The 57,671-nt window shown below is 46.7% G+C and carries 56 protein-coding genes and 1 other annotated feature (2 of these 57 running past the window's edge); of the genes, 12 read left to right on the top strand and 44 right to left on the bottom strand.

The annotated features are described in order from the left end of the window. Positions 1 to 1,196, bottom strand: partial view of an aminotransferase class V-fold PLP-dependent enzyme gene (locus DP120_RS13225; RefSeq protein ID WP_112224150.1) — the 5' portion only. Its footprint begins 340 nt before the window's first position; 1,196 of the gene's 1,536 nt are visible here — the first part of the coding sequence; its start codon is at positions 1,194 to 1,196; its stop codon lies off the left edge, out of view. A 15-nt stretch (positions 1,197 to 1,211) separates the two neighbouring features. Beyond that, the gene (locus DP120_RS13220) at positions 1,212 to 2,330 is read right to left on the bottom strand and encodes an NAD(P)/FAD-dependent oxidoreductase (protein WP_112224180.1); all 1,119 of its coding nucleotides are present in this window, start codon (positions 2,328 to 2,330) and stop codon (positions 1,212 to 1,214) included. Between the two features lie 153 nt (positions 2,331 to 2,483). Between DP120_RS13220 and DP120_RS13215 the strand changes: the two genes are divergently transcribed. From DP120_RS13215 to cls, 5 genes are all read left to right on the top strand, one after another. After that, the gene (locus tag DP120_RS13215; RefSeq protein WP_112224149.1) at positions 2,484 to 3,326 is read left to right on the top strand and encodes an MBL fold metallo-hydrolase; all 843 of its coding nucleotides are present in this window, start codon (positions 2,484 to 2,486) and stop codon (positions 3,324 to 3,326) included. A gap of 226 nt (positions 3,327 to 3,552) precedes the next feature. Continuing rightward, the gene (locus DP120_RS13210; protein ID WP_112224148.1) at positions 3,553 to 4,815 is read left to right on the top strand and encodes a glycosyltransferase; all 1,263 of its coding nucleotides are present in this window, start codon (positions 3,553 to 3,555) and stop codon (positions 4,813 to 4,815) included. After that, positions 4,760 to 5,479, top strand: a complete 720-nt coding sequence (locus tag DP120_RS13205; protein WP_112224147.1) for an HAD-IIB family hydrolase — start codon at positions 4,760 to 4,762, stop codon at positions 5,477 to 5,479. The genes DP120_RS13210 and DP120_RS13205 overlap by 56 nt, the downstream gene beginning before the upstream one ends. Before the next feature lie 197 nt (positions 5,480 to 5,676). Further along, positions 5,677 to 6,507, top strand: a complete 831-nt coding sequence (locus DP120_RS13200; protein WP_112224146.1) for a squalene/phytoene synthase family protein — start codon at positions 5,677 to 5,679, stop codon at positions 6,505 to 6,507. Positions 6,508 to 6,647: 140 nt separating this feature from the next. After that, positions 6,648 to 8,102: a cardiolipin synthase gene (gene cls, locus DP120_RS13195; RefSeq protein WP_112224145.1), complete on the top strand. Its 1,455-nt coding sequence runs from the start codon at positions 6,648 to 6,650 to the stop codon at positions 8,100 to 8,102. Between the two features lie 177 nt (positions 8,103 to 8,279). On the opposite strand, the gene DP120_RS13190 is transcribed toward cls, so the two are convergent. Further along, positions 8,280 to 9,125, bottom strand: coding sequence for a M15 family metallopeptidase (locus tag DP120_RS13190; RefSeq protein WP_112224179.1), 846 nt, complete (start codon positions 9,123 to 9,125; stop codon positions 8,280 to 8,282). 139 nt (positions 9,126 to 9,264) lie between these two features. Here DP120_RS13190 and DP120_RS13185 point away from each other — a divergent pair, with 139 nt between their 5' ends. Further along, complete coding sequence (locus DP120_RS13185; RefSeq protein ID WP_112224144.1) at positions 9,265 to 10,416, top strand: 3-phenylpropionate MFS transporter; 1,152 nt, start codon at positions 9,265 to 9,267, stop codon at positions 10,414 to 10,416. Positions 10,417 to 10,707: 291 nt separating this feature from the next. Here DP120_RS13185 and DP120_RS13180 read toward each other — a convergent pair whose 3' ends face one another. The 4 genes from DP120_RS13180 to DP120_RS13165 all read right to left on the bottom strand — a co-directional run bounded on the left by DP120_RS13180 (position 10,708) and on the right by DP120_RS13165 (position 14,317). After that, the gene (locus tag DP120_RS13180; protein ID WP_112224143.1) at positions 10,708 to 10,953 is read right to left on the bottom strand and encodes a hypothetical protein; all 246 of its coding nucleotides are present in this window, start codon (positions 10,951 to 10,953) and stop codon (positions 10,708 to 10,710) included. Positions 10,954 to 11,007: 54 nt separating this feature from the next. Beyond that, a complete protein-coding gene (gene yidC, locus DP120_RS13175) occupies positions 11,008 to 11,796 on the bottom strand; it encodes a membrane protein insertase YidC (RefSeq protein WP_420812443.1) in 789 nt (262 codons plus the stop codon). A gap of 547 nt (positions 11,797 to 12,343) precedes the next feature. Next, positions 12,344 to 13,129, bottom strand: a complete 786-nt coding sequence (locus DP120_RS13170) for a helix-turn-helix domain-containing protein (RefSeq protein WP_112224141.1) — start codon at positions 13,127 to 13,129, stop codon at positions 12,344 to 12,346. A 282-nt stretch (positions 13,130 to 13,411) separates the two neighbouring features. Further along, the gene (locus DP120_RS13165; protein WP_112224140.1) at positions 13,412 to 14,317 is read right to left on the bottom strand and encodes a diacylglycerol/lipid kinase family protein; all 906 of its coding nucleotides are present in this window, start codon (positions 14,315 to 14,317) and stop codon (positions 13,412 to 13,414) included. Positions 14,318 to 14,424: 107 nt separating this feature from the next. Here DP120_RS13165 and DP120_RS13160 point away from each other — a divergent pair, with 107 nt between their 5' ends. After that, a complete protein-coding gene (locus tag DP120_RS13160) occupies positions 14,425 to 15,552 on the top strand; it encodes an MFS transporter (RefSeq protein WP_112224139.1) in 1,128 nt (375 codons plus the stop codon). Between the two features lie 34 nt (positions 15,553 to 15,586). On the opposite strand, the gene DP120_RS13155 is transcribed toward DP120_RS13160, so the two are convergent. Then, positions 15,587 to 15,973 carry a hypothetical protein gene (locus DP120_RS13155; RefSeq protein ID WP_112224138.1) on the bottom strand — a complete coding sequence of 129 codons (387 nt, stop codon included), beginning with the start codon at positions 15,971 to 15,973 and terminating at the stop codon, positions 15,587 to 15,589. 62 nt (positions 15,974 to 16,035) lie between these two features. Continuing rightward, on the bottom strand, positions 16,036 to 16,503 hold the full coding sequence (locus DP120_RS13150; protein WP_112224137.1) for a GNAT family N-acetyltransferase: 468 nt from the start codon (positions 16,501 to 16,503) through the stop codon (positions 16,036 to 16,038). A 94-nt stretch (positions 16,504 to 16,597) separates the two neighbouring features. Here DP120_RS13150 and DP120_RS13145 point away from each other — a divergent pair, with 94 nt between their 5' ends. Beyond that, positions 16,598 to 17,089, top strand: coding sequence for a GNAT family N-acetyltransferase (locus DP120_RS13145; protein WP_112224136.1), 492 nt, complete (start codon positions 16,598 to 16,600; stop codon positions 17,087 to 17,089). A gap of 195 nt (positions 17,090 to 17,284) precedes the next feature. Here the strand turns inward: DP120_RS13145 and DP120_RS13140 are convergent, their stop codons facing one another. The 6 genes from DP120_RS13140 to mntR all read right to left on the bottom strand — a co-directional run bounded on the left by DP120_RS13140 (position 17,285) and on the right by mntR (position 22,504). Next, entirely contained in the window at positions 17,285 to 17,923 is a 639-nt protein-coding gene (locus tag DP120_RS13140; protein ID WP_112224135.1) for a DUF4064 domain-containing protein, read from the bottom strand. 493 nt (positions 17,924 to 18,416) lie between these two features. Then, a complete protein-coding gene (locus DP120_RS13135; RefSeq protein WP_112224134.1) occupies positions 18,417 to 18,698 on the bottom strand; it encodes a GNAT family N-acetyltransferase in 282 nt (93 codons plus the stop codon). Positions 18,699 to 18,714: 16 nt separating this feature from the next. Beyond that, entirely contained in the window at positions 18,715 to 19,686 is a 972-nt protein-coding gene (locus DP120_RS13130; protein WP_112224133.1) for a ring-cleaving dioxygenase, read from the bottom strand. Between the two features lie 574 nt (positions 19,687 to 20,260). After that, positions 20,261 to 21,145 carry a DUF1002 domain-containing protein gene (locus DP120_RS13125; RefSeq protein ID WP_112224132.1) on the bottom strand — a complete coding sequence of 295 codons (885 nt, stop codon included), beginning with the start codon at positions 21,143 to 21,145 and terminating at the stop codon, positions 20,261 to 20,263. A 52-nt stretch (positions 21,146 to 21,197) separates the two neighbouring features. Beyond that, on the bottom strand, positions 21,198 to 22,061 hold the full coding sequence (locus DP120_RS13120) for a CvfB family protein (RefSeq protein ID WP_112224131.1): 864 nt from the start codon (positions 22,059 to 22,061) through the stop codon (positions 21,198 to 21,200). Between the two features lie 20 nt (positions 22,062 to 22,081). Further along, on the bottom strand, positions 22,082 to 22,504 hold the full coding sequence (mntR, locus tag DP120_RS13115) for a transcriptional regulator MntR (RefSeq protein WP_112224130.1): 423 nt from the start codon (positions 22,502 to 22,504) through the stop codon (positions 22,082 to 22,084). Positions 22,505 to 22,668: 164 nt separating this feature from the next. On the opposite strand from mntR, the gene DP120_RS13110 reads away from it, so the two are divergent. Beyond that, positions 22,669 to 22,824 carry a lmo0937 family membrane protein gene (locus tag DP120_RS13110; protein WP_112224129.1) on the top strand — a complete coding sequence of 52 codons (156 nt, stop codon included), beginning with the start codon at positions 22,669 to 22,671 and terminating at the stop codon, positions 22,822 to 22,824. Positions 22,825 to 22,880: 56 nt separating this feature from the next. Here the strand turns inward: DP120_RS13110 and DP120_RS13105 are convergent, their stop codons facing one another. The 3 genes from DP120_RS13105 to DP120_RS13095 are packed head-to-tail and all read right to left on the bottom strand — an operon-like array spanning position 22,881 to position 26,443. After that, entirely contained in the window at positions 22,881 to 23,999 is a 1,119-nt protein-coding gene (locus DP120_RS13105; protein ID WP_112224128.1) for a GNAT family N-acetyltransferase, read from the bottom strand. A gap of 25 nt (positions 24,000 to 24,024) precedes the next feature. Further along, entirely contained in the window at positions 24,025 to 26,121 is a 2,097-nt protein-coding gene (locus DP120_RS13100) for a heavy metal translocating P-type ATPase (protein ID WP_112224127.1), read from the bottom strand. Beyond that, positions 26,087 to 26,443 (bottom strand): ArsR/SmtB family transcription factor, encoded by a 357-nt coding sequence (locus DP120_RS13095; RefSeq protein ID WP_112224126.1) that lies wholly within the window; start codon positions 26,441 to 26,443, stop codon positions 26,087 to 26,089. The genes DP120_RS13100 and DP120_RS13095 overlap by 35 nt, the downstream gene beginning before the upstream one ends. A 174-nt stretch (positions 26,444 to 26,617) precedes the next feature. Here DP120_RS13095 and DP120_RS13090 point away from each other — a divergent pair, with 174 nt between their 5' ends. Then, the gene (locus DP120_RS13090) at positions 26,618 to 27,037 is read left to right on the top strand and encodes a universal stress protein (protein WP_112224125.1); all 420 of its coding nucleotides are present in this window, start codon (positions 26,618 to 26,620) and stop codon (positions 27,035 to 27,037) included. Between the two features lie 198 nt (positions 27,038 to 27,235). Here DP120_RS13090 and DP120_RS13085 read toward each other — a convergent pair whose 3' ends face one another. The 5 genes from DP120_RS13085 to murB form a co-directional block, all read right to left on the bottom strand. Further along, on the bottom strand, positions 27,236 to 27,598 hold the full coding sequence (locus tag DP120_RS13085; protein ID WP_240612018.1) for a fluoride efflux transporter FluC: 363 nt from the start codon (positions 27,596 to 27,598) through the stop codon (positions 27,236 to 27,238). Next, positions 27,568 to 27,912, bottom strand: coding sequence for a fluoride efflux transporter FluC (locus DP120_RS13080; protein WP_233786172.1), 345 nt, complete (start codon positions 27,910 to 27,912; stop codon positions 27,568 to 27,570). Before DP120_RS13080 ends, DP120_RS13085 begins: the two co-directional genes overlap by 31 nt. A gap of 44 nt (positions 27,913 to 27,956) precedes the next feature. Then, positions 27,957 to 30,323 carry a penicillin acylase family protein gene (locus DP120_RS13075; RefSeq protein WP_112224123.1) on the bottom strand — a complete coding sequence of 789 codons (2,367 nt, stop codon included), beginning with the start codon at positions 30,321 to 30,323 and terminating at the stop codon, positions 27,957 to 27,959. A 91-nt stretch (positions 30,324 to 30,414) separates the two neighbouring features. Continuing rightward, positions 30,415 to 31,893 (bottom strand): potassium/proton antiporter, encoded by a 1,479-nt coding sequence (locus DP120_RS13070; protein WP_112224122.1) that lies wholly within the window; start codon positions 31,891 to 31,893, stop codon positions 30,415 to 30,417. A gap of 92 nt (positions 31,894 to 31,985) precedes the next feature. Next, on the bottom strand, positions 31,986 to 32,903 hold the full coding sequence (murB, locus tag DP120_RS13065) for a UDP-N-acetylmuramate dehydrogenase (RefSeq protein WP_112224121.1): 918 nt from the start codon (positions 32,901 to 32,903) through the stop codon (positions 31,986 to 31,988). Between the two features lie 204 nt (positions 32,904 to 33,107). On the opposite strand from murB, the gene DP120_RS13060 reads away from it, so the two are divergent. Beyond that, positions 33,108 to 33,632, top strand: coding sequence for a YceI family protein (locus tag DP120_RS13060; protein ID WP_112224120.1), 525 nt, complete (start codon positions 33,108 to 33,110; stop codon positions 33,630 to 33,632). Positions 33,633 to 34,112: 480 nt separating this feature from the next. Here the strand turns inward: DP120_RS13060 and DP120_RS13055 are convergent, their stop codons facing one another. The 4 genes from DP120_RS13055 to DP120_RS13040 all read right to left on the bottom strand — a co-directional run bounded on the left by DP120_RS13055 (position 34,113) and on the right by DP120_RS13040 (position 38,775). Beyond that, positions 34,113 to 35,654, bottom strand: a complete 1,542-nt coding sequence (locus tag DP120_RS13055; protein WP_112224119.1) for an FAD-dependent oxidoreductase — start codon at positions 35,652 to 35,654, stop codon at positions 34,113 to 34,115. Between the two features lie 117 nt (positions 35,655 to 35,771). Beyond that, positions 35,772 to 36,401, bottom strand: a complete 630-nt coding sequence (locus tag DP120_RS13050) for an FMN-dependent NADH-azoreductase (RefSeq protein WP_112224118.1) — start codon at positions 36,399 to 36,401, stop codon at positions 35,772 to 35,774. 104 nt (positions 36,402 to 36,505) lie between these two features. After that, positions 36,506 to 37,216: a DsbA family oxidoreductase gene (locus DP120_RS13045; protein WP_112224177.1), complete on the bottom strand. Its 711-nt coding sequence runs from the start codon at positions 37,214 to 37,216 to the stop codon at positions 36,506 to 36,508. A 632-nt stretch (positions 37,217 to 37,848) separates the two neighbouring features. Beyond that, entirely contained in the window at positions 37,849 to 38,775 is a 927-nt protein-coding gene (locus DP120_RS13040; protein ID WP_112224117.1) for a manganese-dependent inorganic pyrophosphatase, read from the bottom strand. A gap of 375 nt (positions 38,776 to 39,150) precedes the next feature. On the opposite strand from DP120_RS13040, the gene DP120_RS13035 reads away from it, so the two are divergent. After that, positions 39,151 to 39,963 (top strand): GNAT family N-acetyltransferase, encoded by an 813-nt coding sequence (locus DP120_RS13035; protein ID WP_233785973.1) that lies wholly within the window; start codon positions 39,151 to 39,153, stop codon positions 39,961 to 39,963. Between the two features lie 280 nt (positions 39,964 to 40,243). On the opposite strand, the gene DP120_RS13030 is transcribed toward DP120_RS13035, so the two are convergent. From DP120_RS13030 to DP120_RS12950, 17 genes are all read right to left on the bottom strand, one after another. Next, a complete protein-coding gene (locus DP120_RS13030; RefSeq protein WP_420812441.1) occupies positions 40,244 to 41,539 on the bottom strand; it encodes an arsenic transporter in 1,296 nt (431 codons plus the stop codon). 15 nt (positions 41,540 to 41,554) lie between these two features. Then, entirely contained in the window at positions 41,555 to 41,884 is a 330-nt protein-coding gene (locus DP120_RS13025) for an ArsR/SmtB family transcription factor (protein ID WP_112224114.1), read from the bottom strand. A 137-nt stretch (positions 41,885 to 42,021) separates the two neighbouring features. Beyond that, positions 42,022 to 42,549: a type 1 glutamine amidotransferase domain-containing protein gene (locus tag DP120_RS13020; RefSeq protein WP_112224113.1), complete on the bottom strand. Its 528-nt coding sequence runs from the start codon at positions 42,547 to 42,549 to the stop codon at positions 42,022 to 42,024. Positions 42,550 to 42,618: 69 nt separating this feature from the next. Beyond that, positions 42,619 to 43,209: a DNA-3-methyladenine glycosylase gene (locus DP120_RS13015; protein WP_112224112.1), complete on the bottom strand. Its 591-nt coding sequence runs from the start codon at positions 43,207 to 43,209 to the stop codon at positions 42,619 to 42,621. A 21-nt stretch (positions 43,210 to 43,230) separates the two neighbouring features. Then, on the bottom strand, positions 43,231 to 44,001 hold the full coding sequence (trpA, locus tag DP120_RS13010; RefSeq protein WP_112224111.1) for a tryptophan synthase subunit alpha: 771 nt from the start codon (positions 43,999 to 44,001) through the stop codon (positions 43,231 to 43,233). Further along, positions 43,998 to 45,803 carry a tryptophan synthase subunit beta gene (gene trpB / locus DP120_RS13005; protein ID WP_112224110.1) on the bottom strand — a complete coding sequence of 602 codons (1,806 nt, stop codon included), beginning with the start codon at positions 45,801 to 45,803 and terminating at the stop codon, positions 43,998 to 44,000. The genes trpA and trpB overlap by 4 nt, the downstream gene beginning before the upstream one ends. Beyond that, positions 45,800 to 46,576, bottom strand: a complete 777-nt coding sequence (gene trpC, locus DP120_RS13000; RefSeq protein ID WP_112224109.1) for an indole-3-glycerol phosphate synthase TrpC — start codon at positions 46,574 to 46,576, stop codon at positions 45,800 to 45,802. The genes trpB and trpC overlap by 4 nt, the downstream gene beginning before the upstream one ends. Continuing rightward, positions 46,573 to 47,565, bottom strand: coding sequence for an anthranilate phosphoribosyltransferase (trpD, locus tag DP120_RS12995; RefSeq protein WP_112224108.1), 993 nt, complete (start codon positions 47,563 to 47,565; stop codon positions 46,573 to 46,575). The genes trpC and trpD overlap by 4 nt, the downstream gene beginning before the upstream one ends. A gap of 61 nt (positions 47,566 to 47,626) precedes the next feature. Continuing rightward, positions 47,627 to 47,861, bottom strand: a binding site (T-box leader). 110 nt (positions 47,862 to 47,971) lie between these two features. Continuing rightward, on the bottom strand, positions 47,972 to 49,120 hold the full coding sequence (locus DP120_RS12990) for an acyl-CoA dehydrogenase family protein (protein ID WP_112224107.1): 1,149 nt from the start codon (positions 49,118 to 49,120) through the stop codon (positions 47,972 to 47,974). A 12-nt stretch (positions 49,121 to 49,132) separates the two neighbouring features. Further along, entirely contained in the window at positions 49,133 to 49,903 is a 771-nt protein-coding gene (locus DP120_RS12985; RefSeq protein ID WP_112224106.1) for a 3-hydroxyacyl-CoA dehydrogenase, read from the bottom strand. Between the two features lie 19 nt (positions 49,904 to 49,922). Beyond that, the gene (locus DP120_RS12980; protein WP_112224105.1) at positions 49,923 to 51,071 is read right to left on the bottom strand and encodes a thiolase family protein; all 1,149 of its coding nucleotides are present in this window, start codon (positions 51,069 to 51,071) and stop codon (positions 49,923 to 49,925) included. A gap of 330 nt (positions 51,072 to 51,401) precedes the next feature. Then, the gene (locus tag DP120_RS12975; RefSeq protein ID WP_112224104.1) at positions 51,402 to 52,307 is read right to left on the bottom strand and encodes a glycine betaine ABC transporter substrate-binding protein; all 906 of its coding nucleotides are present in this window, start codon (positions 52,305 to 52,307) and stop codon (positions 51,402 to 51,404) included. 15 nt (positions 52,308 to 52,322) lie between these two features. Continuing rightward, the gene (locus tag DP120_RS12970; RefSeq protein ID WP_112224103.1) at positions 52,323 to 52,961 is read right to left on the bottom strand and encodes an ABC transporter permease; all 639 of its coding nucleotides are present in this window, start codon (positions 52,959 to 52,961) and stop codon (positions 52,323 to 52,325) included. Beyond that, positions 52,958 to 53,926 carry an ABC transporter ATP-binding protein gene (locus DP120_RS12965; protein WP_112224102.1) on the bottom strand — a complete coding sequence of 323 codons (969 nt, stop codon included), beginning with the start codon at positions 53,924 to 53,926 and terminating at the stop codon, positions 52,958 to 52,960. The genes DP120_RS12970 and DP120_RS12965 overlap by 4 nt, the downstream gene beginning before the upstream one ends. Before the next feature lie 176 nt (positions 53,927 to 54,102). After that, positions 54,103 to 55,743 carry a ribosomal protection-like ABC-F family protein gene (gene abc-f / locus DP120_RS12960; RefSeq protein ID WP_165843800.1) on the bottom strand — a complete coding sequence of 547 codons (1,641 nt, stop codon included), beginning with the start codon at positions 55,741 to 55,743 and terminating at the stop codon, positions 54,103 to 54,105. Between the two features lie 240 nt (positions 55,744 to 55,983). After that, complete coding sequence (locus tag DP120_RS12955; protein ID WP_112224100.1) at positions 55,984 to 56,823, bottom strand: GNAT family N-acetyltransferase; 840 nt, start codon at positions 56,821 to 56,823, stop codon at positions 55,984 to 55,986. Between the two features lie 133 nt (positions 56,824 to 56,956). Next, positions 56,957 to 57,671: the 3' portion of an MFS transporter gene (locus DP120_RS12950; protein ID WP_112224099.1), read on the bottom strand. 515 nt of this gene lie beyond the right edge of the window; 715 of the gene's 1,230 nt are visible here — the last part of the coding sequence; its start codon lies beyond the right edge, outside the window; it ends in the stop codon at positions 56,957 to 56,959.

The following is a 57,671-nucleotide window of genomic DNA, read 5'->3' as shown; positions in this document are numbered from 1 at the left end:
GTGAAAGGAATATCGCGCTGATATTTTCCGAGATCCAAATAGTTTGGCACAGATTGGTCTTCTGTTATTTCATGATTGGCAAAGACAACAGCAATTCCGCTCATTGTGCCGACCGCTTTTCCGCTGGTCGCCGTCGCAAGCCAGAAGTCTTCCATTGAAAATGGGATAGCCCCGAAACTGCTGATGCAATCGACGCAAAATTTAATCTTATATTTTTTGCAAAGTGCGCCGATGGAATCAATACCATTCACCATACCAGTGGATGTTTCACCATGAACCATCAGCAGCCAGCCGTATTCCCCGTTTTCCAAAAGCTCTTTGATGGCGTCCTCTGAAAACTTTTCTCCCCATCCTTCTTCCATGCTGTCGAATTCAAGCCCCCAGCGGGTAGCCTGTTTTATCAGCCGTTCCCCGAATTCTCCGTTGGCCAGAATAAGACCGCGTTCGTCCAACCGGGAAATCTGCGCAAGCATTGCCTCATTGGATAAGGTGCCGCTCCCTGACAGCAAATACGGAGAAGCTCCTGACATCTTCCTTAATGTGCTCTTCACTTCCTGGTAAATCGCCTGAAAGGTGGACGATCTGTGCGACATCGCTTCTTCGGAAAATGGCCGCGCCAACTCTCCGGTAAGCTTCAGCGGTCCCGGCAAAAATAATTTCCGTTTCGCCTGCAGCCGCGCAGCCACAGACTCTGCATAATCAGCACGGGTTGTAATCATGGGAATAAAAACGGCGTCGCCGCTGCCAACCGGCTCTGCAAATTGGCGGAAGCCGAGTTGTCCATATAATTTTAATTCGCGGACCGTGCCAGAAATTACAGCGGCATCAAATCCTTCTTCACAGCAGTAATCGGATAATGCACGTGCCAGAAGGAAAAATACCCGGCCGTTGCGGTGTTCTTTTTGGACAGCAAGCAGCCTGATTTCACAAATCTTTCCGACCTCATCGAAGTACTCTTCAACCTTTCCGATTTTCCGGTCCAGAGAAAACGGACGATCGGAGCGGAGGGCGATCATCCCTACCAATTCAGTATCAGATAAAACAATCAGGTATGTATTCTCATTATGGTAGGGGTCCACCCGAAGCCCCGTATCATGGGCCTCATGCTGGGGAATCTCTTCTACAAATGTGGTGTAATTCAATTTTGCTATTTTTTCGTACTCAGCTTCAGTGCGGGCAATTTTACACCAGTACACGTTTTTCTCCCCTTTCTATATTTTCCGAAAAACCTGGTCAATGGCATAATCACCCAATTCGATATCCGGCGAAATTCCCATCGCTATTTTAGCCAGTTGTGCGCCAAGAAACGGTCCGGCCGTCAGTCCTGAAGAACCCAGTGCATTTGCGGCGAAAAGATTTCCGTGTTCCGGCACTTGCCCGATAAACGGCAAGGCGCTTAAAGTCGATGGCCGAAAACCGGTGCTGGCACCTGTCAATTCCGCAGCAGCCAAACCTGGAACCACATCCAGCACTTTATCAAGGACGTGATGAATGCCTCCTGCAGTCAATTTGGTGTCGAAACCCGCATTATTTTCATGTGTTGCTCCTGCAATGATGCGTCCATTCGCAAATGGGACGATATATTGTCCGAAGGGCACCATCGCCACCGGCCAGTCACCAGTCGCAGTTTCTTCAAGCTGCAACTGAAGAATCTGCGCTTTCTGCGGAACCACATCCATCTCCAGCCCGAGTGCTCCGAATAATTCAGGTGCCCACGCGCCTCCCGCCGACACGATGCTGTCTGCGTATATTTCCTGCTGCTCCGTTTTCACACCGATCACTTTATCGTTTTCAATAATCAGCTTCGCATCCCCAGCGATAATTTCAGCTCCCAGTTTTCTGGCGGCACTGACGAGCGCATCCCGAACAGCTCTGCCGTCAACTCTGGCCGCCCCACTGACATAAAGAGAACCATACTCATTGCCCGCGTGCGGGAATAAAGCCTGAGTCTGCTCGGCAGTCAGCCTTTCAACTTCTCCCATTTCAGGCGCGTCTTCTTTTCGCTCGCGGGCTTTAGCTTCCATCTTGTCCAGTTTGCTGTCTTCGTGGATGCTGACGATGCCGACCTGCTTATACCCCGTATCCGTTTCGCCAAGCTCTTCCAATTCCTTTATCAAGGCCGGATAATATTTCGCGCCGCTTTTTGCCAGATGATACCAGGCTTTATTGCGGCGCTGGGAAATCCACGGGCAGACGATTCCTGCTGCCGCTCCGGTAGCCTGCCCAGAATCTGCGCGGTCAATCAGAATCACTTCCGCTCCTGCCTTGGCCGCTTCATACGCAGTCGATGCGCCGAGAATTCCTCCACCAATAATGATCAATGACTTCATAATTTCACCTTTTCCTTGCTTCATATGACTATCATTCTAAAGCACTGCGGCAAGAGACTCAACTTCACCAGAAACTGCGCCTGCCTGATTCAATTTCTGCATTTGAGGGTAAAGCAAGAAATAGAAATGATATAAGGACAGGAGGAACTAACAATGGAAAAAAGCAAAAGCACTGAAGCCATCCTTCCGATGACTTCACTTAAGAGCGGTTCCGGAGTGGAAGTTGCCCCGGATGTTTATTGTTACACCAACCAGATCGTCAATCTCTTCTTCATCGGTGACCCGAATGTAAGCAATGATTATATTCTGGTGGATGCCGGAATGCCGCGCTCCGCCAATAAAATTCTTCAGGAAGCTGAAAATCGCTTTGGCCCCGACCATAATCTGAAAGCGATTATTCTTACGCACGGCCATTTTGACCACGTAGGCAGCATTGTCGATATTCTTGAAAAATACCCAGTTCCGGTATACGCTCATCCACTTGAGTTCAGCTACTTAAAAGGCATCACGGATTATCCACAGCCCGATTCATCAGTCGAAGGCGGAATGGTCGCGAAGATTTCAAAAGCATTCCCTGCAGAAGCAATTGATATTTCTGCTCATCTTAAGGAACTTCCAGCAGACGGTTCAGTCCCTGGTATGCCCGGCTGGCAATGGATCCATACACCAGGCCATTCAGAGGGACATGTTTCATTGTTCAGAAAAGCGGGCAAACTGCTGATTGCAGGAGATGCTTTTGTTACGGTCAAACAAGATTCCCTCTATAAAGTTCTGACTCAGAAAAAAGAAGTTTGCGGTCCTCCGGTTTACTTGACCACGGACTGGCGTGCAGCCTGGGAATCTGTCGTGAAGCTTACTGATCTTCAGCCATCAATTGCTGTAACCGGCCATGGCAAACCAATCCACGGTTCAGCACTGGCGGAAGGACTCGTCGACCTGGCGAAAAATTTCCAAGAGAAAGCTGTGCCTTCCCATGGCAAATTTGTTGATCATTGATTTCTCCAACTGATTAGGCTGCAAGAAATTTTCCCGTTGCTTTTTGAAAGACATTTTTTGAACGCCAGCAGACACTGGCGTTTTTTGTGCTGCTACCTAAGTTTTTACAAATATATTAATTTTCAGTTTAAATGTTTATAGTCCCAAATCTTGGGGTATACAATTTACGTAGTCCCAAAATTTTTAATAATGAAAGATAGTAATTATAGAAACGGAGATGAACTCGATGATTAAGAAAGTGCTGTTTGTTTCGGATCATGGAGATCCATTAGCAAAGTTGGGCGGTAAGCAAGCCGGAGGCCAGAATAATTATGTAAAACAATTGGCACTTGCGCTGGAGGATAAAGGTTTACAGGTGGATGTCGTCACTCATTGGTGTGAAGATTCGGCACCCCGTATTGAAGAATTCGGCAAAGCATGCCGTGTCATCCGCATCGAAGCCGGTTACAAAGGATTTGTGTCGAAAAACGAGATGCATTCAATGCTTTCTAAATTTTACTTGGAAATGAAAGAAACACTTCCTCTTGAAACTTATGATATCGTCCATACCCATTACTGGCTGTCAGGATTACTCGGGATCCGATTGAAGGATGAGTTCAATCTGCCATTCATCCATACCTCTCATTCCCTTGGTTGGGCAAAAGAAGAAGCAACCGGAATTGAAGATGAAAGACGTACAGAGGCTGAAACAGCGATTCTGCAAAAAGCCGACAAGGTATTAGCTACTACAAATAGCGAAAAACAATTGATTAGGAAGCATGTTGATTCTCCTTCTCCCATCAGCGTAATCCCCATTGGTGTTGACGAAGCGTTTAAAGTGCGCGGAAGCCGGACACATATTCGCAAAAAACTTGGCTATTCAAGCCCTCTTTTCGTTTTCGCCGGAAGACTGGAAGAAACCAAAGGCATCTTCACTCTGCTCAATGCATTCAAATTACTGGCTGAAAAAACGACAGATACGTACCGCCCTCGCCTAGTGCTCGCCGGCGGTGAACCAGATGCAATTGATCCTGCAACTAAATTGCCAAAAAATCACAAGATCCGTAAAGCCTTGCGCGGCATCGAAGATCATGTGGAATTTTTGGGACCTAAATCACAGGAGGATTTGGCACTCCTTTTCAACTCTGCAACAGCGACCATTGTACCTAGTTTCTACGAATCGTTCGGCATGGTGGCTGCAGAAGCCCAAGCCTGCGGAAGCCCGGTAATCGCTTCAAATGTTGGCGGACTGAAAAACGTAGTGCAGGACGGTGTAACCGGTCTTCTTGTGGAAACAAAAAATGCCGGCGACCTTGCTGTAGCGATGGAGGTCATCTCCATTAACTCCCTTCTTGGCCAGCGACTGAGCCGCCAAGCTGTGGAACTGGCTAAAAAAGATTTCCATTGGCCATCGATTTCCGAAAGAGTATTGAAAATGTATGAGGTGGTAAGCAGTGAAAGAAGCAACACATATACTGGCAACCGATTTGGATGGAACGTTAGTCGGTGATCGAAAAGGTTTGGATGAACTTCTTGAGTTTTATAAGAATCAGCAATACGAAGTTTCCCTTGTCTATATCACCGGACGGCATTACCAATCCGCGTTATCGCTGATTGAAGAAGAAAGCCTGCCAGTTCCTGACGTATTGATCACAGACGTCGGAACAGAAATCCATATTGGAGCTTCACTCGAAAAAGACCGGGATTGGGAAAAAATGATGCTCGAACACTGGCAGCCCGAAGCAATTGATGAACTAGCCGTCTCTTTTGAAGGAATAAATAAGCAGGACCTTCCAGTCACCAACCGCTGCTCCTATTACGCAGAGGACATTGGGACTGTGGAAGCATTTGAACAGCGCCTTGTATCAGCGGAGATTCCGCATAAACTGATTTACAGCGGCGGTGTTGACCTGGATATCCTTCCGGCAGGCAGCGGCAAAGGAGCAGCACTCGAATATATTCTTGAAAAGTTCAATGCACGGGATGCGAAATTGCTCGTAGCAGGTGATTCAGGGAATGACAAAGAGATGCTGACTCTAGGTTTCCCTTCTGTAATAGTGGGGAATGCGCAGTCCGAGCTGCTGGAAAGCCCTGAAAGCCCGATGATTTTCCGGGCTTCGAAAGCTTGTGCAGGAGGCATTCAGGAAGCATGGACCCATTTTTACCCGGAATAGCATCCCTTTCCAAACCTCGTGTTTTGGAAAGGGATTTTTCTTTCCATTAAAGCTCCCAACCGTATTATCATTTGTTTTTTCTGTCAGATGGTTTATATTTAAGGGGAAGGCAAATTCATTTTGCGGAATGGCTGATGCCATGAAAAACATACATATAATGAACCAAGGACTATCCACTTGAAAAGGAGGAATTTGATATGAGCAAAGTTGCGAATCTGCAAAAAGAGTCGATGGTCATGCTGAAAGAAACGAGCCGCACCTTTTTCATTCCGATCAGTTTTTTGGAACCCGTCCTTAAAAAGACTGTGGGCTCAGCTTATCTTTGCATGCGCGCAATCGATGAAATCGAAGATCATCCGGAACTGGATGATGAAGTTAAAAGCAGATTATTAAGGGAAACCAGCAAAATGCTTCATATGCCGTTCGACCGGGAAGCTTATGAAGAGCTGCTTAAACCTTATGAGCACCTGCTTCCGGAAGTAAGCCTCCGACTGGCTGACTGGATCAGCGTCTGTCCACCTGAAATAGCTCCCAAAGTTTTGGAATCGACAGCGGAAATGGCCGAAGGAATGGCCAAATGGGTAGACCGGAAGTTTGTCATCCGTACACGCGAAGATCTCGATGACTATACTTATTACGTCGCTGGACTAGTCGGAACAATGCTGTCCGATCTTTGGAAATGGCATGATAATACCGAAACAGATCCACAACTCGCCATCGGTTTCGGGCGCGGCCTGCAAGCAGTCAATATGTTGCGCAACCTCGACGAAGACCGTGAACGCGGCGTCAGTTTTGTTCCGGAAGGCTGGACGCGCGACGATATGTTCAATTATGCAAATGAAAACCTGGCACAAGCTGATTTATATGTGAAATCGATTAAAAACAAACGGATTTTAATGTTCTGTAAAGTACCGCTTGCCTTGGCACACAGCACTTTAAAAGCGCTGAAATCCGGCAGAGAGAAAATGAGCAGGACAGAAGTTGAAGGCATTGTGGAACAATTGAAAGAACAGGAACAAATCAATTAAACCGCTAAGCCCGTTTCTTTCGAAGCGGGTTTTTACTTTACGAAAGAATCACAAAGTTGATTTTTACAAATTCTTCTTATTGAGAATTATATGGTTTATACTGTAAATACAATGTATTATGCAAAAAAAGGGGAAGTAAAATGACTCTCACCATCATCAGCGTTTTATCTATCGCCATTTTCATACTGAACATCTTCCTTGCAGCAGCACTGGTTTTTCTTGAACGCCGTGATGCTTCTTCGACATGGGCATGGCTATTAGTACTGTTTTTCATCCCGATTGCCGGTTTCTTTGTCTATCTGCTGCTTGGGCGGCGCCTCAGGAAAAAGACTTTATTTAAATGGGAAGGCCGTACACGGATTGGAATCGAGAACTTGATCGCTCATCAGATGAACGAGCTTCATGACGGCACCTTCCATTTCAGGAATGAAAGCTCAAAGGAATACAAAGATCTTATTTATCTGCACCTGCGGAATAACGGTGCTGTTCTGACTCAAAATAATGATGTCCGAATTTTCAATGATGGACGCGATAAATTCGAATCGCTGTTAAAAGATATTGAGAATGCAAAACACCATATACATATCCAATACTATATTTTCAGGCTGGATCAGTTGGGTAACCGGCTATTGGATGCCTTGATAGAAAAAGCGAAACAAGGGGTAAAAATCAGGTTGCTGTATGATGATATGGGCTCACGTACATTGAGCAAAAGGCATTTTAAAGAGTTGGTCAAGTACGGCGGCGAAGTGGAAACTTTCTTCCCTTCCATCCTGCCTCTCATCAATCCCCGCCTGAATTACCGCAACCACAGAAAAATCGTCGTTATCGATGGTTGCATAGGATACATCGGCGGATTTAACGTTGGCGATGAATACATCGGGCTCAGCAGGAAATTCGGTTACTGGCGCGATACGCATCTCCGCTTAGAAGGTGGAGCATTGCATCCGCTCCAAACCCGTTTCATCCGCGATTGGAATCAGGCTTCCATACGCCAGGATATTCAATATGATGAAATCTATTTTCCTGCCATAGCTGAAAAAGGCACAACTTCCATGCAGATTGTTTCAAGCGGCCCCGATGAAGAATGGGAACAGATTAAAGACGGCTATATGAAACTGATTAATATGGCCGATGAATACATTTATATCCAGACTCCCTACTTTATCCCGGATGCCAGCTTCTATGACGCGATTCGAGTCGCGTCTTTATCAGGGATTGACGTGCGGGTGATGATTCCGAATAAACCCGACCATCCCTTTGTCTATTGGGCCACCTATTCCTATGCCGGTCAGCTGCTGCGCGCGGGGGCGCGGGTTTTTATCTACGACAACGGCTTCCTGCATACAAAAATGATTGTGGTGGATGATAAGGCATCGACTGTCGGAACCGCCAATATCGACGTCCGCAGCTTTAAATTGAATTTCGAAGTGAACGCGTTCATCTACGACAATGACATTTCCATAGAACTCGGCAGACTGTTCCGCCAGGATATGGAGCTGTCGAATGAACTCACCACGCAAATCTATTATGAGCGCACGAAATTAATCAAAACCAAAGAATCGATTGCCCGTTTACTGTCACCGATTTTGTAAGAAAAGCGGAAACGGCCGTTCAGCTCCGACAAGCGTAAGACGATTTGGCGAAGTGGCGTCTTTTCAGCCGCACAGCCAAAGTGGCTTACGACTCGAGGAGTTGGCCGTTGGAGTCTGGACAATAAGAAAAAGGCGCCGATCAGCATTAACTGCTGATCGGCGCCTTTTTAAAATCATTTATTCCTGTTCAAGATATTCTTCCAAAGTGATTTTCTCATCGTAAATCTCTTTTGCGACTTCTTTTCCGACATAGCGGAAATGCCAAGATTCATGCATATAGCCAGTCAGCTGCTCTTTGCCTTCCGGGTAGCGCAGGATAAAGCCGAAGCGGTGTGCATTTTCAGCTACCCATTTCCCTGCTTCGGTATCGCCAAAGCTTGCTGCTGCCCAGTGCTGTTCGGCACCGGATTCACCGATGTCAAAAGCTAAACCTGTCTGGTGCTCCGAAAAGCCGGGACGGGCGCTGTAGCGGTCCGCTTTTTCCTGTCCGTCTTTAGCGACATAGCCCTCGTATAATTGCTTCTGGCGGGCAAAATCCCGGAATGTGCTGAAGGCGGTCAAATCGATATTCGATTTTAGTGCTTCAGCACGCATCGCGTCAAATGCGCTTTGTGCTTCCGGATTAACGCCAGGAGCATAATCCGAAGGCAGCGGGTTCTGCTTGTTTGCAAGCAGGATGCCGTTGACCACTGTTGGTTCTTCCGGCAATTCGATCGATTCCGGATACACAGTCGCATCTTTGGCTTCTTCTTCCACCACTTCTTCTTCAGGCTCAGGTGTTACCGGAAGGTCTTCTTCGACTTCATCCTCTTTTTCTTCGGGAATGACAATGCCTTCTTCCTGCACATCCGCAATCTGTTCTTCCGCCGGTTGTTGCTGAGTGCTATCCCCTGTTAAAGCATCAAGGCTCCGTTCCATATTCCAATCATGAAGATATAGCCAAACTGTAATTGATGCCGTAATCAGCAATGCACCGATGATCAAAATCCATTTTATATAAGGTTTCTTATCTTTTTTATTCATTAAATAACGAGATTGCATAGTTCTCCTTCTTTCTCTCAAGTTCTTTATTATTCTAACACTTTTATGCTTTAAATTCTCCCTAAATCAATGAACTTTCGATATACTTGAAATGACTTTTCAAAGATTAGAGGGTACACGAATGAACAATCAAAAATGGCTGTCATTGAATTTTTTCGCTTTCTTCTTTACCTGGGGGATATTCCTGCCTTATTGGACAGGATGGCTCACCAACGATAAAGGGCTGAGCGTTTCGGCAGCAAGCATTATTATGGGTGCCGGGATGATTGCCCGGTCGTTGTCCACTTTGCTCTTTTTCCCGATGCTCACGCGCCTGTTTTCACTCGGCCGCCTGATGCAAATCCTTGCCATCGCTTCACTCGTCAGCATGGCGCTTTACATACCTGCCAATTCCTATATCATGCTGTTTGCCATCACGTTCATCTTCAATCTTATCTATCCGAACATTTTGCCCGCCATGGAAAGTGGAGCTACCGTATTGATGCAAAGCGACCGCATCCATTACGGCAAGAGCCGCTCGTTCGGTTCGCTCGGCTACACAATCGCGCTTCTGATTGTCGGCGTTGTAACCGCCATTTGGCAGGAACAGGCGATTCTTTGGGTCATGCTTGCCGGCCTGCTGTTCATGGCGATTACACAATCGACCGTCTCGCCTGCGCCTTTATCAATAAAACCTGAGCCCAAAAACAAAGCGAGCAAAGGCGCTGTTGGTGAGCTGCTGAAATCCAAAGCATTTTTGACCATCTTAACCGTGTCGATTTTATTGCAGGGTGCTCACGCCGCTTATTATAATTACGGCTTCATCTATTTACAGGATATCGGCGTCAACAGCTTTTATATTGGCCTGATCCTCAATGTCGCCATCATTTTTGAAATCCTCTTTTTTGCCAAAGCGGATACGTGGTTTGACAAATGGAGTGTCTCTTCGATGTTTCTTCTGGCAGGCATCGGTTCGACCTTGCGCTGGATCCTGATTTTCCTGTTTCCTTCTGTTTGGGTATTCATCTTTACGCAGGTGCTGCACGCTTTGTCATTCGGTGTCGCCCATTTCGCTTTTATCCGGTATATTTTCCAGAAGCTCGACCCGCTTCATATTCCCACTGCGCAAGGAATTTATGCTGCGGTCGCTATGAGCCTGAGTGTCGCCTTGCTGACATTCATCGGCGGTTTCCTTTATGAAATCTCACCCGGCTTGTCATTCCTTGGAATGATTGCGTTCTCGTTCCCCGCCATTATCGTTGTTTTGATGACCAGAAAGAAACTTTCTTACTAAATATTTTATTCCACCCCCAAAAGACCTTCCCATCGACCGAATAAATAGGTATCAAAGCTACAAGGAGATGGGCAAAATGAAACAAATTTCACAAAGCGATCTTCTCAATCTTATGAATCGCTTAGATCTTTTACTGAACGAACGGGAACAGGATAAACGGCAAGCTCAAAATACTGCGGCTACCGCTTAAGAAGACCTCAAAGGAATATAATATAGTATGCAAAAAACAGCGCCGCCCGTTTAAACGGGCGACGCTGTTTTTATGTTTAAAAGGAATTCTTCGCTTATCAGTTAAATCAGGATAGTTCCGAGTACTACGAAAAAGAGGATACCGAATATTACTGCCATACCTCTCATCCATTTTGCTTCCCGGTCCATGCCTTGTGCTTTCATCTGGCGGTACCTGAACATATTTGTCATTACGAACAGCACCGTCATGAAAAGAACCGCAATATCCATATATCCCATAATCAGAAATACGACCGCCACAATACTGAGTGAGGCGATTCCGATTCCTTGCAGCATTTTTGAATTCATTTGTTTCACTCCCCAAAAAGAAAGCCGGCATCCGATGCCGGCAAGCTTTCAATATTATTTTTTCTTTTCCAAGACTACTTTCTCATCGCCTTCATCTTCCACTGCTTCCAAAGCTTTTTCCGGATGGTTCGAATAGAATTTCCGTCCGATGAATGTTTGGATGATCAATAGAATACCGCCGACTGTCCAGTAAACCGGCAGAGCGGCCATCGAGGTGAACGAGATGAACATGATCATAATCGGTGAAATGTAGATGAATAGTTTCATCTGTTTCTGCTGCTGTTCAGGCATCGTCCATAGTGAAACTTTTGCCTGGAAGAAGTAAACAGCACCGGCGATCAATGTCATGACGATATCCGGCTCACCAAGGTTAAACCAGAGGAATTCGTGCGAGCGCACTTCCGGCGAATAAAGGATGGCAAAATACAGACCCATTACAATCGGCATCTGGATGACTACCGGCAGACAGCCCATATTCAATGGATTGACTTCATGTTTCTTGTAAAGACCCATCATTTCCTGCTGGAGCTTCATCTGCTCTTCTTTATCCTTTGTCCCTTTCAGGCGCTTTTGGATATCTTCCATTTCCGGGCGCATAGCATCCATTTTCACTTTCATTCCCTGCTGGCGCTTATAAGTGCGCAGCATGAAAGGCATCAATACAAGACGGATAATAACCGTGATTGCTACAATCGCAAGTCCGTAGCTGCCTCCAAAAAGATTCCCTAAATAATCAAGGGAAAAATCGAATGGCGCAACAAAAATGCTATAGAAAAACCCTTCTTTATTCTCTACAGCCGAACAGCCGCTCAGGAAAAGCACCGCAGCAGTAAGCATCGACATTAATAGTAATTTATTTTTCAAATTAGTCACCTTCACCTTTTTAAACTATAAAGAAGTATACCGCATACGAAGAGCATATTTCAAACCGCGCAAAAGAGAGTGTACAATATTCAGCATAGTATATGACAGCATTGTGGCTATTAGAAAAGCGTAAGCGCCCGTTCAGCTCTGAAAGGCATAAGGCAGATCAGCCTAGTGGCGGTCTTTGCCACGCAGTCTCGAAAAGCGGAAGTGCCTGTTCAGCTCTGAAAGGTATAAGGCAAACCAGTGAAGTGGCGACCTTTGCCACGTAGCTGGTTTGACTTATATCCCGAAGAGTTAGGCACTGGAGACTAGACACTGAGTTGACTTATGACCCGAAGAGCTGGGCCGCTGAAGTCTGGACACCCGAAAAGCGACAGTGAGAGATGGCCCCAAGAATTTTGGGGCCATCTCTTGCGACGAAGCAGCGCAGCGATGCAGGAGCAGCCTTTTCCCCGAAGTGCTCCGCCGCCAAAGCCTTATCCCCCAAAAAAAAGCCCAGAAAAAAAAGGAGAATTTCTTCTCCTTACTTAGCGTTCGGCAATGTATATCTGAAATAAGGAATATGCTGGCTGTCGCGGAATTGCTTCGGCGTAACCGTAGTATATTTCTTGAAGATGCGGGTAAAGTAACTCTGGTTGCAGAAATGGAATTGTTTCGAGATTTCTGAAATCCCTTTGTCTGAATGGCGAAGATAATGCTGAGATTCCTCAACACGGCGTACATTCAAGTATTCCACTAATGTGATGCCGGCATGTTCACGGAAAATCCGTGACAAATGGCTTGTCGAAATATGGAAGTGCTTCGCTACATCTTCAACAGACAGGTCGCGTTCAACTTCATCATTGATGAACATCACCACTTTATTTACCGTCTGATGGCCGAATGAAGGCTGTTTGCGTTCTGAAATGACAGATACGAAAAACTCGATCAATTCATCAGCTACATACAGGAACTCTGAATCGTTCATGCGATTATCCACGAGCTCGATGCAGGCATTGTTGAAGGCAAAAGCTTTTTTCGGCGGTACGCGCATTTCAAAAAGTTTTCGTGCCATCACTGAAGAGAGAACTATGTAATAGTTGCGGATCGCGCGGATCGTGTCTTTACCTGCATGCAATGAAATCATATCAATCAAAGCACGAAGGGTCTCTTTCGCTTTTTCTTTTTCCAAGTGATGGATTTCGTAAATTAATTGGGTTTCGGTTTCAAAAAACTTTTCTAGACCATCGTATTGGTTGAGGTTTTCGCTCTCTGCCATGAAAATCTTGGAAATAGTCTCTTGAATTGTTGGTACAGCAATTATATTCATCTTTTCCCCGTCTTTCTTTTCACAAGTTTTTGCACTCACTATATTAACTATATACTGAAACAATAAATAAGAACACAGTTTTGCTCATAATAATATAATATTTTAAGCAATATGGTCTATTACCTAAGCACTATCGCCGGATTTTATAGGAAATATCTTCCCTAAATATATACTAAATATACCGCAAACATTATAAAAAATCTCGCTTTTTCTTTAAAAGTAACATACTTTTAATATTTCTGAAATGCGCCACACCTTCCCCCATATAATGATTTCATTATTCTACTCTTTTAATTCATCTTTATCCGGCGGAATGAGAGCACGAATATGGCGCGGCAGAACTTCAATTTTAAACGGTGTTGCACATCCTTCATCACCGTCAATATTACAAATTAACGGTTCTTTCGTTCTGATGACAACTTTTGTTGTATGGATGGCTTCAACTTCAGGATCTTCTTCCAGTTTCCCTCGCCATAAAGCTCCTGCCATTCTGACAAAACCGGCAAGTTTCGCATGTTCTATAATATATAGATGAAGCAGCCCGTCATCCGTCAATGCTTCAGGCGCCAATTTTTCAAAACCGCCGACTGAATTGGTCAATGCAACCAGAACCAGTTTTGCATCACCTTTCCAAACGCCATGGTCATGTTCGACTTCAAAATAAGTTTCTTCTTCAGAAGTGATCGCTTTGACTCCTTCAATAAAATAAGCGAGCGAACCAAGTCGTGTCTTTTGTTCCGGTGATACTGAGGAAGTAGATTCTGCTATGTCGCCGATAGCCAAAATGTTCATGAAATACATATCGCCCACTTTTGCAATATCAACCGCTTTTTCCGCCCCTTTTTTCAATGCTTCAATCGCTTCTTCCGGATCCAGGGAAATTCCGAGTGCTCGCGCAAAATCATTGACAGTTCCTAGAGGAATCAAGGAAAACAATGGCTGATGAGGCTGTTCCGCCAGACCGGATACAGTTTCGTTTATCGTGCCGTCTCCGCCCATTGCAACAACAAAGTCATATTTCTGCTCGCAAGATTCCCGGGCAAAAAGAGTAGCATCCCTTTGTTTTTCTGTCTCTTTAGTATCGACAATATATCCCATTTCTTTAAGGGTTTTTTCAACACTTTCACGATAATCGGCAGCTTTTTCTTTTCCTGCCGATGGATTTAGTATAAACATAGCCTTTTTCATCATCTGACCTCCAAGTGGTATAATAGCTTCATTATTTCTATTTACCCTTTTTTCACTCACTCTTAATCCATAAACCACTTATTATTTCCAGGGAATGAGGAACAGCAATGCAGCTTTTCATCTATATCATCATCTTCTTTGCCTTCTTCGATTTATTTGCCCAGCTGCCAATCATCAGTCCTTTTGCGATTGAATTGCAGGCGACACCTTTTTTAACCGGATTGGCAGTCGGCATGTACTCGCTTTCCAATACATTCGGGAACATCATCTCGGGTATTTTCTCCGACCGCAAAGGCCCTTTCACACTCCTTGTGGCAGGATTGCTTTTGACCGCTGCATTTCTTTTTACTTATTCGCTTGCAGCAGGACCCTATAGCTTGCTTGCCATACGTTTTCTCCACGGACTATCGGCAGGATTAATTGTCCCGGCGGCCTTCACTTACCTGGCCAATCACACAGAACACAGTCGCCGCGGCAAAGGAGCTGCGGTTTCCGGTGCGTTTGTCGGCCTTGCCGCAATTCTCGGCCCAGCCTATGGGGCAATTTTTGCCAGCCGCACCAGTGTGCCGGAAACCATGTCGCTTACGGGCAGCATGCTGCTGGTCCTCGGGCTTCTATCTTTTTTTCTGTTGAACCGCACCGTGAAAAAAAGAAAAGAGCTCATAACTGAGCCCCTTACATTCAACATGATCATTCTTAGCTCTGGCTTATTGCGCGCCTTTATGGGGGCTTTCTTCCTGATGTTTTCGCAAGGCGTCCTTGCTTATATGCTGCCGTTGAAAGTTTCGGGTCTCGGGCTGCCACCGGAAATGAGCGGCCTGTTACTGAGCGTTTTCGGCATAGCGGCCATTTTGGTGTTCCTGCTTCCGGTGAATCGCCTGTTCGATGCCGTTAAGCCTGTCTATACCTTAATAGCAGGATTTCTCCTTATGGGCACTTCGCTGTTTCTACTGAGTTCCGTTTCCGCCGCCTCCCTGCTTTACTTCAGCATGATCAGTTACGGAATCGGTTTTGCGCTCCTGTTTCCATCTATTAATTCGCTGCTGATCGATTCGACAACGGAACGTTCCCGGGGCAAAGCCTACGGTTATTTTTACGCCTTCTTTTCAATCGGCGTTGTGGCGGGCTCATCCTTTACAGGTGCGCTGGCACTGAGCGCCGACCGCGGATTTATCACAAGCGGGGTATTGCTGTTAAGCGCCGCTGCAGTGAATATGAGCACGTTGAATAAATGAAATAAAAATAAAGGGTGGTCCACGGACCACCCTTTTAGATATTGTCGGTATTTAATTTTGTTTCAGGAGACACGGATTCGGTGTCTTCCGCTTTTTCCTTGCTTGTATCGTTCGGTGATAATTTTGTTTTTTCTTCATTTGTGCCATCTTCTTGCTGCTCTTCTTCATTGTAATACTGCACCGAAGTCGGCGCGCCTTCTGAAACCATCTTGTTTTCACGTGGTTCCTGCGGCTTTGATCCGTCATGCGCTGTTTTTTTATTGTCATCCAAGTTTTGTGATTCCATATATGAATTCACCTTCTCTTTCGTATTATTGAAAGCCAATGTCGCTTTTTCACGATTTTCCGGGTTTTTGAAGTAAGTATACGCACCTACTGCAAGCCCCGCCAATAACAAGCCTCTGCCTTTTCCCTTTGCCATTTGACCACTCCTCCGCGAATTGATGTCTTCTATAATATATACCCTTATTCATTTTATTTAATCTATCTGGAGGTGTTCGGACTACCCCTTTTATCCAGCCTCATATCCACATGCGGAATGCCGTCTTCATCATAAACGTCTGATATCGGGTCAAAGCCGAATGATTGATAGAATTCCTGTAAATAGACTTGTCCCTGCAATCGGATCTCTTCCGGCTGCCATTCATTGAAAATAAAATCGATGCTTTTACGCATCAACTCCCGCGCAAGTCCGCGTCCTCTTGCATCGGGACTGACAATCACCCGGCCGATAGAAGGCACGCCGTATTTAAGTTCCCCCGGAACGAGCCGTGAATAAGCAAGAATCTTTCCATTCTCCCTATATGCCAAATGGACCGATTTCTGATCCAGCCCGTCCAGTTCAGGATACGGGCAATTTTGCTCAACTACAAAAACATCCACACGCAGCTTCAGCATTTCATAGAGTTCTGCTGCAGCCAGTTCATTAAAATCAGCAATTTTCCAAGTCAATTCCACTCACTCCTTTAGTCTCTATTATTCCACAACAGTGGCTATTCAGGGGGAATTTTGATATGATGACGAAAAGAATTTCCGAGGTGATTGCATGATTCGCACAGGTACATCCAAAGATATTACAGCTGTTCAGGAAATTGCCCATATCAGTTGGAATGACACTTACCAAGACATAATCCCGGTGAATATACAGCAAAGTTTCTTAGATAAATCCTATTCCGTCCCAATGATGGAAATGCGCCTGAAAAAAACGATTCTTCTTTTAGCGGAACATGAAGGTGAACCTATTGGCTTTGCCAATTTCACGAAACTCGATGATGACGGAGACGCTGAATTGATTGCATTGTATTTAAAACCTGAACACCAGCGTCACGGCTATGGAAAAAAACTGCTCGACAGCGGTTTGACTTATTTACTCGACGGTTCAAATCTTTTTGTCTATGTGGAAAGTGAAAACAAAAAAGGCCGCAGCTTTTATGAATCGAACGGCTTTGAGTTTGTGGAAGAGTTTGAAGAGCTATTTGAAGGCCACCCGTTGCAGACAGCCAAATATGTTTACAATTTGAAAGCACCCGCTCTATGAGCAGGTGCTTTTCTTTGTCTAGACTTCAACGGCCAACTCCTCGAGTCGTAAGCCTCACTGGCTAGGCGGCTGAAACTTCCCTCTGTCGCCTAGATTGAACTTACAGTGCTCCTGCATCGCTGCGCTAGCTTCGTCGCAAAGAGTCGGCCGAACTTCCTTCGTCCAACTCTTAGCTGAGCGGCCGTTTCCGCTTTTCTATAGTGGACGGTAAGGTGTATCATCGTCGCGGCGCGTACTATCGCGGCGGACTGTGTCGTCTGTTCTGCGAACTTCATCTTCGCGATGTACAGGCTCATCCGTTCTTCGGACATTATCTTCACGGGAAAGCGAATCATCCGTTCTGCGGATTTTGTCATCGCGGTAAGCACCGTCATCTCTTCTATGCAATTCATCATCGCGCATCGGCGGTTTGCGTACGAAGCACATAATTGCAGCAATATAGAATAGAATCGATGTCAGCGACAGGACGCCTGCCAACAGACCGGCAAGTATGAAGAATATGCCTGCAAGGCTTGCATTGCTGGTTTTCTTCAAATTAATAAGAGCCACGATTGCTAAAATGGTGCTGAGTGCAAGCAATGCAACAAGGGCCCAGCCGAATACACCGGTACCTTCCATGATGAAGTCAACAACCATTTGGGCTTCTTCAGGACTTCCTTCAAAAGCAGGGTCGTTCATAATTTCCTGCTGAAACTCCTCAAACTCGGCCGTACCTTCCAGACCGCTGATACTAGTGATCAACCATGCCAATAAGATGATCGTAATAATGTTAAATACAATTCCGATTATACCGAGGACTCTTTCTCCTGTCCTGCTGATTGTTCCATTATTCATCTAACTACCTCCCTCTTATTTGCAGCCGCAGCACTTTTCGATACGGCATACAGAAAAATTGTTCCATAGATAAGATTCCCTGAAAAAAAATGCTAAAACATGTTTAGATTGCTTTCAGCCGGGTATTTATTTAGTAACAAACAATATTACAAACATTTGAGAGGGGTTCTATAAAATGGAAAAAAACTTAGTATTTAGCCAATCAGATTTCATGTACGGTGTAGGTGGAGCTTCAATTTTAACTGGTATCGTATTCCTTATGACATTCCTATAAGAAATTGGAGGTAGTTATGAAAAACTACATAACTGAAATATAGAAAAAGCAATCCAAACCATATAAATGGCGGATTGCTTTTTTGTGTTTACTTGTCTAGGCTCCAGTGGCCCAGCTCTTCGGGTCATAAGCCAATCCAGTTGCCGTGGCAAAGAACGCCACTCTGCTGGCCTGTCTTATGCCTTGCAGAGCTTAACGGGCACTGTCGCTTTTCTGCTTTTACACTTTAACGTCCTCATATTCATCATAGCGATCAAAGACGGTCGCTACATAAGAGCAGACCGGCTCGATTTTGTATTCATTTTCACGGGCATATTCGACTGCGCGGTCAACCAGCTTTTTCGCCAGTCCCTGGTTGCGCATATTTTCATTTACAAAAGTATGTTCCACAACCATAACGTCGGCCATTTGAGTCCAAGTGATTTCACCATTGACCGTTCCATTATCTTCATTGCGGAATGCAAATTCATCCTGGCCAAGCTCCACCATTTTAAAATCCATCTTTCATCCTCCTCGATTAATGCTTATTAATACTCAACGGACGCAACGACGCTTCTATTTCAGCTCTTTTTGGCTCCAGGAATGGCGGCAAAGCCAGTTCTTCCCCTAAACTTTCCAATGGTTCATCTGTCGCAAAACCCGGTTCATCCGTGGAAAGCTCAAATAGAATACCGTTCGGCTCCCGGAAATAGATGGCTTTAAAGTAATACCGATCGACTTCCCCTGAAGTCATAAATCCGTTTTCACGTAAATATTTATTCCATTTGCTGTACTCTTCAAAAGTCTTTACCCGAAATGCAACATGATGAACACTTCCGCGTCCAGGACGTTCCGGCGGAAGATCCGGACGTTCCTCTACATGTACTTCGCCGGCAGGACCGCCTTTTCCTGTCGAATAGACAAAAATATCTTCCATTCCATCAACTTCCGATGGATAGGAACCGATTTCCTCGAAGCCCATAATTTCCGTCAATACAGTTGCCGTCCGATCTTTTTTACGGACAGTCAGCCGCACATTTCCCAAACCGACAATCGCATATTCTTCCGGAACTCCGGCTTTTGTCCAGGGAATGCCGTACTCAATGCCTCTGCCGTTGTCAACGGTCAGCATTAAGCGGGAACCTTCAAAGTCTTCAAATTCCAAAGTCTGGCGATCGAATCTTTCACGGATTTCACCGTGCGGCACCTGAAATTCCTCAAAACGCTTCAACCAGTACTGCAATGCTTCCTCACTTTTCACACGGAAAGAGGTATTGCTGATGCTCGAAACGCCAGGATAAGTGCGCCCGGCCATCGGTATATCGAAATACGTCATGTCTGTCCCCGGCGTACCTACTGCATCTGCATAAAATAAATGATAAGAGGACGTTGAATCCTGGTTGACGCTCTTTTTCACCAGTCGCATGCCGAGAATCCGCGTAAAGAAATCATGGTTTTTATCTGCATTGGCCGTAATTGCTGAAACGTGATGGATGCCTTCCAATTTCATAATAAATGCCTCCTCTAATTATCTCGAATTCGAGATATTAATTAAATAATAACATTCCCAACGCACACCAGCAAGAAAATGGCTTGCTTTTATAAGCAGTAATTTCAACTTTAGATCTTTCTACATAAAAAGCATCTTTTTCTATATTCATTCCGTTTTAGACGGATGCTTTCCGCGGGGAGCGGCCTAAGCCTCCTCATCGCTTCGCTCTTGCGGGGTCTCAGGACACGCTCTTGCTCCCGCAGGAGTCACCGTCTGTCACTTCATTTTGATGGTATTCTGAAGTAAGGTATCCCCTTCTTTACTTGAAATAAACTGAAGCGAATTTCTTAAATATAAAGCAATCTAAAGATATGGAGCAAAACAGCGAAGACTCCCAGGGGATTAGAAACAGAGTTGGTTTGCCAACTCTGTTTCTAGCGAAGTGCTGAGATCCACTCGGACGAAGTGGAACGAGTCTGAGTTAGCTCATCGCAAGCCCCCAGGAAAGCGAAGGTGTTTTGCGTAATATCGATTACAAATAATTTACAATAAAAAAGCGAACAGCCTCGGCTGTCCGCATTTTCAAATTAGATTAGTTGAACCATGAACGCACAGTGTTCGCCAGGTTTCTGAAGAATTCTTTGACGCTGTTCCAGAATCCTTCGTCGTTGACGATTGTGCCGATCTTGTCTTCAATCGTTTTGCTTAAATCTTCAAGTTGAGTCGACCATTGGGAAAAGTCGATATCCAATTGGCGGATCCGGTCCATCAGATCGATCAATAATTGACGGTCTTCCGGGCTCAATTCGATTTGCAGCTTCGACAATTGCTCTTCTACAATCTGTTCAACATCTTCGCGTGAAGCAGGATTCTGTTCAGCAATCTGCTTTTTGATTTCTGTCAGCAACTCACTTACTTTCGCTTCGTCTACGTCTTCAGCGAGTTCAGTCGCTACTTCAAGTTCATCGTTTGCGACGTCTGTCCGTTCAGGATCCAATTGTTCGCCGTTCACTTCATAGGCTTTGTATATACCTACAAGTGCTGAGTGGCCAGTTACCGGTTTTGGTGCGGCAACTTCGACTGTCGCATTCTCGATTCCTGCCGTCAGCATCGCATTGGCATACATTTCCGTCGTTACTTGTGTAATGTTATCCGGTGTTACGATTTGGATGACCAGGCCTTCGCCTTCATCTTTACGTGTAATTTTTGCTGAAGAAAACATACGCGCACGCGCGTCCCCGTCTTTGATATAAGTGACAAGGTCTTCCCCAGTGACTTCGATTTCTTCCACTTCAGCCTCTTCTTCAACACTCAGGCTTTCAGCGACACTTGCTTTTTCGTCTTCAGAGAGGTTGCCTCCGTATACTACAATCGGTACTCCGTATTTTTCATTGATGCCGACATTTGCTGCAGCCCAAGAAGGAATGAGCGTCGATACCATTAAAATCATTGCTATAGTTGCTATCAATTTCTTCATCTTTTTAGCCCCTTTCATAGAAATAATACGAATCTGCTTCAGAAAGGTTGCATTAATGCTGCTGAAGTTTGGTCCAGCCGTCTTCTTGTACAATACGGCGATCTTTGTAAAGTCGGCCCAAAGCACGTTTGAATGCAGCTTTGCTCATGCCGAACATTTCCTGGATTTCTTCAGGTGAAGATTTATCACCGAATGGCATTTGGCCGCCTGATTCAGTTAAATAACGCATAATTGTTTCTGCATCATCCGACAAGCGCTCCTGTTTACGCGGCAGCAGCGAGCCGTTTAAAGTACCGTCATCTTTCACTCCGATGATGCGCACTGTTTTTTCTTCACCGAGGCGCGGTTCTTCTTCGCGCTCAGTTTCGTGAACAAAAATCCGGTACATTTCCGGAACGGAGATCATGAATGTGCCCACTGGCAGCAAGCGATAAGCCCGCGCTTTCAAATCCTGATTATAGACAGACGTCGGCGCTTCAACATACAATTCGTTGACCTTTTCTTCCGTTGCCAGGCGTCCATATAAATCGCCGTAACGGTCTGTCCGGATCGTCATGAAAATGTGGTCGCCTTGTTGTGGCCATAGTTCTTCAAATTGCGGCAAGTCTGCCGGCAATAAATAAACTTCGCGTGTAGTGCCGATATCCACTACCGCTCCTTCGCGCTTAGAGACTTTCAACACTTTCGCCCAGCCATAAACGCTAGGCAAAATATGCGGAATCATAGGTGTTGCTGAAATGCCACCTTGGCGGTTGCGGTAAAGGAAAACTTCAATTTCTTCTCCTATTTCACGGCCTTCTTCGATTTCCGACTCGTTCATCAGAACTTCATCACCTGAACCATCTGATAAGATCCACTGGGAACCCGACCGGTCTTTAATTTGTAATACTGCTTTTTCACCTGGATGCAATGCCATAATGAAACCTCCTGTTTCGTTTAACTATTCTTTTCTTCATTTTTAAGTTTTTCCAGCATTTCGATCAGTTGCGGGTTTTCCTCAAGTACTTGTACAAGGTCAGCAATACGATTAATGGAATTCCAGCTTAAATGGTGTTCAATTCCTTCCACATCATTATAGATGCGTTCCTCCTCGACACCGATCAACCGCAAAAACTGTTCCAGCAGATCGTGTCTTTTAACCAGCCGTTTCCCTAATTTCTGTCCTTGTGGCGTTAATACCAGCCCCCGGTAGCGTTCATAAATCAGATAGCCGTCCTTATCCAGTTTCTGCACCATTTTTGTCACCGATGACGGCAGCACGGATAACGCCTCGGCTATATCCGAAACACGGGCATAGCCTTTCTGCTCTATTAATGAGTATATGATTTCAATATGGTCTTCCATACTTGGAGTAGGCAAATTTCGTTCCTCCCTAACGTAGCTAACCTTAAGTTTACTATACCCTCACCCTGTGAACAACTTAGCCTTGCTGACACTTAATACAGTTTTCTTCCGCGAAAGGTTTGCGGTGTATTTTTTGAGGGTACATATTACTATCTAAGCAGAAAGGTCGGTGAGAACACATGGCTCGTATTTTATGGATTATTCTTGTAGTTATTTTAGCAATTTGGCTTATCGGATTTTTAATGGACGTAGCAGGCGGATTAATTCACCTACTATTAATCGTAGCAGCAATCATTCTAATCGTTAACTTGATTTCCGGTAGGAAAGGCGTATAGAAGAAGAGACGGCGAGGGTAATCCTCACCGTCTCTTTTTTCGTTTATATATACCTGCTATTCTCTGACTTTCGAATAAACACATGTATCCCGTAATTTATTGTCCAGGCGGGAAATAGTTTCCTTACGGAGCATGCCTTCAAGTTTGAAGTTCAATCTTTCTGCAACGGCGCGGCTTCTGACATTGTCAGGGTCGCATCTGATTTCCACACGGTTCGCACCGAGTTCCTCAAACGCGAAACGCGTTATGCGTTCAACCGCTTCCGTCACATAGCCTTTTCCTTCAAAACGGTTGTCTACCCAGTAGCCGATTTCAAACTTCCGCACTTCCCAGTCGATGCGGTGAAGTCCGCTTGAACCGATGAACTCCCCGGTTTCTTTCTGGAAAAAATGAAGGCGGAGATCTTTTCGCAATTGGAAATCGGCCGCCGCTTCTATAAGATTCGCTTCAATCTGTTTCAAGTCTGGCTTCTTCTGCGCAAACGGCATCCATGGACGCAGCGATTCAATTGAATGCTTGATCGCTTCATAGCTGTGGATAGCATCTTCACGGCGCGGTGCACGGATCAGCAAACGCTCCGATTCGAATTCTTCCGGGAACTCAAGCAGGACAGGATTGAACGGCGCACCTGTTGGTTCCGCAATCGTATCTTCCCATAACACAGGCGTCGTCACGCCCTGCTGCCAGTCTTCGCGAGTCATGCCATATGTGACTGCATCGAAATAACGGTTTTCTTTTGCAGAAAACCAGGCTTGCCGGATATGGGCCTCTTTTACAAATCCCGTCCGTTCAAAAGCCTTGCGCATCGCAAAGTTGTCGTGGCGCGTATGACCTTCGAGCCGAATTTTCTTTTCGGGCAATGAGAAAACGAAATCTGCAGTCATTTTCAACGCTTTCGGTCCATAACCTTTTCCTCGGTATGGATCGGCAATCCGCAAATCGAATAACGGGATGTCATCCTGCAAGTCAAAAATTTTCACAAGCCCCACTTGTTCACCTTCATCGTTTTCCACCCAAAAGGTGGTTACCTGATCAGACTGGTAACCGCCTTCTTCTATCGTCTTCTGTATCAACGCGCGGACAGGGTGTTCCTGTCCGTGATATGGCCAGGAATTCGTTGTCATAAAATGGATCAGCTGTTCCTGCTCTTCCATTGTCCATTCAGTTAATTTCAAAACAAATCCTCCAAGCATACATTGCTTACTTTTGAACCTTGACCAGGCGCAGAGCATTCAAGATTACGAGCAGAGTCGCACCCATGTCTGCGAAAATCGCAATCCATAAAGTGAGCCAGCCCGGAATGATCAACAGCAAAGCAATTACCTTCAGCCCCAAAGCAAACATGATATTTTCCTTTATTATACGCAATGTCTTGCGGCTTAGTCGAATCGTATAGGGAAGTTTTTCAAGATCATCAGCCATGAGCGCAATATCAGCTGTTTCAAGCGCTGCATCAGTACCCGCTCCTCCCATGGCAATGCCGACTGTAGAAGCCGCCAGCGCCGGAGCATCATTGATGCCGTCGCCGACCATCGCCACACGGCCATATTGCTGCTGGAGCTCACGGATTGCAGAAAGTTTATCCTGCGGCATCAGCCCTGCCCGTACATCGGTAACGCCGATTTCCCCCGCGATTGCATTGGCGGTCGCCGGATGGTCCCCTGTCAGCATAATGGTGCTGCCGATGCCCATCTCTTTCAACTTCCTGATAATGCCTGGGCTTTCACTTCGGATTGCATCAGCGACGGCAATGACTCCGATAAGTTCTTCTGCCTTAAAGACGGCCATCACCGATTTGCCACCCTGCTGCAGACGGCGGGCGTGTTCAGGGATTTCAAGACTAAACTCTTCTGCCCAGAGCAAGCTGCCGATATGGATCCGCTCTCCGCCAACCTGGGCATAAGCCCCTTTGCCGGTAACCGAATTAAATCCTTTAGAAGGAAGAAGCAGATCAGCTTCTTTGCTGATGGCGCGCGCCAACGGATGCTGTGACATCGATTCAGCTGATGCGGCCAATTGGACCAGCTGCTCTTTCGTATAACCATTTTCCGGAATTGCATCCGTCATTTCAGGATACCCTTTTGTCAGCGTGCCGGTTTTATCGAACGCAACGGCGTTGATGCGGCCCGTTTCTTCCAAATGGATGCCGCCTTTGATGAGGACACCTTGTCTCGCCGCATTGCCGATTGCTGTGACGATGGCAACTGGTGTTGAAACGACCAGCGCACACGGACAGCCGACGACCAGAACAGCCAAGCCTTGATAAATCCACAGCTGCCAGTCACCTGTCACATAACCCGGCACCAATGCCACTAAAAAGGCGATGGCAATGATAGCTGGTGTGTAGTATTTTGCGAATTGGTCCACGAATTTCTGCGAGGGCGCTTTTTCCGCCTGCGCTTCTTCCACCAGGTGGATGATTTTAGCGATGGTTGTGTCTTCAACGCGTTTAGTGACAGTCACTTCAAGTGCGCCTTCTTCGTTCATCGTGCCTGCAAACACTTCAGCTCCCGGTGTTTTGACTTCGGGAATCGATTCACCTGTGATAGCCGCCTGATTGACCGCAGACTCTCCGCGCAGGACAACGCCGTCCATCGCGATTTTCTGTCCCGGTTTGACGATCAGGACATCACCGATACGTACATCTTCCGTATCCATTTCCAGCAATTCACCGTTCCGTTGGATCAAAGCACGTGCAGGCGCAAGATCCATAAGGCTGCGGATCGACTGGCGCGCTTTGTTCATTGAAAAAGATTCAAGTGCTTCACTGATCGCAAATAAAAATACGACTACCGCCCCTTCACGCCACTCACCGATTATGGCTGCACCAATGACCGCAATCGTCATCAATGTTTTCATATCAAATTCAAAACGGCTGAGGTTCATTAAGCCCGTACGGAACATGTGATAGCCGCCGACCAGCATGGAACTGCCAAACAGGCCGATTGCCCAAGGGTTGCCTTCACTTGTCTGGAAAGAAAGGATAACACCGGCAATCAGCAGCATAAACGAAATTGCGGTTTCAATCGTCTGCCGCCGTTTGTAAAAAGGCGTATGCTCAACTTTCGCTTTTTCCGGATAAACACGGATATGGTCAAACGCCCCGGCACGTTCCAATTCCTCTATGGAAACATTGCCGTCAACGGTCAGCTTCGATGCTCCGAAATTCAATTCAACCCTTTTGATGTCCGGCAGGCTGCGAATATTCTTTTCGAATTTTGCAGCACAATTTGTACAGGACAGATTTTCAAGACGGTATGTTTTAACCAATTTCCTCACCTTCTTTCGCGTGCTCATGGGCAATAGTCACAAGCTGATGGACATGCTTATCCGACAGCGAATAGTAGATTTGTTTTCCTTTGCGTTCCGACTTTGCCAATTTCCGTTCACGGAGATAGCGCAGATGATGGGAAGCGGTAGCTGTTGACCCGCCGATTACTGCAGCAATATCACAGACGCACATTTCGTCTTCTATTGTTAAGGCATAAGCGATTTTTAAACGCGTTTCGTCTGCCAAGGCTTTGAAAAGGATGGCCACATCAGCGAGATCAGTCATTTGGTTTTGCACATTTTCAACTCTTTCAGGATGAACTTTCGTAATTTCACAAATCTCTTTCATGGCGTTCCCCCCTTTCAATCAAATATTCGTTTGATTGTTTTCTTCAGTGTACCTTTTCTTTTTTTCATAGTCAAACCTTCATTTGAATGATTGGCCCCTTACATAAGAAAAAGGAAATGCACCGTTTATTGTCGAATAAATACCATAAGATTTTCAGTTGGAGGGGGAATGGAGATGTACCAGAAAATACTTTTGGCAGCGGATGGTTCGGAACACTCAAAACGGGCCGCAGCTGAAGCACTGAAAATGGCTAAGATGTTCAAAGATGCCGTTGTAACTTTGCTTTATGTGGTCGATTATGAAAAAGCCCGAGCCGAAGTGCTGAACGACAAGCTCAGCGAAGAACTTCATCATTACCGCCGGCAACTGCTTCTGCCGCTTGAAGAGATTTTCAGCGCGGCCGGTGTACCTTTTGAAACCACGACCCTTCATGGTACACCCGGACCGACAATTATAAAGCACGCCAATGAAAATGATTATGATGTCATTTTTATCGGCAGCCGCGGCCTCAATGCCTTTCAGGAAATGGTCCTCGGCAGTGTCAGCCATAAAGTGGCAAAACGAGTGCGTGCGCCGGTTATTATTGTTAAATAGAGAAAAGCGGAAACGGCCGCTCAGCTCCGACAAGCATAAGACACGCTGGCGTAGCGGCATGTTCTCAGCCGCCTAGCCAGAGGGGCTTATGACTCGAGGAGTTGGCCGTTGGAGTCTGGACAAAGAAAAGCGAAAGTGCCTGTTCGGTACACAAAAAAAGCTGGAAACAAGGCGATTGTCACCTTGTTTCCAGTTTTTTTAAAAAATCATATACGCCGCAGCGAACAAACCCAATCCGCCGACAAGATTTGCGGCCAGATAAGAAATCCCATCGAGCCACTTGCCATCTTCAAAGTCCTTTACAGCATCAAGCGACATTGTAGAGAAAGTTGTAAATGCACCAAGAAACCCGGTCAGCCAAAAAACGGATAAATTGCCGCTTCCGACAAACGCACCTATCACAAATGATCCGATAATGTTCACCAATAAGGTGGCAATTTTCGGCTGCCGCCACCGGCTTTCTGCAACCAGGTAAAACAGGTAGCGGGCCATGGCACCAAGGAATCCGCCAAGTGCAATTTCAATCAGGCTCATTCCTTCACACCCTTCCTGCCAAGCCATAATCCTGCAGCTGCTGCAGCTACTGCCGCAACCGTCATTGCGAGGCCATAAACTATTCCCGCTGCTGCAGATGACTCAAGTGCACGAAACCAATCGTTCGAGAAGGCTGAAAAAGTCGTGAACGAGCCCAGCAATCCGGTCGAGATGAACAGCCGAAGTTCAGCGGATTTTCCGCTGAGCTTCATGACTGCGAAGCCGATCAGGAAACTGCCGATGATATTAATGACCCAGAGACTGACAGTTCCCGGAACCGCTGCGTATATCCAGGCACGCAGCAACGAGCCCGCCATCCCTCCGAATCCTACTGCCAACATCCTTTTCAAATCTAACGCCCCACATCTTTTTTCCTCATTATAACTTACTCAGCTTTCAGTGTTAAGGTTGACCCTTCTGCTGAACCATCTATTGGGGTCTCGTGGTAATTGCCTTCAGCCCATTTATCTACCTGGTTATGGAAGAAATCCGATTTCATATGTCCGCTGAGCCCCGGTCCAACAATATGGTAAGCACTCGACAAATCCGAAAGGTCTGCAACGAAACGCCATGCTGCTCCGTGGTCAACATTTCCTTCTTTATCAAACGCAGCTGCCTGAACGGTGATATTCGAACCGCCAAGCGGCACAGGATCCGGGTTCAGGATGCTCTCGAAAATCGGAGATGCCCCAGCCAGCGGATGCGGGAATGTCAGTTCATGGTATTCTCCCCAATTCCAATCTTCCGGGTCTCCGCCAAACTCATCTTCAATTTCCGTTAAACTCGTTTCCAGTGCATCTGTCAGCCATTTTCCGACGCCGCCGTATTCACTGACCCACGTTCCGTCATTGCCGGCAAACGAGTCGCGCATCATCGCATCAGTAATGTGATTTTTGCCCGGCATCAAGTCATAGACATCCTCCGGGAAGCTGTCTTCTAGCAATGTATGAGGCAGCTGCTTCATCCATTTATGGAAAACGAGCGGCGCTGCCTGGTCTGCATGATCGAATTGATCCCAATTGGCAAGCAGCGCCAGCGCTTCATCGTACTCATCACTTTCTGCTCTGACCGTGTCGATCATATCTGCCAGAAATTCATCAGCGTAAAGATTTTTCTTATCCATCTGCAGCTCCATCATATCTTCCGGCGTCAACTCATCCGACGCCTCCAGCACCTCCGCTATCCGTTTGTAGCGATAAGGCTGAGCCCAGAAATCAGTTATATGGTATTCATAGGATTCGTCGACCACTTCATTATTCGCTGTGGCAATAAAACCGCTTTCGGGATTTACGACCGTCGGCAATTCGTTGAATGGCACATAGCCTTCCCAGCCATAGTCTGCAGAATCCCCGGGCACAGGCAACTGTCCATCACCTGTTTTACGGATTGGAATGCGGCCGTTCGCTTTATAGGCAATTGTGCCATCGGTTGCCGCGAAGACGAAGTTTTGTGCAGGAGCCTGGAAATCTTCTAGCGCCGTTTCAAAGTCTTCCCAATTCGATGCTTTATTGAATCCGAGTACTGCCTGCAATTCGAGCGTCGGCTCGAGCGCAGTCCATTGCATAGAGAATAGCGCTTCCGGATCTTCTTCTTCATAGAGCAAATCCGAAATGATTGGACCATGACGCGTCACGACCACTTCAAAATCCACTGTTTCGCCGTCTTTCACTTTGATCGGCTCTTCTCTTACTTCAGCTTGTTCCCATTCGCCTTCGTAACGGAATTGAGTCGGATCATCGGGGTGCGGCGTTTCGATATAGAGATCCTGGACATCGGGACCGACATTGGTAACACCCCAGGCGACATCTTCATTGTGTCCAAGAATAATACCCGGCACTCCGGCAAATATGACACCGCTGACGTTCTGTTCCGGTGACTGGAGGTGCATCTGATACCAGATTGACGGCGTACTCAATCCGAGGTGCGGATCATCTGAAAGAATCGGCATGCCGCTTTCCGTCTTATCACCAGAAACGACCCAGTTATTGCTGCCGTTGAATTCATTCGGCACAACGGATGCATCGAATTCACCAGCCACTTTTACTTGGCTGTTGATATTAGCTTCGATAATCGACGGTGCATCTTCCGGATACTCGATAAACAATTCCTTGGCTTTTGCTTCAGGGAATTCACCAAGCGCCCAGTGTCTTACGGCAAGCGAAGACCAGTTGCCCCCAAGATCGTAGGCCATGAATTTTCCGATGGCCAGTGAATCGACCGGTGTCCACTCTTCCGGCTCGTAGCCAAGCAAACTGAATTCATAACTCAGAGTATCTTCTTCCTTAGCTTCGTCTATAAAAGCGTTGACTCCTTCTGCAAACCATTCCAGCACTTGCTTCGACTCTTCGTCGTAGCCTTCCCAGGATTTTTCAGCGGCATCGCGCAAACTGAAGGTGCGGAAAAACTTATCCGTATCGAGAGCCGCTGCTCCAACTGCCTCAGCCAGCCGCCCACTTGCCTGGCGCCGCGACAAATCCATCTGGAACAAGCGGTCCTGTGCCACGACATAGCCTTGCGCACGGTAAAGGTCTGCATCCGATTGCGCTTCTATATGCGGCACGCCGATATCATCGCGGACAACGGTAACATCTTCATCCAATATGGAGACGTCAAGTTCCCCATTGATCACCGGTTTCGATTTCCCTATGTAAGCGTTAACATAAATAAGCCCTATAATGGCCACTGCAAGCAGTACTCCCAGCGTTCCCAACAACCATTTGAGCCATTTTCTTTTTTTCAGCTTTTTATCCATCTCCACTTTCTCCCCCTTTTCCATTTCTTATTTTATTCGACTAAATTCCTGAATATTCCTTTAAAAAAAGAAAAGCCCGCAAATTTGCGGGCTAGTTTACAATGTCCTCTTCACCAAGAACCATTTTCACTTTGGATACTTGTTTTTTCTCTGTCAGGACATAGAGTACGTCTCCAACTTTAAGTTTCGTTGTTCCGGTCGGCATGACCAGACGGCCGGATCGGATGATTGCACTGATCAGCGTCTGTTTAGGCAGGCCGATCGTCTGTACCAGCTGGCCGGCAAACGGTGACTTGCTCGTCAATTCAACTTCCAGCATTTCCGCATTCGCTTTATCCATCGACACCAATTCGAGTGAGTGGATGCGCTTAGGCGATGGCCGGCCGTTCAACTTCAATTTATTCGCAAAGAATGGAATTGTTGAACCTTGCAGCAAAGCCGAAGTCAAAACGATAAAGAACACGATATTAAAGAACAGGAAACTGTTATCGAGGTTAGCGAGCATGGGGAATGTCGCCAATACGATCGGTACGGCCCCGCGCAATCCAGCCCAGGACATGAACAGTTTTTCATTCAACGAGTAATCGAAGAAAATTGTCGATACGAATACGGCAATCGGCCGTGCGATAAAGATAAGCACCAGCGACAGGATGAGTCCTCTCCAGATCAAGTCCCAATCAGCCAACTGGCTTGGGAAAACCAGGAGTCCAAGAATCACAAACATCAGGATTTGCATAAGCCATGCAAGGCCTTCATTGAAACTGATGATCGAGTAACTGTGCGTCAAGTCGCGCGTGCCGATGACGAGTGCCGCCAGATAAACTGCCAACAGGCCGCTGCCGCCCAGAATTGCAGTAAAACTATAGATGAAAATAGCAAAACCGACAGATAATACGGCATATAAGCCTGAAGCATTCAGTTTGATCCGGTTGATGGTCCACGAAGCGAGCAACCCCAGTGCCACTCCAAATATTGCACCAACTCCCATTTGCAGCACAAAACTGCCGAGCATCGTAAAGACGGAGGATTCCGGAGTCAGGATCAATTGGATAAAAGCGATTGTAAGGAACATCGCCATCGGGTCGTTGGTACCGGATTCCGCTTCCAGTGTGGAAGAAATCCGCCCTTTGATGTTTTGTCCCGCAAGAACCGAGAAAACGGCAGCCGCATCGGTCGAACCGACGATTGAGCCGAGCAGCAGGGCTTCAAGAACAGAAATGCCCAAAACGAAATAGGCAGCAACCGCCACTACCGCAGTTGTTATTAGAACGCCAAGTGTGGCCAGTACCAAAGAACCGCCAAGAACAGGGCGTATATTTTTCCATTGTGTCTGCAGTCCACCTTCAAACAGAATGATGATCAAGGCAACTACACCAACCAATTGTGCCACTTCAGCATTGGAGAAATAGATAAGTCCGGAAATATCACTACCGAGGATCATTCCGATGATCATGAAGAGAACGAGGGAAGGAACTCCAGCACGTGCTGAAACTTTTGTCATCAGCACTCCCATTAACAGGAAAGCGCCGCAGATAAGGATGATTCCGTTAATTGTATAGTCTATCACCATCAGCTCCCACGATTTTTTACTATTCAATTATAGCATGATTTTGGTCCATTAAAAAAACGGGAGCCCCTGAGAAAGGGGCTCCCGCCATTCGTTTACACTGTATCGTCGCCGACGATTTTCACTTCAAGTTCCAAATCGATGCCGAATTTTTCACGAACTGCCGACTTCACCATTTCAATCGTCTGGATATAATCGTTGGCAGTCGCATTGTTTTTATTGACAATAAACCCTGCATGTTTGGTCGAAACTTCTGCCCCGCCGAATCCTTTGCCCTGCAATCCGCTCTCCTGGATCAACTTGCCGGCAAAATTGCCCGGCGGACGCTTGAACACACTGCCTGCAGAAGGAAACTCAAGCGGCTGTTTGGATTCACGCTGATAAGTCAGATCTGTCATTTTTGCATCGATGACATTCTGATCGCCTTTTTCAAGCCCAAACTCAGCTGAAAGAACGTAATAACCTTTTTTCGTGATAACACTCTTGCGATAATCCAATTCCAGTTCTTCTTTGGACAGGACCAGTTTTTCGCCAGTACTGGTCAACACAGTCGCCTGTACGATGATATCTTTTATCTCGCCGCCATATGCACCTGCATTCATCGCCATCGCACCGCCGACAGAGCCGGGAATTCCACAGGCAAATTCGAAGCCTGTCAATGTATTGGAAGCAGCGACTTTTGAAACTTCCTTGATATTGGCGCCGCCCTGGGCATATACATTCAGCCCATCGATACGGATTTCGTTGAGGCTTTTCAGGTTTAACACAATGCCTCTTACGCCTCCATCGCGTACGACCATATTGGAGCCATTCCCCAATAATAATAGAGGAATATTATTTTCATAAGCATATTTCACTGTATAAGCAGTTTCATCTTCAGTTGTCGGTGATACAAAAATATCAGCCGGTCCGCCCATTCTTGTCAATGTATGGAGATGTAGCGGCTCGTCGATTTTCACGTGGCTGTCCGCCACAAATCGGCGAAGGTCTGATAACCATCTTTCTTTCGTCATTCCAAGCAAATCCCTTCTAAACGTTTAACTTCTAATAGTATCCGATTTTATTACCCATTTGACAAGCTTTTATGATAAGTTACGTTCAAAAGTCCAATGAAATATTTATCTCGAATTCGAGAATAATTAATTAAATTATATTGACATCATAGTTTTATTGCTCTATAGTTTGGATAGATATAAAAATATTGGAGGAATTCACCTATGAAAAAATGGACAGTAGACGCAGCACATTCAGAAATCGGATTTTCTGTAAAACACATGATGGTATCAAAAGTAAAAGGCTCTTTCGCTTCATATGATGCGACAGTAGAAGCTGACGAAACGGATCTTCAAGGTGCCTTGATCGATTTCAAAGTAGACGTGGCAAGCATCAATACAAACAACGAAGACCGCGATAACCACTTGCGTTCAGCAGATTTCTTCGATGCTGAGCAACATCCGCATATCACATTCAATGCAAACGAAATCGTTAAAAAGAACGATGAGGAATATGAATTGACTGGCGACTTGACGATGAAAGGTGTTACTCGCCCAGCTACTTTCGAAGTGGAATATGGCGGCAAAGGCGTTAACCCATGGGGCGTAGAAGTTGTAGCGTTCAGCGGCGAAGGCAAAGTAAACCGCAAAGATTTCGGCCTTACTTGGAACCAGACGCTTGAAACAGGCGGCGTACTTGTCGGCGAAGACATCAAAATTACGTTGGAATTACAAGCTAACCCAGCTTAATTTTATATTTATAAAAAGGAGCTGCAGTGAATCTGCGGCTCCTTTTTTATTGGGAAAGTAAAATTAAACCGATATTCCGCAAAACAGCTTCGCTTTCCTGGTGGCTCGTGCTGAGCTAACTCGTGCTCGTTTCTCTTCGCCCGAGTGGATCTCAGCACTTCGCTTGCTCACCTGGGAGTCTGCGCTGTTTTGCTCCATATCTCAGTTTGTTTTCTATAAAGAGTAACTTTAAGACATATAAATTTAGTAAGTAGCTACTTCAATTCTATTCAATAGAAGAACGTAGCTTCAGAATGGAGAAGAACAAAAATGTGTTCCTATATCTGTATCACTTCACTATCTTTGAAACATGAGAGTACGTTGCATTGCTGCGTTGCTTTTCAAATAAAGTTCTTTTCTAAAGCGAAATAATTTCAGAAGTTATCAGTTCCATTAGAGCTGAAAAAGAACTGCAGAAAACTCTGCAGTTCTTTTATATAATTACTCTTCAATCCGCTTCAGCGGTTTGACGGCCGGGCCTTCCAGCACCTCGCCGGTATAAGAGAAGCGCGAACCGTGGCACGGGCAGTCCCATGAACGTTCCGCATCGTTCCATTTCGTTTCACAGCCCATATGCGTACAGGTGGTATCGACCAGGTGAAGCTGACCGTATTCATCGCGGTAGCCGCCGCCCGCCCCTTTAGCCGTATTAACGCTTGCACCTTCTCCTTTTTCCAGTGAATCTGGAGTTTTCATCGGTTTTTTCAATTTGCCTTTGACCAATTCCTTGGCCACGGATGCATTATCTTTCACGAAACTTGCCATGTCGACCGCCGTCATCTTCGTACGGGTTGGATCGTAAAGAGACGCGTAGCGGTTTTCATTGCCAAGAACCTGGTCACTCAAAAGCATTCCCGCGAGGGCTCCATGTGCCATCCCCCATTTCCGGAAACCTGTTGCAACCAGGATATTCTCGTAGCCGACAGTGCTTGTGCCGATGTACGGAATTTTATCGAGTGTCGACTGGTCCTGAGCTGACCAGCGGTACGGGATGTCTTCCACACCAAAATGTTCGTCTCCCCATTCCGCCAGCTTTTCGTAATTCTCAATTGTTTCACTTTTGTGCTTGCCGACACCGTGACTTTCCCCGCCAATGAGCAAAAGAGGATCGCCGTTGTCATTTGTCGCGTAACGTAAAGAACGCATCGGCATATCCGTACTGATATACATATGTTTTGGGATTTCACCTTTCACTTTGGCAGCCACTATATAGGAACGTGAAATCGACATTCTTGCGAAATACATGCCGTCTGCGTCATTAAAGGGATAATGTGTGGCTACTATCACTTTTTCACAGGACAAATGGGACATGTTTTCAGTTTGAATCACTGGATTCTTTTTGCTGAGAATTTTCTGGGCGCGTGTTTGCTCATAGATTGTGCCCCCAAGTTTTTCAAATTCCTTTACAAGCCCTGCCAGGAATTTCACCGGATGGAATTGCGCCTGGTTGCGCATTACGATCGCTTCTTTCACGGCAAACGGCAATTCCACTTCATCCTTCGCCAAACCTCCTGGAATGCCGAGCTGCTGGTACGCCTCCGCTTCCTGTTCGATCAGTTTTGCCCCAATTGCCGTATTGGCGTAGACAAAAGCATCCTGATGTTCGAAATCACAGTCGATACCGAGCTCTTCGGCTGTGTTTTTGATAAATTCCAAGCCTTCCATATTAGCATCGTAATACCTCTTCGCGTCCACCTCTCCGGACATCTTGATCAACGGGAAATAAAACAGCCCATGCTGTGCCGAGATTTTTGCCGTAGTGTAGCCAGTTACGCCGTCAATCAGTTTCCCGGCATCGATCAAGGTCACTTTTTTCCCTGCTTTCGCCAATAAATAAGCACTGATGATACCGGCTATGCCACCTCCAACAACCCCAACTTCCGTTGACTCGTTCTTTTGCAGCTGCGGATAATTCGGTATGTCTTTAAATTCGCGCCAATAGGATTCTTTCGATTCTGGAATGTTTGTGTTTTCATTCTTCATCGCCGCATGATACCTCCTAATTATTTCATTTACTTCCTATGTACCCTTCCGTCTGAAAATTAAGCGCAAAGAAAAACCCGGAAACGCATTTGCGCTTCCGGGTTGGGTTTCATTCTATTAGACTCTCACTTTTTCAAGTGACTGAGCCATTTCTTCGACGTGTTTCATGCCGTCTTCAACGATTTCCTGCGCTTTGTCAGGATACATATTGTGGCCTTCGATAATCACTTCTTCAATATCTTCGATGCCGAAGAAGTTCATGATCATGCGCACGTAGTTAACGCTCATTTCACTCGGCGCCATCTCAGGAGTTGAGTATACTCCGCCGCGGGCATTCAAGATGATGACTTTCTTTTCCGGTACAAGGCCTTGTGGACCTTCTTCCGTATACTTAAATGTCACACCAGCACGGTAGATATAATCGATGAAAGTTTGCAATGGCGCTGGAATTGTTTTATTCCATAACGGGAATGCGAATACCACAATATCAGCATCAAGGAAAGCGTCCATCGCTTTGTTCGCAGCTGTCAAAATGCGCTGCTCGATATCATTCAATTCTTCAGCTTGTGCAGATTTCTGCATAGCATCGAAGAAATCCTGCCCGAAATACGGCATATCTTCTTTGAACACGTCGAACGTTTTCACGTTCACGTCAGAACCTATATTATCCATAAATACATCGTACATTCTACTTGAAACGCCCTCTGATGCGGGACGGTTATTGGCTTTTACTACTAAAACGTTCATGAAAAACAAAACTCCTTTATTTCTAAATAATTTTTATCTCAAATTAAAGACTTCTTAATTCTAATTAATTAATGGAATCCAGTCAATTAAGTTGCTCGAGAGTCTCATTCAGATGAACAGGAATCTCCAGTGCAATAGCTTGTTTCTTTACTTCCCAACGGTTTCAAAGCTGGACGCAAACCTTCTTCGTCTGCAATTTGTTTGATGGAATCGACGAAAGCATCCAAAGGTTGAGCACCCGAAATGGCGTATTTCCGGTTGATGACGAAAAAGGGAACTCCTTGAACACCCAATTGCCCCGCTTCCGCAATGTCCTGCTCCACTTCAGACAAGTAGTCATCAGAATCCAGAACGATTTTCGCTTCATTGCGCGGCAGCCCCACTTTTTCTGCGTGATCCAATAACACATCGTGCTTGCCGATATGCTCGGCTTCCAGGAAATATGCGTTCAGCAGCTGTTCGGTTAGAACCGCTTCCCGGCCTTTGGTTTCTGCCCATTTTGCCAGGCGATGCGCAGCCAGTGTGTTCGCCTGAACCATATTGTCAAAGTCGTAGTGGAGCCCGACCTGTTCTGCATGGGACGCTACATCCTTCGTCATTTCTTTTGCCTCTTCTATAGATTGGCCGAACTTCGCAGCCAAACTTTCATATACTGAAATATTGGAATCCACAGGAGTTGCCGGATCCAGTTGGTATGCCTTGAAAGTGACTTCGGCCTGATTATTAAAGCCTGTTTTTAAAAGTGCCTGTTCAAGTGTGCGTTTGCCTATGTAACAAAACGGGCACACATAATCCGACCAAATTTCGATTTTCAACATCATTGTTCACCTCGCCCTTTACTATATCAAGCTTAAATGCAGTGCTCAATCATTCTGCTTATGGAATAGAAAAGCGACGGCGCCTGTTAAGCTCTGACAGGCATAAGACGGACCAGCGTAGTGGCGCTCCGCCACGCAGTTGGTCTGGCTTATGACCCGAAGAGCTGGGCCGCCGGAGTCTGGACACTAGAAAAGCGGAAACGGCCGTTCAGCTCCGACAGGCAAGAGATAGACCAAATGTAATTTGGGATATCTCTTTGCGACGAAGCGCAAAGCGCTGCAACGTACCTTCATGTCTCGAAGCTAGCGACAACGATGCAGAGACAGGAGCATTTGGTTTTTGATGAACTTCCGAAGCGGCGTTTTTTGCCGCACAGGAAGGGCAGCTTAAGTCCGAGGAGTTGGCCGTTGGAGTCTAGACACTAGAAAAGCGGAGGCGTCCGTTAAGATTCGAAAGACATAAGACGATTTGGCGAAGCGGCGGTCTTTGCGGCATAGCCAAAGTGGCTTATGACCCGAGAATCTGGGCCGCCGGAGTCTGGCCAAGAAACACCCTCCCCCCAAAAACCTTCATAGACAAAAAGTTACAATTTCTTACCCCAATAAAAAAACTGACTCCCCGCAGGGAATCAGCTTAATGCTTCAGTAATGACCGGTACGATTTGTTTTTTGCGTGAAACGATACCCGGAAGAAGTACACGGTTATCAACTACGCTCGATTTAAACGCACCTTCTATAATATTGGATCTTCTCCCAAGAACAATCGCTTCTGAATTATTGTTCAGAATATCCGTCACGACGAACACAAAAAGGTCGAGTCCTTTGTTGGTGACTTGCTGATTCATCAGCACTTCAAGGTCCTCCTGGCGATCCAGAACTTCAGATACATCAATCGCATTTACCTGAGCGACTTCAAAACGGTGATCCCCTGCTTCAAATTCCTTCGAATCGAGGGAAATCAAGTCTTCAAGGGTTTTATTGCTTAGATCCGCCCCTGCTTTCAGCATGGCCAAACCATATGCATCGACATCAACACCGGCGATTTCAGCCAGTTCACGTGCAGCACGGATATCTTGTTCTGTGCATGTAGGCGATTTGAATAACAGTGAATCGGAAATAATGGCTGACAGCATCAACCCTGCGATATTGGCAGGTATTTCTACGCCGTTTTCCTTATAAAGTTTCAACAGGATCGTTGTGGTGCAGCCAACAGGCTCAGCGCGGAAGAACAACGGATCTGTTGTTTCGAAATTTGCGATCCGGTGATGGTCGATTACTTCAATTACCTGTACCTCGTCGATGTCATCAGCACTTTGCTGGCGCTCGTTATGGTCGACGAGAATTACCTGGGAAGCTTCTTCTGAAACGCGCTTCACAAGACGTGGTGCCTCAAAGCCGAACTCTTTCAGGGCGAAAATTGTTTCGTTATTCATCTCGCCAAGGCGGATGGCTTCTGCTTCCATTCCAGTTTCTTTCTTGAGATATGCATAGGAAAGAGCTGAACAAATTGAATCCGTGTCCGGATTTTTATGGCCTAATACAAAAACTTTTGACATTTTTATGCCTCCTGATCAATGTTGGTTTCTGTGTAATTCTACCATAACTGTCCGTACAGCTGAACTTTCTGCGCTGAAGTAAAAGGAAATCATTCAAGTTTTAATCCCCTTTGGGAAACCAGAAAAAACAATTTGAAAAAACATAGTGCAAATTCAAATTTTATAGTATTATATGTCTACGCCTTTTTTATTACTTAATTACTTTTAATTGTTAATTTTAATAGTATAAATGGATTTTTAAAGTAAAATATCTCTATATTTGAAATTAATATATTCTGAATAGAGTTTTTTTAGTATTAAGGGACAAATCAATATACTTACTAATAGTACTAATGGTATAATTAATACAATTAATCCATAAATTCGTGAAGGGAAGTGAAAATATTGACTATAATTCTGGAAAAGAAATACATTCCTTTAGCAAATTACTTTTCCTCTGCCACTAATGCGAGAATTAAACTCAGCTTCAATGAAATCGAACAGATTATGGGCCAGCAATTGCCAAACGCTGCTTATTTGAATAGAAGCTGGTGGAAAAAAACCAAAGCCCCCGCCAAGCACTTTCATGCCTGGATGGATGCTGGTTATTTTGTCAGTGAAGTGGAGACGAATCGTTATGTCGTATTTGAAAGAATTGATTCTTCCAACGGGGATAACGCCAAGAATGGCAACGGCGATGAAGACATCCTGCTGATCCGCAACGCTGAACATGGTGATGCCCGGTCTCTTGCCGCTTTGATGAAAACAGTTGAAGCTGAATCCGATTTTATGCTGTACGGAAAAGACGAACGGATACAGTCTACCCAAAAAGTACGGAAACAAATTATCGAGTGGCGCCAAAGCGGCCATTCGACCATCTTTATCGCAATATTGAACGGCGAACACGTCGGCTTTCTGACAATCGTCGGCAACGCGGCGAAGCGTGCTGCACATCGTGCCGAAATTTGCGTAGGTGTCCAAGCTGATGCCCGCCGTAAAGGCATTGCCACTAAGCTTCTGCAAAAAGGCGAAGAATGGGCGGCTTCGAAAAACATCAGCCGACTTGAGTTGACTGTAGTTGAAAATGACAAGCCAGGCAGAAAACTATTTGAAAAAGCCGGTTATGTATCCGAAGGCATCCGTCAGGACTCCATGATTATTAACGGCAAGTATTACGATGAAATCTATATGGCTAAATTTTTGGATTAAACAAAAGAAAAGCGAAAGCGCCCGTTTAGCTCTGAAAGGCATAAGACGATTTGGCGAAGCGGTGTCTTTCCAGTCGCACAGCCAAAGTGGCTTATGACCCGAAGAGCTGGGCCGCTGGAGTCTGGACAATGTAAAGCGGGCACCTTCTTCAAAGGGTGCCTGTTTTTTATTGTTTTTGATTAGCGATCTTTTATGAAGTTAACCGAATTCGCTTTTATTCCCAACTCCGTCAAAAGACCAAAAAGAGGCTCACCTTAACAGGCGAACCTCTTTTATTGCATTAGTTTAAAATTATCAGCCACAGGTACAAGCCGGTCAAAGTGATGAAAAGGGTCGGAATCGTCAGGATGATCCCGATTTTGAAATAATAACCCCAACTGATGGTGACGCCTTTCAATTTCAAAACGTGCAGCCATAATAATGTGGCAAGTGATCCGATCGGTGTGATTTTCGGACCGAGATCTGAACCGATAACATTGGCATAGATCAGCGCTTCCCGCACGACGCCTGTCGTATCGGTTTCAGCGATGGCCAGTGCATCGATCATAACGGTCGGCATATTATTCATGACAGACGAAAGAATCGCCGCGATAAAGCCCATGCCGATTGTCGCTGCATATAATCCGTGCCCCGCAGTCCACTCGATTGCAGTAGCCAATACCGAAGTCAAACCGACATTGCGCAGGCCATAAACCACTACATACATACCGATTGAGAAGAAGACGATCGCCCAAGGTGCACCCTTCAGCACAGTCATTGTCTCAACCGCTTCGCTTCTGCGTGCAATCGCCAGGAAAATGATGGCGACTGTTCCCGCGATGAACGATACCGGAATATCCAAAGTTTCACTCATGAAATAGCCGACCAACAGCACCGCCAGAACCACCCATGACAGACGGAACATCTTCAGATCCTTGATGGCAGATGCCGGAGTTTTCAATACACCGGCATCAAATTCCTTGGGAATATCCTTACGGAAATAAAGGTAAAGGACAAGCATGCTGGCAAGGATACTGAACAAGTTTGGCACAACCATGTGGATCGCGTATTCAGTAAATCCGATATTGAAAAAGTCCGCTGAAACGATGTTCACCAAATTACTGATGACAAACGGCAAGGATGCCGTATCCGCAATAAACCCGGAAGCCATGATAAACGGCAGAATCATTGCATCTTTGAAGTTCAATGCTCTCACCATGGCAAGGACGATTGGCGTCAAAATCAGCGCCGCTCCGTCATTGGCGAAAAGCGCTGCCACGATAGCGCCAAGTACAGTTACAAGAAAGAACATCCGAAGCCCGCTGCCTTTAGCCAAGCGAGCCATATGTAACGCTGCCCATTCGAAAAATCCGATTTCATCAAGAATGAGGGAAATGATGATCAAAGCGACAAACGTCAATGTCGCATTCCACACGATGCCGGTTACATCCCAGACATCACCGAAGTCAACCACTCCAAATAATAACGCTACCGCAGCTCCCGCAATCGCTGACCAACCGATCGACAACCCGCGCGGCTGCCAGATAACAAAAATCAATGTGACAATAAAAATAAAACTGGCTAATCCAACTTCCACTATTCGAACAACTCCTTATTCACAAACTACTCTTTTTCCTTCTGCTTCCAGAGATTCCACCGTAATCTCCGGTTCCGGCAACAGGCTAAGCAAATGGATCAGCATTGGGTAAAGCGCATGCCGCACATTAAGCGACCAAATCGTCCAGCGCCCCCGCTTTTCCTCTGTCACCAATTCAGCTATTTTTAATTTCCGCATATGCTGGCTCACCGCCGGCTGTGTCATATCCAGCAATTCCGTAAATTCACATATGCAAAGTGAATCCTTCGATAAATACTTTAGGATCAGCATCCGGTTATGGTCGCTGATTGCCTTCAAATAGGATTCCATATATACGTAATCCAAACCATTCACCTTCTTTCAAGAGTTCCGCCATTCATTATATAAGTGATTGCTTATTTATTCAAGGGGCGATTGGAAGATGTTTCTCCATGAAAATAACCCCGGCAGCCGAAGCTGACGGGGTTTCTTTGCTTAAATTATTATTTTGCTGAATATTGTTCCAGTACGCGCAATGACTCACGGTTGAATGCCGGGATATCATCCGGCTGACGGCTTGTCACCAATTGGTCCTGGCAGACAGCCACTTCTTCATCCACCAGTTTGGCACCAGCGTATTCCATGTCTGTTTGGATCGATTTATAACCTGTCGCTTTGCGGCCTTCGAGCGCTTTTGCTGAAATCAGCAATTGCGGGCCGTGGCAGATTGCGAATACCGGTTTTTTTGCATCCATGAATGCTTTCGTAAAGCTTACGAAACGGTCATCCGCACGCAATTGGTCAGGCGAGAATCCGCCAGGAAGGAATAGAGCATCGTAATCTTCCGGATTTGCGTCGTCAATGCCTTTGTCAATCGACACGACAGCTTCACCCTGCTTGCCTTTCACTTCCTTGCCAGCTTCTTTTTCAATCGTGAAAACTTCGTGACCTGCATCGTTGAATGCTTTCGATGGGTCGGTATATTCTACATCCTCAAACATATCAGTTATTAGCGTTGCAATTTTCGCCACTATCTTTCACTCCTTTTGTTTAATACTCTCCCTTATTATTCCACACAGAGAAATTACTAAACATGGAGTTCAGCGGAATTTTGATACGTAAGGATTGTCCTGCTCCCAAAACCGGTAAGGATAGTGGACAGCTTCCTGCGAATTGCCGATGCCGACTCTCGGACCGACTGAAACTGCATGCACCGGATCCCCTTCCGCAATATACAATGGCCGCTCGGTAAAACGGTGGCCATAATAATCCATTGTGATTCCCATCGCTTTTGTCAGTTTGCCCGGCCCGCTTGTCCACTGCTTGATCGGCAGATGGCGACCACGCAGTTCCGCCATCAAATCAATTCCTTCGACCGGCTCCACCGCCCGGATCAGAATGGCGCGCGGCGTATCGATGGGTCCGCTGACAACATTGATCAGCGTATGGGTATGCATTTGATAAGTATAGACAAGGCCGGCTTTGCCGAACATGATTTCCGTCCGTTTGGTGCGCCGGTTGCCGAAGCTGTGCGCCGCCCGGTCTTCCGCCCCCATATAGGCTTCCGTCTCGACGATTCTTCCGGCTACGATCCCTTCCGGCAGTTCGTGTACAAGAAGCTGCCCCAGCAGGTTTCGAGACAAATCGAGAGTAGGCGCATCAAAAAAATCAGCTGTGACTGGTTTGAACATCATACATCCCTCCGGCCTCCATTATACCGGGTTACGCTGGGTCACTGCATGGATGAGAGGTTCAATATTTTCGATTTTATTGTCGTGAAAAGCTTTTACGATTGCCGACCCTACGATAAATCCATCGACATCCTCCCGCAGCAGTTCAATATGTTCCAACCTGGATATGCCGAAGCCCGCGTAAACCGGCACCGGGCTCTTGGAGCGAACCGTTTTCATGAATTCTTTCACTTCCTGCGTCAATTCATCGCGCACACCGGTGATGCCGGTTACCGTCACGGCATAAACAAATCCTTCGGCCGCTCCCAAAATGTCCTCAAGCCTGTTTTCCGTAGTGGTCAGTGTAACGAGCTGAATCAGCGTGATACCGGTCTTTTTCAAATAAGGCTCGACCAGCTGCTGATGTTCAAACGGCAAATCCGGAATGATGACAGCGGACACTCCCGCTTCCCTGCATGATTCCGCGAAACGCTCCGCTCCGTACCGGATGACCGGATTCAAATAAGTCATAACGATCAATGGGATTTTTAGATCGAAATCCCAGTTCTTCATTTCAAGTAAAACCTTATTAAGTGTGACACCTTCAGCGAGCGCACGATTGCCCGCTTCTTCGATAACCGGTCCATCTGCGACCGGATCGGAAAAAGGAATGCCGATTTCAATTGCCGTCACGCCCGTTGCCTGTAAATATTCCACTTGGCCGCGCAGCTTGTCCAGCCCTCCATCACCTGCCATTATATAAGCTACAAATGCCTTATCTCCGCTATCCTTTAAATTTTCCAAGCGCTTCATGCCAGTCCCTCCAATTTTTCCGCATAGGTCGCCATGTCCTTATCGCCACGTCCGGAAACGCAGATGATCAATATTTCGTCCGATCCCATTGCGGCGGCTGTTTTTTCTGCTTCCGCCACGGCGTGCGCCGATTCCAGCGCAGGAATGATGCCTTCGAGCCGCGATAATTTGATGACCGAAGCCAGCGCTTCTTCATCCGTCACCGCTTTATATTCAACCCGGCCGATGTCTTCCAAATGGACATGCTCGGGACCTACACCCGGATAATCCAGTCCTGCAGAAATCGAATGCGCTTCCTGAACCTGACCGTTTTCATCCTGCAGAAGTTTCATGTAAGCTCCGTGCAGCACGCCTTCCGTCCCTTTTGTCAGTGTTGCCGCATGTCTGGCCGTGTCGACTCCTTCACCCGCCGCTTCAACTCCGATGAGCCGGACGGATTCATCTTCTACAAATGGATGGAACATGCCGATCGCATTCGATCCTCCGCCGACACAAGCCAGGATTACATCCGGCAAGCGCCCTTCTTTGTCGAGAATCTGCTCACGCGTCTCACGTCCGATCACACTTTGGAAATCGCGGACCATTGTCGGGAACGGATGAGGCCCAAGCGCAGAACCGATGAGGTAATGAGTATCTTCCACATTCGTCACCCAGTAGCGCAACGCTTCATTGACCGCATCTTTTAATGTGGCGCTGCCTTTTGTCACGCTTTCCACTTTCGCCCCGAGAAGCTTCATCCGGAATACGTTTAATTGCTGTCGTCTGATATCTTCTTCTCCCATGAAAACGACACATTCCAAGTCGAGCAGCGCGCAGATCGTCGCAGTCGCCACACCATGCTGGCCGGCGCCTGTTTCCGCTACAATCTTGCGTTTGCCCATTCTGATCGCCAGCAACGCCTGTCCGATTGCGTTATTGATTTTATGGGCACCCGTATGATTGAGGTCTTCCCGCTTCAAATAAACTTTCGGCCCGCCCCAAGCTTCCGTCAACCTTGCCGCATAAGTAAGCGGCTGCTCACGGCCGACATATTCTTTTAGATACTTATGATAATCCGCCTGGAAATCAGCATCATCTTTTGCTTCCGTATAAGCCGCTTCCAATTCTTTCACAGCTTTCATCAATGTCTCCGGCACAAATTGGCCCCCGAAACGTCCGAAAAATCCTGTTTCTTTAACGGTTCCCGTTGTTTGCTGCATCGAATCACCCTTTACAGTTTTTATGAAAATTTTTATTTTGTCCGCATCTTTATTCCCTTCGGTTTCGACTCCGCTTGAAACATCGACCATATACGGTGCCAGAGAATTGATTGCCTGGCCGACATTTACGGCGTCCAGCCCACCCGCCACAATAAGTCTTTCCGGATCGATCGATGCTCCGCCCAGCAAGCTCCAATCAAAGGTTCTGCCACTGCCTCCGCGAAAATCGATTCCAGGTGCATCGACCAGTACAAAATCCGCTATCGATCGTTCAAGTTTTTTTACATCTTCAATGTCACGGACCGAAAACGCCTGTACAACTTTTACTGGAATACTGCGGATAAAATCGTCCGTTTCATCCCCGTGCAGCTGCACCATCGACAACGGGACCTTTTGAACCGCTTCCAGCACTTCATCCAGCCCGGCATTTACAAAAACACCTATTTTTTCTACTGATTCGGGAAGTTCTGCAGCCAAAGCGGCAGCCTGTTCAATGGAAATTCTGCGCCGGCTCGGCGCAAAGACGAATCCCGCCGCATCAGCTGTGGATGCAGCCCGTACATGTTCCAGCTCCTGAAGGCCGCATATTTTCACTTTCGTCATTTCTTCACCCCCGGTAACGTAACTGCTGTGATCCATGCGCCGGCATCTTCCGAACGCATCAGCGCTTCGCCAACCAGAATTCCAGCAGCCCCTTTACCGAAGGCAAACGCTGCATCATTTTCAGTAAAGATGCCGCTCTCACTGATCAGCAGCGAGTTGCTGTCTGCTGGAAAATGTTCGGCAATTTTCGCCGTCTGCTGGAGCGAGACTTCGAAAGTTTTCAAATTCCGGTTATTGACGCCGATCAATTCTGCGCCCAAATCCACCGCAACCTGAAGTTCAGCGGGGTCGTGCACTTCAACGAGCACTTCCAGCCCTTGTGCCTGCGCGTATGAAAACAGGCGCTCGAGTTCTTCTTGTCCAAGTGCCGCAACAATCAACAGAATGATGGTCGCACCGGCACCTTTCGCCCGGTCTATCTGAATTTCATCTACAATAAAATCTTTGCAAAGCACCGGCACCGAAACAAGCTGCGCCACATTTTCCAAATCCTCAATTGAACCCTTGAAATAGGAATTATCCGTTAAGACAGAAATTGCCGCTGCTCCTGCCTGTTCATAAATTTTCGCCTGCGCCGCCACATCAACATCCAGCCGGATGTCGCCTTTTGACGGTGAAGCCCGTTTAATCTCCGCGACGACACCAGGTCCTTTTCTCAAGCGCTCGGCCAATCGGGATTTCTGTGGAAACGCATCTCCTTCAACCTGCTCAGCAGATGAATAGTTTTTTACCTCTTCACGTTTTGCCGCAATAATTTCATCCAGTATATTCATACCAGCACCCCCACTGCCTGCCGGTGTGCTTCGAATACACTGCCCGTTTCTCCGGAAAGGATGGATTTTCTTGCTGCGTGAACACCCTCCGCAATCGTCCCGGCATTGCCGCTCGCAAAAAGTGCAGCTCCTGCATTCAGTGCTACTGTATCCAGATAAGCACTGTCGCGTCCTTCCAGCACTTCCATAAAAATTGCGGCATTGCGCTTGGCATCCCCGCCTCTGATTGCCTCGACTGGCGCCAGCGTCAAGCCTGCTTCTTCCGGATGGAACTCAACCAGCTTCTTGCCATTTTCATCAAAAAACAATAATTCATTGGTTCCCGCGAGAGAAAGCTCGTCCATCCCGCCTGCTCCGTGGACCATCACACCGCGTTTTCTGCCGAGTCTCATCAATGCATCTGCCATCGGCTCCAGCATATCCCGGCGGTAAACGCCGGTCATCTGCACTTCAATCGGCAACGGATTGGCGAGTGGCCCGACCAGATTGAATATGGTCGGCGTCGCAATGCTCTTCCGTACTTCCCGCAATTTCCCAAGTGCAGGATGAATAGCGGGCGCAAATAAAAACGCAATGCCCGTCTTTTCAATCAATTCCGGAATAGTTGCCGGGGCAGCTGTTGTAAGGATCCCCAGTTCCTCCAGCACATCTGCGCTGCCGGTCTTGCTCGAAACACTGCGGTTTCCGTGTTTCGCGACTTTCATGCCGCAGCCCGCCAGAACAAAAGCTGCCAGCGTGCTGATATTAAAGCTGAATGAACGGTCGCCGCCTGTGCCGCATACATCAATCAACATCCCGCTCGTTTCCGGCAAACTCACTGCTTTTGAGCGCATCGCCTTTACCAGGCCCACCATCTCATCAGCTGTTTCCCCTTTGGAATGCAACGCCACAAGAAATTCCTTAATCTCCCGGTCTGTCATTCGGCCGTCCAATATCTCCATTGATTTGCTGTACATTCTATGCTCACTTAAACTCTCTGCTCTTCTCATCTTCATCTCTCCTCAGCTCTTTTGAAATACAAAAATCCCCGCAACCGGAAATATATCCGGTTGCGGGGACGGGTTAAAAAAACCGCGGTACCACCACGCATTAATGCATTTCTGCACTCACTCAAACAGGCTTTTCGCCTTTCCCTTTAACGCAGGGCATACGTCTGCCTTACTCATTTCCATTTTCAGGCCAGCTCTCCTAAGTCCATTCGCGCAGTTTCCCCAATCAGCTTCCACCAGCCGCTGACTCTCTATTATGGAATCCACTGCCTACTCGTCTCAATCCTCGATTTTGCTCTCTGCTATTCTCATCTTCTCTGGGCTCTTCTCTCAAATAGACTTGCCATTCTACCAACAAGTTGAAGTTTACATTAAATTATTTTGTTTATTCTGTCAAGCTTAAGGTTCACAGACCCATTCGCTTCGCAACAATCGTTTTCATGATTTCATTGGATCCGGCATATATCGCTGCCACCGGAATATCGCGGTAGCGGCGGGCGATTTTGTATTCTTCCATGTACCCGTAGCCCCCGTGCAATTGCATGCACTCGCCCGAGATTTTTTTCGCGGTATCCGTCAGCCAATATTTGGCCATCGACACTTTGGAAACGATATCCTTGCCTGCCATATGCTCTTCGATCAGCGATTCGAGGAATGAATGCCCCAGTTCCACTTCGGTCGCCATTTCAACCAATTTAAACTGGGTATTCTGGAAAGCGCTGATCGGCTTGCCGAATGCCTGTCTCGATTTCACATAATCGACCGTCATTTCCAGCATATCTTCCGAAGCCGTTTGAGCGGCCATCGCCACCACCAGACGCTCCTGCTGAAGTTTTTCCATCAAATATGTAAAGCCTTTGTTTTCTTCACCAATCAGATTGGAAACCGGTACGACACAATCCTCAAAATACAATTCGGAAGTATCCTGCGCATGAAGGCCGACTTTATCCAGTTTGCGCCCTTTTGTAAAGCCTGGCATCCCTTCTTCAATCATCAGTAAGGATATCCCCCGGTGCTTCGGTTCCACTTTTGTATCGGTTTTAACGACAACGACCACATGCGTCGAATTGATGCCATTGGTGATGAACGTTTTTTGGCCATTGACGACATAATTATCTCCGTCCCGGACGGCCGTTGTGGAGATATTCGCAAGGTCAGATCCCGCTCCCGGTTCCGTCATCGCGATAGCCGTGATGTAGTCACCGGAAATACAGCCCGGCAGCCAGCGCTGTTTCTGCTCTTCATTGCCGTAGGATTCGATATACGGCACTGTTATATCGTTGTGCAGCCCCACACCAGTGAGACTGGCGCCAACGCGCTCCATTTCTTCCCCGATGATGACGGCGTAACGAAAATCAAGCCCGAGGCCGCCGTATTGCTCATCCACCTGCGGACATAAAAAGCCCATGTCCCCGAGTTTCTTCCAGAATGATTTTGGAATCAGGCGGTCCTGCTCCCATTGTTCATATTGCGGCACCGCTTCTTTTTCAAGAAATTTCCGCAGCGACTTACGGAACATGACATGTTCATCTTCTTCAAAACGATATTTGCCCATCAGTTCATCCCCCTATTTCGGCTGCATCCGGATTGCTCCGTCCAGCCTGATTGTTTCACCGTTCAACATCGGATTCTCTACAATGCTCTCCACCAATTGTGCGTATTCATCCGGCCGCCCAAGACGCGCCGGGAATGGAACCGCCGATTCAAGCGATGCGATTGCCGCTTCCGGCAAACCATCGAACATCGGCGTCTTCATAAGCCCCGGTGCAATGGCCATAACCCGTATGCCATCGCGCGCAAATTCCCGCGCAATCGGCAAAGTCATGGAGACAATGCCGCCTTTTGAGGCGCTGTAGGCTGCCTGGCCGATCTGCCCTTCATAGGCCGCCACTGAAGCAGTTGAAATGATGACACCGCGTTCCCCGTTATCATTCGGTTCATTCCTTTGCATGGCTGCTGCCGCAACGCGCAATACATTGAAACTGCCGATCAGATTAATGCGAATCACTTTTTCGAATTGCTCGAGAGGTTGAGGCTCTCCTTTTGAAACGACTTTGCCCGGCGTCCCGACTCCCGCGCAATTGACAACAAGATTTACGGAACCGAACCGCTCAATGACAGCGGTGGTTTGCTGCTCCACTTGAGCAGCATCCGTCACGTCCGTTTCCGCATACCAGACCGAATCTTCGCCGAGTTCTTCGATAAGTTTCGCCGCTTTTTCGGAATTCAGATCAAAAATCGCCGCTTTCCCGCCTTTTTCCACAATACGGCGGACGGTTGCCTCGCCAAGACCCGATGCTCCGCCTGTGATGATCGCTTTCACTTCACTGGTTTTCATCTCTTTGCCCCCGAACTTTTTATAGTCGTTCAATGATTGTCGCGTTTGCCATACCCATTCCTTCACAGATTGCGAGCAGTCCGAAGCGTCCGCCGCTGCGCTCCAATTCATGCAATAAAGAAACCATCAATTTCGTGCCGGTAGCACCAAGCGGATGCCCAAGCGCAATCGCCCCGCCGTTGACATTCAATTTTTCAGGGTCTGCTCCGATATCCTGGAGCCATGCCAGCGGAACAGGCGCAAATGCTTCATTTACTTCATAGCGGTTCATGTCCTCAATCGCAAGACCCGCTTTCGCCAGCACTTTTTTGGTAGCGGCTATCGGGCCAGTGAGCATCAAGGTCGGATCTGAGCCGACAACTGCGCGGGCAATAATGCGCGCTTTCGGCTTCAGCCCCAGTTCATCCGCTTTTTCACGCGACATCAATAAGACAGCTGATGCCCCGTCACTCATCTGGCTGGCGTTTCCTGCTGTTATGACGCCATTTTCATCAAACACTGTTTTCAGGCCGCCAAGAACTTCCATGGATGTTTCTGGCCGTGGCCCTTCATCTTTATCAACCAAGCGTTTTTCGCCGTTTTCATCTTTCACTTCGACACCGACAATTTCCTTGTCATATCGGCCGGAACTGATGGCATCAATTGCCCGTATATGGCTCTGTAGCGCGAATTCATCCAATTGCTGACGGTTGAATCCCCATTTTTCAGCGATGCGTTCCGCCGACAGCCCCTGGTTGATGATTTCGTATTGCTCAGTCAGCTTGGGACTTGGCTTAGCGCCCTGCATATTCGAAAACATAGGCACCCGCGTCATACTTTCGACACCGCCCGCGATAACAATATCCATGTCTCCCGCAAGAATTGCCTGCGCTCCGAAATGAATTGCCTGCTGGCTCGATCCGCATTGGCGGTCAATGGTTACGCCTGGTACATAATCCGGAAAACCGGCAATCAACGCAGCTGTCCGGGCGATATTCCCACCCTGTTCACCTGATTGAGAGACACAGCCCAGGATGACGTCTTCCACATCACCTTTTCCGACGCCTGCCCGCTCCACCAGCTCATCCAGAACCAAAGCTGCCAGTTCATCCGGACGCGTTTCTGAAAAAGACCCTTTTCTTCGTCCCACTGCCGTTCGTACCCCTTCAACAATTACCACTTCCCGCATATCTATCCACCCCATCATTATTTATCGTCGACTATTTTAATCACTCTAAATTGAATGACTATTCATTCAATTTAATTGTACTCGAATTCCTGCTTTGAGACCATATAAAAATCCCGCAAGCAGTTTGCGGGATCTGTTTATCTTTTTTCTATATAAGTTGAATTAATAATCTATAGTAGTTGATATTCCGCAAAACAGCTGCGCTTGCCTAGGGGCTCGCGCTGAGCGGAGCAATAAGACGAGTAGTCTTCTCGGCTTATTGTGGGAGCTTTGTCCATAGCGCCAAAGCGTTATCTATGTTATATCTTTAATTCATCGCATACTTAGTTTTTATTCTTCTATCAACCCTTTTTCAATCAGAAAGTCTCTCGCTATATCCTGCGGCTGATCCTGGTCTATATCGACACGCGCATTCATCGCAAGCATTTCTTCTTCACTGATCTGCCCCGCAAGTTCATTGAGCAAACTTTCAAGCTCTGGATATTGTTCCAAAGCCTCCAAGCGCACTACTGGTGCAGCATCATACTTCGGGAAGAATGAAAGGTCGTCTTCTGTCGTCTCCAGATCGAACAACCCGATTCGGCTGTCTGTTGTAAATGCCGGGATGACATCCACTTCGCCGTTATTCACAGCTTCGTACATGATTGCGGGATCAAAACTGTCAGTTGCTGAAAATTCAAATGGATAAGTAGCAATCAAATCATCGTAGCCGTCTCCTTGACGTTCATAGAATGGATGCGGTGCACCAAAACTCATATCCTCCGTTTGGGATATTTCTGCAAGATCAGAATAAGTCTCGGCATCATAGCCGCTGTCCTTCGAATAGGCCAGGGTATAGCCGTTTTCGAAACCAAGGGGTTCAAGCCACGTAGCATTTAACTCTTCCTCATAACCTTCACGTACGCGCTGCAAGACTTCTTCCGATGATTGGCCTGGCTCCGATTCCTGCTTCAAAACATCTTTCAGGCCAGTTCCGGTATATTCGACATAAAGGTCAATATCCCCTTGCTCCAGTGCAGGAGTCAAGATGGACACTTCCCCAAGACCATCTTCATATTCAACAGTGTAATCGGAATTCGCTTCTATATATTGCCCCAAAATATGCGGAAGAATGTACTGTTCCGTCCACGGCTTACCGCCGATGACGATCGGTTCCGATTCTTCTCCGCCTGTCGAGCCGCAGCCCGCCAAGATCAAGGCCGATGTTGCTAAAACACCAATTGCTTTCTTTTTCATCCTTCATTCCCCCTCTTAGTTTTTCAAACCTTTCGGCGTCGCCCTTTTCTCAATCCATTTCAGGATCAAATCGAAGCCGATCGCGAGTAGCGCCACTGGCAAAGCACCGGCAAGAACCAATGCATTATTATAGGATTGGAGACCGCGGTAAATGATATCCCCCAGTCCGCCAGCACCTACAAACGTGGCCAGCGTTGCGATTCCGACAGTCAGAACGGTAGCCGTCCGAATTCCTGCCATGATGAAAGGAAGCGCCAGCGGCAATTCGATTTGCCTCAGTATTTGGGTACGCGTCATTCCCATTCCGCGTCCCGCTTCGATAGTCGAGCCGTCAACACCTGTGATGCCGGTGTATGTATTTCGAAGAATCGGCAATAAAGCGTATATGATAAGTGCAATTAAAGCTGTTGGTGAACCGATTCCGAGAATTGGCACCAAAAAACCGAATAACGCGAGACTAGGTATAGTTTGAAATATGGCTGTTACGCCAATGACCGGTTCCGCGTAACGACGGTAGCGCGCTATGATAATGCCCGTCGGCAAAGCAATAGCTATACCGATTGCCACAGCTACAAAAGATAAGTAGATATGTTCCAAAAAAGCATCTTGAATCATGTCCTGGCGGCTGACCAAAGTATCAAAAAAGTTTCTCATACTTTTTCACCCTCCTCTTTCCGGAGAGCCGCTTTTACCAGATCACGATCACTGGCATAAGCTAATATCCTGTCGCCATCCACTATTCGCAAATAGGAGTGGCCGCTTGTTTCCAACTTAGAAAAAGCATCATCAATTTTCGTTTCCCCGGAAACCTGCAACGCATCTCCCATCGGTTCACCGGTGAAAATCGAAATGAATTCCTTCAGTTTTCGTTCTCCGAATGAGCGTTGCCGGTTGATGCGACTGGGGCCGATAAAACTGCGTACAAACTCATTCGCCGGCTCACTGATCAATTCCTGCGGCGAACCGACCTGTTCGATTTTTCCATCGCGCATCACGACAACCCTGTCCGCTATTTTCAGCGCTTCATCCATATCATGTGTAACAAATACAATTGTTTTTTGGATTTCCTGCTGCAGATTCCGCAGGTCATCCTGCAACTGCTCCCGGCTGATTGGATCCAGCGCAGAAAAGGGCTCATCCATAAGGATGATATTCGGATTTCCGGCCAAAGCCCGCACAACCCCTACACGTTGCTGCTGTCCGCCGCTCAACTCCAGCGGGTAGCGCTCTTTGTAGATCTCCGGTTCCAGCCCGACAAGCTCCAATAATTCTTCCACTCTTTTTGCCGTGCGGTCCTTGGGCCATTCCAGTAAACGCGGCACAAGTGAAACATTATCTTCTATCGTCATATGAGGGAACAGGCCGATCCGCTGGATGACGTAGCCAATTGAACGGCGCAGCTGAACTTCATCAAGTCCGGTTATCGACTTTTCATCGATGAATATATCACCTGCAGTCGGTGTTTCCAGTTTATTGACCATACGCATCAATGTCGTTTTCCCGCAGCCACTCGGACCAATGACGGCCGTCAGTTTATGGGTCGGGAAAACCACCGAGACATCTTTCAAAGCTTCTGTCCCGTCTTGAAATCGCTTTGTCACTTGTTCAAAACGGATCATAGCATCCGCCCCTTCCTGTATCTTTCCTACTACCTTTTCCATTACCCTATTTGTTTTCACAGTATGCCATGAGTTTTTGAAAAACGTCCTTATTAACCATTATTCTCCACAAAAATTTTCCGCAATTAAATTTAGTTAATCAAAAAGCGGCTGCATGGCTGCAGCCGCTTTTTAAATTATATTTTTTCCGTTTCTATCATTTTAATAGAAGCACTCAATTCTTTAAATCGCTGGTCTAATGAGCCATACTCCTTGTCCATTGGTTTCAGGAAGCTCAGTTTCCCGAGCACTTCCTGCCTTTCCCTCTCGAGCTGCAATAAATCGAGCCGCTCCGCCGCAGCATCGCGCTCCATCCAATCTGAATAGCCACCTTCATATTTAGTCAGGCTGCCTCCTTCAAAAACAAGTAATTTCCCGCTTAGTTTTTCCATGAAGTAACGGTCATGTGTCGCAATCAGCATTGTTCCATCAAAAAATTGCAGCGTGCGCTCCAGCTCTTCCCTGGACGGCAAATCCAAGTGATTGGTCGGTTCATCAAGCAGCAGCACATTACATTCTGACAGCATAAATTCCATCAGCTTCAGTTTGACGCGTTCCCCCATGCTCATATTCAAAATCTGCTGGTCCCAGTGTATTTTTTCAAAACCGAGATGATCCATTAAATTACGGATTTTCCCCGTTTCTTCGTAGCTTTCAGCCAAGAATATTTCAGAAGGGGTTTTTTCTTCCGGCAAGTCAAAGACTTCCTGGCTTAAATAGCCGATTTTCATGCCACCGCTCAACCAGACGTTGCCTTCGCACTCCATCATGCCGAGCACTATTTTTAAGAACGTCGATTTTCCGCTGCCATTAGCGCCGAGCAAGCCGACCCGTTCCCCGTGCTGAATAGTGAAAGTTGCATCCTCGAACAACACTCTGCCGCCAAAACTTTTACGTACATTTTTTAATCCAATGACTCTGCGGCCTTTTTTTGCAGCATCGTTGATATCGAATGAAATCTGCAGTTCTTCTTTCGGCTCCGCTACACGCTCCTGATCCAGTTCCGCTTGAAGACGCTGTCTTTTGCTGCGGATCTGAACGTCCTTTTTCTTCGCTTTCATGCGGAAATACTCTTTTGCGCCATCTTTCTTTGTAGAATCGGCATGAGCTTTGTCAGACCATGACTGCAATTTGGCTATCTGGTTTTCCACTTGCGCAATTTTCGCCTGCTGCTTGTCGTACTTGCGTTTCTGCGTATGCCGCTGATGCTCTTTTTCAGTTCTGGAGACAGAGTAATCACCTTCATACTCGGTCAAAACAGCATCTTCAATTTCCCACACATGCGTCGCCACCTGGTCTATGAAGTGGCGGTCGTGCGAAACAAAAATCACTGTTCCATCAATCCTCCCAATTTCTTCTGCCAATAATCCCAGACTCTCCGCATCCAAATGGTTGGTCGGTTCATCGAGCAGGTAAACATCGGCAACCTGGGACAGCACCCGCGCGAGCCGCAGCTTCATCGTTTCGCCGCCACTCAATTTCATCCGGTCTCCCGGAATACGCCACATCCTTTCCAGCATTCTTGTTTCCCGCTCGGCACTTGTTGCATCAAGATTCCTGGCTTCCTGTTCCATATAAATAATTTCAGGGGCATTGCCTATCCAATGAATTCCTTGATCCCCCCGTGCTATCGCCTCCAGGAGGCTGGTTTTCCCTGAACCGTTTGCACCAATCACGGCGATTCTTGCTTGTTCGTGGATAGACGCTTTTGCTTCTCCCACAATAACCCGCTCTTTAACCCTTATTGTCATTTTGTTTAATTTTCCTATGATGGCCATATCAATCTCTCCCATTTCGGAGAAATAAAAAAAATTCCCCCGATTGATTTTCGGAAGAATTCGGCAACCCAAATAAACTGCATTAAAGCTGATTAACTAAAAATTGGGCAGACGAATCCTATTTCTTTCAAGCTGAAAAAACTTCAGTTGCTCAGAAAAAGGAATTTATTTCATCGTCCACCCGTCACCTCGTTTACATTGATGTGTGTATTTTACCATTATTCAGATTAATTTCCAATCCTAAACAAACTTAAGATACACTGGATTGGCTATTTGTTCATAACCGATTTCAATATAAATCTTATTGGACGTCGGATTTTTTAAATCGGTATACAGCACGACGAAGTCGAATTCCAGCAGCAATTCTTCTGTCACTTCCGCCACCAATGTTCGCGCGTAGCCTTTCTTCCTGTGTTTCTCAGGAGTGAACACAAATCCTACAGAAATTCCGTGTTTCGAAGGACGGGATTTTTTCATGCAGGAAACCACTTCCCCTTGTACTTCCCAGACGTAAATTTCCTTATCGTCCAGGAATTGCTCAATTTTCGCCACAGCTTCCTTATGGCTGGATGCGCCAATCCCCGTGTCCTTTTCAAACAGGAGATACCATTCTTCCAACAACTCTGCATCCCGCTTGTTGGCGACCCGCCAGGTTCCAGGGCTTTTCTCGAGCCCTTTTGTCACAGCATCGATCCGGTAAAGACCTTCATCCATATGAAGCTCAATTTCCTTACCCATTTCCGCTGCCCAGACCTCCGCAAACTTGCGGGCCGTCTCTTTGTCACCGATTATACCTGAAATTTCCAACCCACTCTTTTTCAGATGCCCGGCAAGCCCCTCAGCCAATTCCTGTTTTTCTTCGAAGATGATGAATTGCAGCGGATGGGGCGGCGTCATCAAAGCCGCTGCCAGCACTTCACTGCCTTCTTCAGCCAAAGCCAAATAATAATCTTCATAGCGCCCATTTCTTATTTGGTTGAGTATTCCGAGAAACAGACTGTTTCTGTCTTCATTTTTATATAGCAGCGCCTCTATCCTGTCACCAAAGGCATTGGGATCCTCATATACTTTCCATTCCATAATTCCACTCTCTTTTCTAATGAATTCATCTACTAACTATTGGCTATTGCCTCTGTTTTTCCTGCTTATTTCCATAAAAAATTTAAAAATAGCTGCCGGCAATTAGAAAACTGCCGGCAGCACTTGAGATTTTTTATTCCAATTCTTTCTGCTTTGTTTCGGTGCCGAGAAAAGCCACAGACAGTGCACCTATGATAATGGCTGCACAGAACACAGCGAAAATCACGTTGACACCAAAGCCTGCCGTCAGCATGAAGCCGACGAGAAGCGGTCCGAAAATACCGCCGATGCGGCCGAACGATGCGGCCATCCCTGTACCTGTCCCTCTGATGACAGTAGGATACTGTTCAGGTGAATAGGCATACAGCGCTCCCCATGCTCCAAGATTGAAGAATGACAGGAACGCCCCTGCTGTAATCAGCATCGCAAGCGACTCCGCGTTTCCGAAAGCGAGCGCACTTGCTGCAGTACCGAAGAGATAAGTAACAAGCACAAATTTGCGGCCAATCTTTTCAATGAGCCAGGCTGCTGTGAAATAACCCGGAAGCTGAGCCAATGTCATGATCAGCACATACTGGAAACTCTTGATCAGCGTAAAACCTTTTAACACCATGACACTCGGCAGCCACAGGAACATTCCATAATAAGAAAAGACGACCATAAACCAGACGATCCAAAGCATTAAAGTCGCTTTGGCATATTTTTTCGACCACACATCTTTAATATTCACTGATACAGAACGAAGAACATTTTTCTTCGCTGTAAACTGCGGCGAATCCGGCAGATTGATCCGCAGATAAAGTGCGTAAAGAGCCGGCAATGCGGTGATCAATAAGGCAATGCGCCAG

It is taken from the genome of Planococcus halotolerans (assembly GCF_003289955.1).
In the GTDB taxonomy this organism is placed as follows: domain Bacteria; phylum Bacillota; class Bacilli; order Bacillales_A; family Planococcaceae; genus Planococcus; species Planococcus halotolerans.
The sequence above is the reverse complement of the archived record's forward strand: the minus strand, read 5'-3'. Positions and strand labels throughout refer to the sequence as shown.

Coding starts and splice junctions, on each gene's coding strand:
- DP120_RS13220 (WP_112224180.1), bottom strand. CDS start 2,330: ATGAAGTCATTGATCATTATTGGTGGAGGAATTCTCGGCGCATCGACT.
- DP120_RS13215 (WP_112224149.1), top strand. CDS start 2,484: ATGGAAAAAAGCAAAAGCACTGAAGCCATCCTTCCGATGACTTCACTT.
- DP120_RS13210 (WP_112224148.1), top strand. CDS start 3,553: ATGATTAAGAAAGTGCTGTTTGTTTCGGATCATGGAGATCCATTAGCA.
- DP120_RS13200 (WP_112224146.1), top strand. CDS start 5,677: ATGAGCAAAGTTGCGAATCTGCAAAAAGAGTCGATGGTCATGCTGAAA.
- cls (WP_112224145.1), top strand. CDS start 6,648: ATGACTCTCACCATCATCAGCGTTTTATCTATCGCCATTTTCATACTG.
- DP120_RS13190 (WP_112224179.1), bottom strand. CDS start 9,125: ATGAATAAAAAAGATAAGAAACCTTATATAAAATGGATTTTGATCATC.
- DP120_RS13185 (WP_112224144.1), top strand. CDS start 9,265: ATGAACAATCAAAAATGGCTGTCATTGAATTTTTTCGCTTTCTTCTTT.
- DP120_RS13180 (WP_112224143.1), bottom strand. CDS start 10,953: ATGAATTCAAAAATGCTGCAAGGAATCGGAATCGCCTCACTCAGTATT.
- yidC (WP_420812443.1), bottom strand. CDS start 11,796: ATGTCGATGCTTACTGCTGCGGTGCTTTTCCTGAGCGGCTGTTCGGCT.
- DP120_RS13170 (WP_112224141.1), bottom strand. CDS start 13,129: ATGAATATAATTGCTGTACCAACAATTCAAGAGACTATTTCCAAGATT.
- DP120_RS13165 (WP_112224140.1), bottom strand. CDS start 14,317: ATGAAAAAGGCTATGTTTATACTAAATCCATCGGCAGGAAAAGAAAAA.
- DP120_RS13160 (WP_112224139.1), top strand. CDS start 14,425: ATGCAGCTTTTCATCTATATCATCATCTTCTTTGCCTTCTTCGATTTA.
- DP120_RS13155 (WP_112224138.1), bottom strand. CDS start 15,973: ATGGCAAAGGGAAAAGGCAGAGGCTTGTTATTGGCGGGGCTTGCAGTA.
- DP120_RS13145 (WP_112224136.1), top strand. CDS start 16,598: ATGATTCGCACAGGTACATCCAAAGATATTACAGCTGTTCAGGAAATT.
- DP120_RS13140 (WP_112224135.1), bottom strand. CDS start 17,923: ATGAATAATGGAACAATCAGCAGGACAGGAGAAAGAGTCCTCGGTATA.
- DP120_RS13135 (WP_112224134.1), bottom strand. CDS start 18,698: ATGGATTTTAAAATGGTGGAGCTTGGCCAGGATGAATTTGCATTCCGC.
- DP120_RS13130 (WP_112224133.1), bottom strand. CDS start 19,686: ATGAAATTGGAAGGCATCCATCACGTTTCAGCAATTACGGCCAATGCA.
- DP120_RS13125 (WP_112224132.1), bottom strand. CDS start 21,145: ATGAAGAAATTGATAGCAACTATAGCAATGATTTTAATGGTATCGACG.
- DP120_RS13120 (WP_112224131.1), bottom strand. CDS start 22,061: ATGGCATTGCATCCAGGTGAAAAAGCAGTATTACAAATTAAAGACCGG.
- DP120_RS13110 (WP_112224129.1), top strand. CDS start 22,669: ATGGCTCGTATTTTATGGATTATTCTTGTAGTTATTTTAGCAATTTGG.
- DP120_RS13100 (WP_112224127.1), bottom strand. CDS start 26,121: ATGAGCACGCGAAAGAAGGTGAGGAAATTGGTTAAAACATACCGTCTT.
- DP120_RS13095 (WP_112224126.1), bottom strand. CDS start 26,443: ATGAAAGAGATTTGTGAAATTACGAAAGTTCATCCTGAAAGAGTTGAA.
- DP120_RS13090 (WP_112224125.1), top strand. CDS start 26,618: ATGTACCAGAAAATACTTTTGGCAGCGGATGGTTCGGAACACTCAAAA.
- DP120_RS13085 (WP_240612018.1), bottom strand. CDS start 27,598: ATGGCTTGGCAGGAAGGGTGTGAAGGAATGAGCCTGATTGAAATTGCA.
- DP120_RS13080 (WP_233786172.1), bottom strand. CDS start 27,912: ATGTTGGCAGTAGGATTCGGAGGGATGGCGGGCTCGTTGCTGCGTGCC.
- DP120_RS13075 (WP_112224123.1), bottom strand. CDS start 30,323: ATGGATAAAAAGCTGAAAAAAAGAAAATGGCTCAAATGGTTGTTGGGA.
- DP120_RS13070 (WP_112224122.1), bottom strand. CDS start 31,893: ATGGTGATAGACTATACAATTAACGGAATCATCCTTATCTGCGGCGCT.
- murB (WP_112224121.1), bottom strand. CDS start 32,903: ATGACGAAAGAAAGATGGTTATCAGACCTTCGCCGATTTGTGGCGGAC.
- DP120_RS13060 (WP_112224120.1), top strand. CDS start 33,108: ATGAAAAAATGGACAGTAGACGCAGCACATTCAGAAATCGGATTTTCT.
- DP120_RS13055 (WP_112224119.1), bottom strand. CDS start 35,654: ATGAAGAATGAAAACACAAACATTCCAGAATCGAAAGAATCCTATTGG.
- DP120_RS13050 (WP_112224118.1), bottom strand. CDS start 36,401: ATGAACGTTTTAGTAGTAAAAGCCAATAACCGTCCCGCATCAGAGGGC.
- DP120_RS13040 (WP_112224117.1), bottom strand. CDS start 38,775: ATGTCAAAAGTTTTTGTATTAGGCCATAAAAATCCGGACACGGATTCA.
- DP120_RS13015 (WP_112224112.1), bottom strand. CDS start 43,209: ATGTTCAAACCAGTCACAGCTGATTTTTTTGATGCGCCTACTCTCGAT.
- trpA (WP_112224111.1), bottom strand. CDS start 44,001: ATGAAGCGCTTGGAAAATTTAAAGGATAGCGGAGATAAGGCATTTGTA.
- trpB (WP_112224110.1), bottom strand. CDS start 45,803: ATGACGAAAGTGAAAATATGCGGCCTTCAGGAGCTGGAACATGTACGG.
- trpC (WP_112224109.1), bottom strand. CDS start 46,576: ATGAATATACTGGATGAAATTATTGCGGCAAAACGTGAAGAGGTAAAA.
- trpD (WP_112224108.1), bottom strand. CDS start 47,565: ATGAGAAGAGCAGAGAGTTTAAGTGAGCATAGAATGTACAGCAAATCA.
- DP120_RS12990 (WP_112224107.1), bottom strand. CDS start 49,120: ATGGGCAAATATCGTTTTGAAGAAGATGAACATGTCATGTTCCGTAAG.
- DP120_RS12985 (WP_112224106.1), bottom strand. CDS start 49,903: ATGAAAACCAGTGAAGTGAAAGCGATCATCACAGGCGGAGCATCGGGT.
- DP120_RS12980 (WP_112224105.1), bottom strand. CDS start 51,071: ATGCGGGAAGTGGTAATTGTTGAAGGGGTACGAACGGCAGTGGGACGA.
- DP120_RS12975 (WP_112224104.1), bottom strand. CDS start 52,307: ATGAAAAAGAAAGCAATTGGTGTTTTAGCAACATCGGCCTTGATCTTG.
- DP120_RS12970 (WP_112224103.1), bottom strand. CDS start 52,961: ATGAGAAACTTTTTTGATACTTTGGTCAGCCGCCAGGACATGATTCAA.
- DP120_RS12965 (WP_112224102.1), bottom strand. CDS start 53,926: ATGATCCGTTTTGAACAAGTGACAAAGCGATTTCAAGACGGGACAGAA.
- abc-f (WP_165843800.1), bottom strand. CDS start 55,743: ATGGCCATCATAGGAAAATTAAACAAAATGACAATAAGGGTTAAAGAG.
- DP120_RS12955 (WP_112224100.1), bottom strand. CDS start 56,823: ATGGAATGGAAAGTATATGAGGATCCCAATGCCTTTGGTGACAGGATA.